The following is a 57,671-nucleotide window of genomic DNA, read 5'->3' as shown; positions in this document are numbered from 1 at the left end:
GCGGTTGACGGGTCGCTTCCGATGCTGAGCTTTGCTGCGCGTCATTTACCTGCCGACGTATTGGGGCGTATTGAATTTATCCACGCAAAATTGCCCCAGGTTTCGCTGCCTTGCCCGGACTACGATCTCATATTCAGTAACAGTCTTTTGCATCACTTGCCGGAACCTCAAGTGCTTTGGCAGGTCATTAAAGCTTATTCACGGGCAGGAACGCAGGTTGCCGTGATGGATCTGGTCAGACCAGCAACTCAACAGGCGGCATTTGAAATAGTTGAGCACTGTTCTGCAGAAGAACCTGCTATTTTGAAACATGATTTTTATCATTCTTTGTTGGCTGCATTTACCCTTGAAGAAATAGAAGAACAACTGAAACAAGCGCAATTGAATTTCAATGTCGAGGTCGTTAGCGATCGACATGTGTTTATTTCCGGCCTTGTTGCCTGACCGTTTGCATATAGAGAAAAAAATGGAACACGAAAAAGTTAGCGAGACCCATGCTCCTGTCAATCTTGATGCGTATGAGCTGTATATTAACCGTGAATCGAGTCTGCTTGAATTCAATGTCCGGGTTTTGGCGCAGGCAAAAGATGAGCGGGTTCCCTTGCTTGAGCGTTTAAATTACTTGTGCATTTCCTGTTCGAATATGGATGAGTTTTTTGAAGTCCGGGTCGCCAGCTTACTGGAAATGTCCAGTATGAATCCCAAGGCCATCGGGTTGGACGGAGTAACGCCGCATGAACAGCTGGATCGTATCTCGGTAAAAGCCCATCAGCTGGTTGACGAGCAATACCGTGTGCTAAACGAAATTTTGATTCCAGCGCTAAAAGATGAAAATATTCGTTTTATTCGCCGCAAGGAATGGACATCCAAACAGCACAAATGGCTGGAAAATTATTTTAATGAAGAATTAATGCCTATCTTGACGCCGGTCGGTCTGGACTCGGCGCATCCCTTTCCGCGTATTTTGAATAAAAGTTTAAATTTTATTATTTCGTTAACCGGGAAAGATGCGTTCGGTAGAAACAGCGGCAGGGCAGTTCTTCAGGCACCCAGAGCGTTACCGCGCATTATTCAGTTTCCTCCGGAAACGGACAGTGGACAGCACGAATTCGTTTTTTTATCATCGATAATTCATTCGTTTGTCGATCAATTGTTTAACGGCATGAATGTTAAAGGGTGCTATCAATTCAGAGTGACGCGTAACAGTGATTTTTTTGTTGACGATGATGCCATCGATGATCTGCTATTGGCCGTTGAAGGCGAACTGGCCATGCGTAATTACGGCGACGAAGTAAGGCTTGAAATTGATGCAAAATGTCCAGAGGAAACCGTTAATTTTTTGATGGCGCGATTCGAACTGACTCGCGACCGGCTGTATCTGGTCGATGGTCCGGTAAATCTGAACCGCTTGCGTGAAATCATCGATCTTGTCGAAAGACCGGAGCTTAAATTTACGCCATTCAAACCGGCTGTTCCGCCGCAATTGGCCAGAAACAAAGAAATATTCAATGCGATTGATAAAAATGACATTTTGCTTCACCATCCGTTTGAATCCTTTTTACCGGTAGTCGAATTTATCAGACAGGCCGCCGCAGACCCTGATGTGTTGGCAATCAAACAAACGCTTTACCGAACCGGTGTTGATTCTCCGATCGTCAGCGCGCTGGTAAAAGCGGCCAGAGCCGGAAAAGAAGTGACGGTGGTGATTGAATTGATGGCCCGGTTTGATGAAAAAGCCAATATCAATTTGGCTTCAAAGCTTCAGGAAGCCGCCGTTCATGTCGTGTACGGTGTGGTGGGTTACAAAACGCATGCAAAAATGTGTCTGGTCCTCAGAAAGGAAGGAAAAAAGCTGCGTAATTATGTCCATCTTGGTAGCGGCAATTATCATCCTAAAACCGCGTTGCTTTATACCGATTACGGTTTGTTTTCCTGCGATAAAGAGTTGGGTGAAGATGTCAGGCGCGTCTTTGCACAATTAACCAGTTTGGGTAAAGTCACTAAACTCAATAAACTATTACAATCACCATTTACTCTGCACAGTGGCTTGATGGAAAAAATTGAGCGGGAAATTCATCATGCCAATAAAGGCAAAACAAGCGGCATCATCATAAAGGTTAATGCCGTCGTTGAAGAGCAGCTGATCAAGGCGCTTTATCGAGCCTCTCAGGCCGGTGTCAAAGTGCAACTGATCGTACGCGGTATTTGTTGCCTGCGACCCGGCATACCCGGTGTCTCAGACAATATTGAGGTGCGTTCGATTATCGGCCGGTTTCTGGAGCATGCCCGGGTTTATGCGTTTGAAAATGATGGCAATCAGGAGATTTTCGTATCCAGTGCCGATATTATGAATCGCAACATGTTCCGCCGAGTTGAAGCCTGTTTTCCAATTGAAAATAAAAAACTGCATCAGCGTATCCGGAACGATTTGGCGCTTTATCTAAGCGATAATTGCCAAGCCTGGCAACTCCAATCGGATGGGTGTTATATGCAATTGACCCCGGGTGATGGTCAGGAAGAAGTTCGGGCACAAAGTGAACTTCTTCAATCGTTGCAAAATTAACGTGGGTTTGTGACATGAAAACTGAGAACCAGATTAGAGAGATAGCTCAATTAGGCGCGCCGGTATTGCGTGAAATTGCAGCACCTGTAGACAATGTCGCCGATCCCAAGGTTAAAAAAATTATGGAAGAGATGCTCTGTACCTTGGCTTCCACTCAGGGTGTGGGCCTGGCAGCACCGCAAATCGGAGAACCGGTGAGAGTGGTTGTAATCGCCTCGCGCCCAACGCCACGCTATCCAAATGCGCCGGATATGGAGCCTACAATCATGATCAATCCGGAAATCACGGATTTCTCTGATGAAATGGAAAAAGGTTGGGAAGGGTGTTTAAGCATCCCCGGTATTCGTGCGCAAGTCCCTCGCCATTTGAGTTTAACCGTCCGTTATCTTGATAATCAAGGTGGCTTGAAAATAATGAACCTGGACCATTTTGTTGCGCGCGTTTTTCAACATGAATACGATCATTTGAACGGGACAGTGTATCTTGACCGCGTTGAGAACAACCGTGATATCTACAGCGAACAAGAGTACCTCAAACTGATGGCTTAGCTTTTACTCTAAAAAGCAGTTCTCTCCAGCATTTTGCCAAAAAACATGTGAACATCCCTGCTGTTTTCCGAACAGCAGATCCAGATACGTCAGTTTTTCTCGCCGGTTTTCAGAAAAAATCACACTATTCTAATATACTTTTTATTCTTGAAACGAAAGTACAAATTTTTACCCCCAATAATCTTCTTCAATAAGAAAAAAAACAATAAAAATCATCATGGAAAAAGATATCATTCTTCGTAATCCCAGCGATTTAACGGTTGCTTGGGCTCAAACGATACTTAATAAGCATCATCATGATGGAGAGGTGAATGAAGTCAAGGTCGTATCGGTTGAAACAGGGACAACCACGCGAATGCGCGTTGCTGTGGATCATAACGGTCCTGAATCTTTTCCTAGGCTTTGGTTTGTCAAGTTTCCTTCCTTGAATTGGCGTGCACGGCTAATTACAGCGTTACCCCAGTTGTTACAAACAGAAGTCCGCTTTTACAAAGAAATTGCTCATACGCTTCCCGTTAACCGGCCCTGTGTTCTGGCTGGACAGAGCAAACCCGGTAAAGGTGCGACTCTGGTTTTAACCGATGTCACTGAAGCCGGATCTATTCCGGGAAATCCCGAAGATACTTTAAGTCCTGAACAAGCCAAATTAGTGGTTAAACAACTGGCACATTTTCATGCGCATTTTCACAATAAAATAAATATTAATCCACAGGGATACCTATGGCTGGCCGGTTCGGTAAGACGATTGGAGGACTGGCTTGGTTCTGCGCTGGCAGTGCCCTTAATGAAGCGTGGGTTAAGATTGGCCACAGATGTTGTGCCTCCGCATTGCCGTCCTTTGGCGCTTAATTACGCTAAAAACCGGCGTAAAGTCATGAAATTTCTCAATCAAGGCCCTAAAACCCTTATTCATCACGACTGCCATCCCGGTAATTTATTTTGGCACCATACTTTTCCCGGTTTTTTAGATTGGCAATTAGTTCGAATAGGCGAGGGTGTCAGTGATATTGCCTATTTTCTAGCCACGGCTCTGGAACCCGAGATAAGACGACGCCACGAAGCTTCACTGTTATTTACCTATTACCAGGTTCTTCAAGAACAAGGCGGTATTGGGATGAATTTTAATCAATTGCTTAATCGCTATCGGGCTCATCTGGTCTATCCTTTCGAAGCCATGGTCGTAACGTTGGCGGTCGGTGGTATGATGGAAAAAGGTATCAATCTTGAGCTGATCCGACGAAGTGCCATTGCGTTAGAAGAGCTGGATTCATTTGAGACCTTACCGATTTAGATCATTAAATTCAATGCAATCAGGCTTTTCGTTTTGAGTTCTTGATGTTAAGTAACAGTGCGCTCACGCTGCTTTTTTTTCTGTCGGGAACCTCCGCTCTGATTTATGAAGTCTTATGGCTTAAAGAGCTGGGTTTACTTTTCGGCAATACCAGTCAGGCAATGGCGGCCACCCTGACGGCATTTTTTTTGGGATTGGCTCTGGGTGCGAAGTTTTGGGGGCAAAGAGCCGGTCAATTTCATAATCCGCTCAAAGGCTATGCCGGCTTGGAGTTCGGCATTGCGCTCTCTGCCTTAGGCTATTTTGCACTGTTAAAAATCTACGCCTGGATTTATCCCGTCTTATTTGAATGTTGCGGACAATCGGCCGGATTATTTCTAGGGCTGAAGTTTGTTTTGGCAATACTTATTCTGACGCCTCCTGCCTTTTTTATGGGAGGCACTTTACCTGTCATCACTTCGGTAATCGCCTCTGATGACGGCTTTAAAAGTCATGTCGCCTTTTTGTACAGCATCAACACGCTGGGTGCGGTTGTCGGCGTTTTACTCGCCGGGTTCTATTTGCCGCCGTTGATAGGGTATCGATGGTGTTATGCGCTTGCAATGCTGATTTCTGTGGGCGTGGGACTGATTGCCCTGGCCTTGTCCAAAAACCGGGATTTTAATCAAGTCGCCAGTTCCGCCGTGACGGATTCATCTCACGAAGTACTTCACTTCAGGACATTCAATCAATTTTCGTTTCTATCCGGTCTATTGTTGCTGGGATTACAGGTTCTATGGGGCAGGATGTTTTCTCAAGTCTTGCAGAACTCGGTCTATACATTTTCAATTGTTTTAATGGTTTTTCTTTTTTGCCTGGCCCTAGGTGGATTTTTAGCAAGACTGTTGATGAAATCCCGGTTCGATCCTGGTTTTTCTCTGTTGTCTGTATTACTGGTCGGAGGTCTGTGGGTCAGTGCCACACCCTTTTTATTTGTGATGTGGACCGATCAGTTGAGATACATCAGCTCCGATTTTGGCTGGGGTGCTTATCTATGGCGGGTTACTGAACTGGCGCTAATAGTGATGGGGCCACCGGTTTTGATAGTGGGTATTGTGTTTCCGTTGCTGATGGGCATCGCAGGCACCGGGAAACAATACAGTCAATCGATTGGGCGACTGGTCAGCAACAATACCTTGGGGGCGATAGCCGGTTCCTTGCTAGCCGGGTTTGTCATGCTTGATTTGATAGGCTTATGGGCAAGCATTCGTTTTTTTGCGGTGGTCTATTTGCTGATGGGGCTTTACTGGTATCAGTGCTTGAGGATAGACCATCGTTTTGTCCAGCTATTCCTATTGATGGCAATATTGTTGACCGTATCGGTGTTTGATACAGCAAAACTGCCTGTGGTGAGTGTCGATCCAATCAATGAAGATGAAAGCCTGATGGCTTATTGGGAGAGCAGTGCAGGAACCGTGGGTGTGATAAAACAAGGCGAAAATTTGAAGCTTAAGGTTAATAATCACTACACGTTGGGCGGAACTGCTTCACTGTCACTGGAACAGTTTTTGGGTTATATGCCTTTGTACCTGCACGAACATCCTCGCGACATTTACATGCTGGGTTTGGGAACCGGAATCAGCGCCGGCGGTGCTTTAAATTATCCTATACGTAGCTTGATTGTGACTGAACTGTTGAACGGAGTTATCCTTGCGGCGGATAGTTTTTTTGGTCCCTATACACAAGATCTGTTTTACGATCCTCGTGTGCGCATCCTGAATGAAGATGGACGGCACTTTTTAAGAGCAACGTCTAAAAAATTTGATGTGATTATCAGCGATTTGTTCGTGCCTTGGGAGGCTGGAACAGGCGGCTTATATGCGGTTGAACATTATCAGGCCGTTGCCGAGCACCTTGAGGAAAAGGGGCTGTTCATGCAATGGTTACCGGCCTATCAATTAAGCCGTACTGACTTTGAAGTGATTGCACGTACCCTGCAGGCTGTTTTTCCGCAAGTGACGGTATGGCGGGCTGACTTTTCAGCGCTGAGGCCGGTTATCGGCTTATTGGGACACAAAACGGCTCAGTCATTGCCGGTCTCGGCTCAGCTTTTTCAGCATGATAAAGAAGACCTTCTGCAATATTATATCGGCGATTTGTCGAGTCTTGAACACGAGCTGGCTGAGGTGGCTATCAACAGTGACGATCATCCGCTTATTGAGTTTGGAGCGCCTATACGTCAGCGTCTTATCAAGTCCGGTAAGGAGCATTGGCTGGTTGGGAGCGAATTGATCGAGGTTATGCAGAAACTGAATAATGAACGGGATTCCTATTTATCCAGGATACCGGAACATTTGCAGAGCTACCCCAGGGCAGGTTTGCATCGGCATAGCTCAGAAGTTTTTAAGTATGAAGGGCGGTTAAACGCTGCACAGGATGAAATGTTTAAATACGAAAAATTAACAGGACGCAGTGATTAGTTAGAAGGCTGATTTTCGGTAACTTTTTTTATATATAAAGCTAAGTGAAGTCTGTCCAGAATTTTCAATTTACTAAAAATAGACGTCAGATGGGCTTTGACCGTTCTTTCGGAGATATTAAGCATCGTCGCAATTCGTTTATTGTTTTCACCTTTCGCGATCAATTGCGCAACCTCCATTTCTCTCGCTGTCAGTACATTGAGTGGATGAGTTGCCTCAACTGTTTTGGTTTGCTCAGCTATTTGATGGCTTTGTTTGAATTTTGTCAGTTCCGAGATAACTCGCGGGACCAGATGCCGGGGTATCCAGGTATCGCCTTTCGATAAACAATCAATCGCCTTGATAAGCAGCGTTTCGGTTGAGTTGATATCACAATAGCCCGAACAACCGTTTATGAGTGCTTCAATCTGCAAATTTTCGGGCCAATGCTGACCCAGTATCAGTATTTTCAGATGGGGCCGGAATACATTATTCAAACTTCCCAGGCTGTTTTTGAAAGGCTCGCCATGCATCATCAGAACCGTTTGAGTATCAGGTGTTAAATAAGAAGTCAGTTTGTCTAACTCCGATACTTGGCACACGGTAAATTTTGTTTGGATTTGTGCCTCCCACCTGCTGGCAAGCATGGGGTCATGTGTGCAAATGATTACTTTGGATAGGTTAGCCATTTTAATAAGTTTTTGCTAACAGCATGAATGCTTCAAAACACAAATAGCGGGTAAAGTGGCCCGGCATTTGTTGAGAAACAGGATGTGTTTAATATTGTTTGTTTCATGCTTTGTTTGAGTGATGCTGAACAACGGTTCGTTGCATAACTTTAAATTTAATAATACAGAGATTTTATAATTAAAAGGGAATTGATTTAATAGTTGAAATTTAATTAATTTATGTAGATTGATTTTTCTTAGTTACTATGCGCTGCTTTAAATTACAAAATCAAGGAAAGATTCAAGCTGAAACGGTAACATCAGGTCAATATACCAAGTTTAGTTCAAGTATAGCTTTTAGAAACAGCGAAAATCCATTTCGCCTGTTTTTTTAATTAAACAGGTACGCTGTAAATTTTGACTGCTATTTTAGAACATAAGCTGCAATCGGCCGGATATCCCTGATATCCAGCCAGTTTATAGAGCCGGTCGTTAATTTTGTATAAAAATGACCGGCTTTTTCAGAAGAATACAACGTTAAAATCGACGGATATGGCTAAAAAAATTAATACCGGTTTTGTCTGTGATGAGTGCGGGGCTGATTACCCACGCTGGAACGGGCAATGCACGATGTGTGGTGCATGGAACACAATTAAGGAAGTGCGCCTCGGCAGCGGTAAAAAAGACAGGGCAGGAGCAACTCAGGGTTATGCAGGTAGTAAATCCACGGTTAAGTGGTTGTCGGATGTTGATTTGGCACAAGCTGAACGGCTCTCTACCGGAATCGCTGAATTTGACCGCGTGCTGGGAGGCGGCGTAGTCAAAGGGAGCGTCATTCTGATCGGCGGGGCTCCGGGAGCAGGAAAAAGTACGATTTTATTGCAGGCTATTGCGAATATCGCGCATAGAGAAATCAGTGTGCTTTATGTGTCAGGCGAGGAATCCCTGCAGCAAATCGCAGAAAGAGCGCATCGGCTTGGGCTCGCGGCTAATAAAATTAAAATGCTGGCAGAAACGTCGGTGCAGCAGATCTGCGAAGTGCTCGATGAATTAAAACCTCAGGTCGTCGTAATCGATTCAATTCAAGTCATGTTCAATGAATCTACCGAATCCGCACCCGGCGCCGTATCACAAGTGCGGGAATCGGCCAGTTATTTGACTCAATATGCCAAACGGCACAATGTTTCGATTTTTTTAGTGGGTCATGTCACCAAGGATCAATCTCTGGCCGGGCCTATGACGCTCAGTCACATTGTGGATACGCAAGTGGTGTTGTCATCAACAGACGATGCTCGTTTTCGGGTGCTGCGCGCCGATAAAAACCGGTTCGGCAGTATCGGGGAATTAGGTTTTTTTGCAATGGACAGTACAGGGCTCAAGGAAGTAAAAAATCCGTCTGCCATGTTTTTAAACCGTGCCGAAAAACCTTCATCGGGCAGTGTTGTTACTGTTTTATGGGAAGGTACCCGCCCTTTGCTGGTTGAAATACAAGCCCTGGTTACCGATTGCCAATACGGAAATCCCAGGCGTTTGGCTGTGGGCTTCGATCAAAACCGCCTGGCGATGCTGCTGGCGATTTTATCCCGGCATGGCGGAATCGTTACAGCAACTGATGAGATTTATGCCAATGTCGTCGGTGGCATAAAAGTGACTGAGACCAGTTCTGATCTGGCCATTGTGATCAGCATTGTGTCCAGTCTCAGGGATAAAATCATCCCCCATGACATGCTGTTTTTTGGTGAGTTGGGTTTAAATGGTGAGATTAGACCGGTTGCCAATGGCTACGCGCGGCTAAATGATGCGGCCAAACACGGATTTAAAGCGGCGGTCATTCCGAAAGCAAACGCGCCTAAAAAGCCGATTGCCGATTTAAAGATCTATCCCGTTGCGACATTGTCCGATGCGTTAACGGTATTATCGGAACTTTAAAATTTTGTTTAGCGGTATTTTTTTGCTCTTACTCACTATCGGGTTTAAAGCATTCGGCCAGCGAGGCCAAATCTCTCTCCAGCAATTCGCTGTTTCCCAAGTTGAGTTCGACCAGGCGTCTGAGTGCGGTGATGCTTTCTATATCGATATGTTCGCATTTAAACCCCGCATTATCCCCGATTACATGAGATACAGAGACCGACATGGAAATGCTGAGGTCATTGGATAAAGCGAACGACAGTATATAAATGCTATCGATTTCACCCTGCCAAGCCTCAGAAAAATTTAATAAACAGCCTTTCAGTGAAAGGTCACGAATTTGACATTTCCATGTAGTTTGTCCATTGCTCAATTCTGCCTGCGCGTTATAAAAAATCCGGTGAAATTTGCGCTTGTCTATTGAGGTTTCTGAGTTCATAAAATATTAACTGACTTGAAAAAATTGTAGTGAGGTGTTTTCGATTTCAATGACATCATGAGAATTGAGTTTTAAAGATTGATCACCCAAGGTCTTTTTATTAAGCTTTAGAGAGGCATTTGTTTCCAGAGCTGAAACGAAATAGCCCTCTTTTCTGCGGGCAATGACGATAACACCATTTCCGTTTCTTCCCAAGCGCGTCATGGCTTTCTTAAGAGGTAGTACTCGTCCTATGTGTTTGCCGTCAATGATCTGAAGATTGGCTTCGGGTAATTGGATGTCGTTTTGGATCTCTTGGTTTAGTAACTCAACGTCAGTATCGGGGGGAGAAATAGTTGCCTGAACTGACTCGGAGGTGTTGAAAATGATGGTGTGTTTGCCGAGTAAGATTTTGTCATTGTTCTTAAGAACGGCTTCTTTAACTTTCGCATTGTTGATGATTAGCGGAAACTCATCATTGAGTTGTTTTATAACATCGCCTGTTTCCCGGATAATCACGGCAGCATGAGCAGGAGCTACAGCAAGGCTGTCTAAAGTGATATTGTTGGTTTCATCGCGACCAATGTGCACTACCCCGCTGTCAAATAGGGAAGAACTGATAACTTTATCTTTAAAGAAAACCGTAAATTTAGACATTCTGGTTGCAGGTTACCTACTGTTAGAGCTGAAAGTATAGACCGGATTTGTTGCTGTTGCTTAAGCTGGTGATGATTAAATCCGCTGTCTACATCAACACCCGTAGACTATTTATCTCGAAGTATATTTAATTTTTTATAATAAACAACGGAGTGTTTGTGGTCTAAAATAGCCGTATTGAATAAAAGAAAATTTATTTGACTTACTGAAGAGGCATTAGTCCGGTAGTCCTTGATTTGGATAGAATTTGACTTGAGTGACCGAGTTTTTTGTTCGTTTGATAATTTCCAAAGGATGGCCATGCAATCTGACACTGGTACCCGGTTCAGGAATGGTCTCCATAAACTCAATAATCAAGCCATTGATGGTTTTAGGTCCTTCGGTCGGTAATTTCCAACCGGTAATTCTGTTCAATTCGCGGATAGTTACCGAAGCATCTACCAGATACCCCCCGTCAGTAAGTTTACTAACGCCTTGGTCATCGCTGACTAATTCACCCACGATTTCCTGCAGTAGATCTTCAAGTGTTACCAAGCCCTGAACGTCGCCGTATTCGTCAACCACAAGACCGATCCGTAACCGCTCGGATTTGAAATGTTGTAACTGATTGTGTAATGGTGTGTTTTCCGGAATGAAATAGGGTTTTATCAGTGTTTCCAATATATCGTTTTTATCAAAAGTTTCATGATTAAGATGAGTTAATACACTGCGTAAGTGCAGGAACCCGACGACACGATCAATGCTCTTTTTAAAGACCGGTAAACGGGTGTGTGAGCTGCTTTTGATGGTTTCAATAATGTTTTCAATCGGTTCGTCAATATCTATGCCGTATATTTCGTGGCGTGGCGTCATGATGTCTTCTACAGTGGCGCTCTCAAGATCAAGTATACCCAGCAAGATGTTTTGATAACGTTTCGGCATCAAGCTTTCTGCTTCGGATACGATACTTTTCAGTTCTTCCTTACTGATAGTTTCCTTTTTGTTCTGAGTAACATGAATGCCAAAAAGTCTTAGCAGCAGGTTGCAGAAAAAATTGATTGTAGCAACGAAAGGATAAAAAACTTTTAGCATCGGTATATAAATCCATGCCGAGGGGAACGCTAAAAGTTCAGGTTTGATGGCTGCCAGTGTTTTGGGCGTAACTTCAGAGAAGATAAGAATGACGACGGTCAGAATGCCAGCTCCGATAGCAATGCTTGATTCTCCGCCTATTCGGATGGCAATGATTGTAGCAATGGATGAGGCAAGAATATTAACGAAATTATTGCCTAGAAGTATCATGCCAATCAGCCGGTCAGGTCTTTGCAGAAGCTTTTGTGCTTTGGTTGCACCCCGGTGATGGTGCTTGACAAGATGTTGCAGCCGGTATCTGTTCAAGGTCATCAGAGCAGTCTCAGACCCGGAGAAAAAAGCTGAGAGAAGAAGCAATAGTGCAAGCGCGCCGAAAAGTAAACTAAGGGGAATATCGTTCAAAACTAAATTACTCTATCCAATTGAGATACCTTAGTTTCCCTAATACACAGATTTTGTCAAGCAGTTAACCGGTTTTTTCCGTTATTAATTCAATGTTCAGCTGTTAATGAAGTAAGCAGAATTACGCTTTCGTAAAGCCGGGGGGCAAATACCTGGATTATTAAACGTGATAGATTCAATTTAAGGCCTGATTGCCAGACTTGTTTATACTCTATATTAATAAAGGATTGGCATTGAAGAAAGAGACGGGAAGCGTGATCTTTAGCAAAGGATTGCTTTTCGCGACAGATTATCTTGACCATCAATCACTGATGAATGGATTGGCCTGGTCAAGCAAGGGTGCAAAAAAAGACTTTTTATAAAATTAGTCTAATCTCTATGCATTAAATCGAGCTGTATCAATGGATAAGCAAGCCTTTATCGAACCGTCCGGGTAATATGGTTTTTCAGGGGCGGCAGGCAGCACGAAGTTCAAATTTATATAAAGTATTTGCAGAGGGATACATTGATTTTGGCTATTAACACTTTAAGTAATGAGTAAGTCTATGGCTTGGCCTTGCATTTGGTTAATTGATGATGAGCATTCCAGAATTCAAGAATTCATAACAATACTTAAGTTTATGGAGTTTGATGTTTGCGTTTCTTCGCCGGGAGATTTTTCAGAAATCCTGGATCAGAAAGTTAATGATTGTGCCGCAGTTTTTATTGGCAATGGTATCGAAAAGCAGGCCTTGGTGATCAGATCCCTCATCGATAAGGATGAGAAAAAAATCATCATTCTGCTTAAAAAAACAGGAGAGCCGGTCAATTTGTCCTCAAGTGTGGACACGATGGTGAATCAGACACTGGATTGGCCGTTGGGTTATCCGGATCTTAAGCGGGTGCTCGACCGGTTGCCGCTGTCTCAGGAACAACAGGCCGCTAAAAGGCATCAGTTGGATCGTCGCGTCTATGATAGAAGATTAACAAACAAACCGCGCCTTAGAGGCAATAGTTCCGGAATCATTCAAGTCTCCAAGTTGATCAGTCAGGTCGCTGATTCTGATGCCACCGTTTTAATTCTGGGTGAATCCGGTACCGGCAAGGAAGTGGTAGCTAGAACCCTGCATGATTCATCGGCTAGAGCAAATCGCCCTTTTGTACCTGTTAATTGCGGAGCCATTCCAGGAGAATTACTGGAAAGTGAATTGTTTGGTCATGAGAAAGGCGCGTTTACCGGTGCATTAAGCTCACGCCAAGGCCGATTTGAATTAGCCGAGGGCGGAAGCTTGTTTCTCGATGAAATTGGCGATATGCCCATGCCTATGCAGGTCAAGCTTTTACGTGTCTTGCAAGAGAGATCATTTGAAAGGGTCGGCAGCAACCGGACCATTCAATGCGACGTCAGAATTATTGCGGCCACTCATCGAAAACTGGAGGGAGAAATTGCATCAAACCGTTTTCGTGAAGATTTATTTTACCGGCTTAATGTCTTCCCCATTGAGGTGCCTGCATTAAGAGAGCGTAAAGAAGATATCCCTATTTTGGTAAAAGATTTAATTCTCCGACTGGAAAATGACGGTAGGGGATCCGTTCGTCTCACTGATGCTGCATTGGCAGTATTAATGCAACATGACTGGCCGGGGAACGTAAGAGAACTCGCCAATCTGATAGAGCGAATGGCGATCATTTTTCCAAAGGGTTTGGTTGATGCTTCGGATCTACCCGAAAAATTTCAGCAATATGAAGTACCTGAAAATTTCAGATTTTCATTGCTGGAAGTTGATCCGGTTTCAGAAACGGCCAAATCCGGAATTTCCGTCTTATCGAGCTTAGGATCTCGGAGCTTGCCGGAAGAGGGAATCGACCTGAAAGAATACCTCAACGATATGGAAACCGATTTGATAAGACAGGCGCTTGCCGAATCTAACGGTGTTGTCGCCCATGCCGCCAAGTTGTTGAAAATGCAGAGAACGACATTGGTTGAAAAATTACGAAAGTATGATTTACAGCGGTAATGCGGAGTCATAATCAGACCTTTTTACTCGAATCAGAGTAATACCCTGATTCGCCATTTCTTTTTTGAGTCTTCTGCATAACAAACTTAAGTTTTCCAGTTTTTATGGGGATGTCCAGGCTTGTTAGGGAACTGTGTTTGCATTACCAGTTGCCGGAACCCAGAAGCCATGGCTGGCAAAGGCTGAAACACATCCTTGTGTCCTGGATCCCGGCAATCCCTGCCGGGATGACGCTTCTGCCCAACGTTCAACGCATAACACTAACAGTGCTTTATTAATTGGGTTTGTCACCGCTTACGCAGATTCTATAGATAATTCATGCAACCCAAGCATATTGAAAGTCTGTTTTTGAAATTATTGGAAAACTTCAGTAACAAATTCTTGACGCTTATCACCCCCGTACATTCACTTAATAGATTGTCTTTTATAGCCTAAAGAGCACTTGGTATTAAATTCGCATGTACTTCGGTCGTCATTTAACGGACGATTGAATATGCAAACTTCATCACATAAAACCGAACAGCTGGCTGATGCCTTCAGAATCTTTAATGAGCTTTCAGAGAATCTGGCTGATTCCTATCAAAGCCTGGAAAAACAGGTCGAAAAACTGCGGACAGAACTGGTTCAGGCCAGAAGTGACCGTCTGAAAACGCTGATTGAAAACGAAAAAATTGCAGATCGACTGCAGCAGATTCTCGCGGCGCTTCCGGCCGGAATCATCGTGCTGGATTCAATCGGGCGTATTGTTGATTTCAATGCGGTGGCATTGAGTTTTTTGGGAGAGCCCTTGCTGGGCAGGATATGGAACGAAATCCTGAATCAACGGCTTTCAGCGTTATTCGACAATCCTCACGAGCTCCAGTTACCAGACGGTAAACGCGTCAATCTGAGTCAGAGCCACTTAAAAAACAACTCCGGCCAACTTATTTTGCTGTCCGATGTCACCGAAATGCGGGGTTTACAAGACACTGTGAATCAACAAAAGCATTTGTCGGCCATGGGGGAAATGGTAGCGCGTATGGCTCATCAATTACGCACGCCTTTATCGACAGCTGTTCTGTATGCATCCCACCTGACTAAACCCGCTTTGGATGAAAGCAAACGGCAACGTTTTTCCAATACCTTGGTGGAAAGATTGCATTATTTGGACCGCCAAATCAGCGATATGCTGATGTATGCGAAAGAAGGCCGTCTCACGATGGAGACGTTCAAGTTAAGCGATTTTCTGGCGCAAATTGAAGAGACACTACGAGAAAAAGTTATCTCCTCTGGCATAAGTTTCACGCTGACTCATCAGGTCGACGTGGAGACCATCAAAGGCAATGAAGATGCACTTCGCGGTGCCGTCGTTAATTTATTGAATAATGCGATAGAGGTCTGCGGTTCAGAAGGCACTATTAGCCTGGATGTTTCAATGAAGGATGCTGATTTTATTTGTTTCACCGTAACGGACGATGGCGCGGGAATGACCGAGGAGCATCGAAAAAGAGTTTTCGAGCCATTTTATACGACAAAAATTAGCGGTACCGGATTGGGTCTGGCTGTTGTTGAAACGGTAGCTAAAGCTCATGGCGGTTCGGTGAGTTGTCACTCAGTACCGGGCGAAGGGTCTTGCTTCGCGTTCTCTATACCGGTCTATGCCGAGCGCTGGTCAATATTGCCCAGCGGATTTTTTGAAGCCGAAGTTCTGTCAGGAGAATGTGTATGAATTCGTATGATGTTTTAATCGTAGAGGATGACAAAGCGTTATGCGAAGCTTTGTGCGACACGCTGGAAATCGAAGGTTATACCGTTTTGGCGGCCGGCAATGGGACGGATGCGATGCTCAAACTTGCTGAAAACCGGTTTCATTTAGTGGTCAGTGACGTGCAGATGCCAGTGATGGACGGCTTTCAATTATTACAAAACATGCAAGTCAAGCATAAAGGCACCCCGTTGGTCCTGATGACGGCATACGGCACGATTCCAAAAGCGGTGGCTGCGATTCAGGCGGGCGCGGTGGATTATCTGATCAAGCCGTTTGATGCTATGAGTCTGGTCGATAAAGTCAAAGAATTTGTTGCTGCCAATCCGGCTGCTGCCAATGACCAGATTGTGCAGGATCAGGGAATGGCCAAGCTGTATGAATTAATCACCCGGGTTTCCAAATCGGATGTAACGGTTTTGCTGCAAGGCGAGAGCGGCGTAGGCAAGGAAGTGATTGCGCGTTATATTCATGATCATTCGCTTTATAATCAAGGGCCTTTTGTCGCCATAAACTGTGCGGCCATCCCCGAATCCATGCTGGAAGCCATGCTCTTCGGTTATGAAAAAGGGGCGTTTACCGGCGCTTTGCAGTCGATGCCGGGGAAATTCGAACAAGCACAAAACGGCACCTTGTTGCTGGATGAGATTGCCGAGATGGATATCGGCCTGCAGGCCAAATTATTGCGCGTGCTCCAGGAAAAAGAAGTCGAAAGGATAGGCAGTCAAAAGAAAATACCGCTAACTGTCAGATTTTTGGCGGCGACTAATCAAACACTGAAACAAAAAGTCGAACAAGGCGGGTTTCGCGAAGATTTATATTATCGTCTCAGTGTTTTTCCAATCAAAATTCCTGCGTTGAGAGAGCGTCCCGGCGATATTTTGCCGCTGGCAATAGAATTATTGCGCCGTCATGGCGGCCAATCAGGCAGCTTGCCGGATTTTGATGCCGCAGCCGCTGCCAAATTACAAGCGTATTCCTGGCCGGGAAATGTGCGGGAACTGGAAAATGTAGTGCAACGGGCATTGATATTAAAATCGGGCGAATCGATTACGGTTGACGATTTGATGTTCGAGGAGGGCAATGCATTTAACCCGAACAGCCCTGTCAATGAGCCGCTTCGGGCCTTATCCTTTGATGAAGTGGAGTTGCGTTCTTCAGGCGGATTGGATGATGAAGTCAGGTCCACTGAAGAAAAAGTGATACTCAATACCTTACAGAACGAGCAAGGCAGCCGCAAAAACACCGCTGAAAAACTGGGAATCAGTCCAAGAACCCTGCGATATAAACTGGCGAGGATGAAAGAATCCGGTGTTGTTATTCCTTGTTGAGACTGGCTTGGTAATTGCTTTGATCTATAGTGTCAAAAACAAGTGAGGTCTCCCATGAGCGATATGAATATCACACAAGTACTGTCCCAGATGCGCTCCATGTCAATCGAGGCCGGCAACAAGCCAAGCGAAATTCAGAAAGCAGGTCAACCTGATTTTGCTTCGCTACTGAAACAGTCAATTAACTCGGTCAATGATGCGCAAGCCACCTCCAATCAAATGGCAACTGCATTTGAAACAGGTGAGTCCGATGCCAGTTTGGCAGAAGTGATGATTTCAATGCAAAAGGCCAGCGTCTCTTTTCAAGCCATGGTCCAGGTCAGAAACAAACTGGTCGATGCTTACAAAGATGTTATGAATATGCCAATGTAAACAGCGATTAAAAGACCATGAGCGAAGATAACGGAAACAATACAGTGAATGCACCCAGCCTGGGAACTGGCGAAGTTAATGCAAATTCACAGGCTAACCCGCTCATCAAGGGGTTTGCCGGTTTAAGCATGCCCCGTCAAATTGGTTTGATTTTGGGTTTTGCGTTCAGTATCGCTATTTCGATCGCCGTTGTTCTTTGGTCACAAGAGACTTCTTACAGTCTTTTATTTGCTGATATTGCCGAAAAAGACGCTTCCGAAATTATTGAAGTACTGGATAAGGAAGGCATCAAATTTAAGGTCGAAAACGGTTCCGGCGCAATTATGGTGCCTACTGCCGATATCCGTGAGCTAAAACTCAAGCTGGCTGCTTTGGGTTTGCCCAGAAGCACCAGTCTGGGTTATGAATTGCTGGATCAGGAGCAAAGCTTCGGGACCAGCAAAAACGTTGAGCAGATCCGCTTTCAAAGGGCTTTGGAAGGCGAAATTGCCCGAACCATCATGGCCATCCAGAACGTCAAGTCAGCCCGTGTTATTCTGGCGTTGCCCAAACAGTCTGTATTTGTCAGAAAACAAAAGAAGCCCAGCGCGTCGGTCATGGTTAATCTGTATCAGGGCCGTGCCCTGGATAAAGGGCAAATAGAATCCATTATTCATTTGGTAGCGTCCAGCGTGCCCATGATGGAGCCCGGCCAGATTACCGTTGTGGATCAGAAGGGCCGGTTATTGAACTCCCTGGCATCGGATTCCGATAATTCTCTCAATTCAAAACAATTTGAATACAAGAAGGAAATTGAAGATCACTTGATGGAGCGGATACAGAATATTTTGACGCCCTTGGTCGGCACCAATGGCTTCAGGACCCAGATTTCAGCGGATGTGGATTTCACCGTTACCGAAAAGACGCAGGAGATGTTTAACCCTGATTTACCCGCGCTACGTAGCGAACAAACGCGTGAAGATGAGAATTCCACCAATTCGGTTCAAGGTGTGCCCGGCGCTTTATCCAATCAACCACCGCCTTCCGGTGTGGCTCCTGAAATAGCAACGCAGGCTTCCGACGCGGCTCCCGGTGCTGAAAAACCCAGTTCATCCAGCAAAACTGCGACACGAAATTTTGAACTGGATAAAACCATCACGCATACCCGCCTGGCAACGGCTCAATTAAAACGATTGTCGGTTGCCGTGGTCGTCGATGACCGTTACATAAGCGGTGAAGACGGAAAACCGGTTTCACAACCTTATTCGCAAGAAGAAATTAATCGTTTCAATGACCTGATCAAGCAGGCGGTAGGTTTTGACACCAGCCGCGGAGATCAGGTCACCGTTTCCAATGTCGCTTTTAGAGCGCCTGACGAAATCGAGGACTTACCGGCTGTCAACCTGTGGGATGAGCCTTGGTTTATTGATTTGATGAAGCAATTAGCCGCTGTTGCAGTGATCTTGTTCTTGGTCTTTGCCGTACTTAGACCGACAATGAGAGGCCTGGTGGCTAGAACCGAAGAGGAACAAAAGGCCGCTACATTGGCAATGGCAAGAGCTGAAGCTGATGCGATAGGCGGTTCGGTGGCCTTTGATGATAACGGTGTTCCTTATGCGGTTCCTGCCGGTGAAGAAAACAGTCAGCATCAACGTGCGTTAACAGACGAAACCGAAGATTTGCTGCTGCTTGAAGCGCCGCAAAGCTATGAAAAACGCCTGGAATATATCAAGAAACTGGTTGACGAAGATCCTATGCTGGTAGCGCAAATAATTAAGGTATGGATTAAACAAGATGGCTGAGACTAACTCATTAAACTATGCTCAACGGGCATCCCTGTTATTACTTGCAGTTGGAGAGGACAGGGCGGCTGCGGTGTTGAAGCATATGGGGCCCAAAGAAGTTCAGATTATCGGAGCGACTATGGCGGGCCTGAGTGAAATCACACCGGAAATGGTTGATGGTGTTCTTGAAGAATTTATTACTACCGTCAAACGTCAGACCGGTTTGGGCTTGAATTCGGATGAATACATCCGGAATATGTTGACCGGAGCACTCGGTGCCGATAAGGCCGGCAACATTATTGACAGGATCTTGCTGGGTGCCAACAGCAAGGGTATCGAGCAGTTGAAATGGATGGATACCCGTTCAATTGCCGATTTGATTCGTCTGGAACATCCCCAGATTGTCGCCATTATTTTGACTTTACTGGAAAGCGATCTGGCTGCAGACGTATTGAGGCTTCTGCCTGAAAACACACGTGCCGATATCTTGATGAGAATAGCCACGATGGAAGGCATTCAACCTGCCGCACTTAGAGAACTGGATGAAATCATGGAAAAACAATTGACAGGCAACGATGGTATGAAACTTTCTGCCATTGGCGGTATCGATGCAGTGGCTAATATCCTTAACTTTTTGGATGGCGGAATCAGCGAACGAGTTATGGAGGATATCGGCCAAAGCAGTGCTGATCTTGCTCAACAAATCCAGGACAAAATGTTTGTTTTTGCTGATCTGGTGGAGGTTGATGACAGAGGTATCCAGACATTACTGCGAGAAGTATCGACTGATCAGCTATTGCTGGCCTTACGTGGCGTCGATGACAAGCTTAAAAACAAAATATTCGGCAATATGTCCAAACGTGCTGCCGAAATGCTCCGTGATGATCTTGAAGCCGCTCCGCCCAGTAAACTGAGCGATGTCGAATTGGCCCAAAAAGAAATTCTTGCAATTGCCAGAAAATTGGCCGACTCAGGCGAGATTATGTTAGGCGGCGGCAGTGATGAGCTTGTCTAACGGCGGTCGTTTTACTGAGGAAGAGCTAGAATTACTCAGCCTGTGGGCCTTACCCAATGTCTCGGAAGACGACAGCGAAAACCAGCAGACAGAACCGGAAAGCAACCGTTCGCCATTAATGACGGTCAGCGAAATTGAGCAAATGCAGGAAAAAGCCCAAGAAGAGGCTTTTGCCAAAGGCCACGAAGAGGGCTTTGCACAAGGCCATCAAGAAGGACAAGCAAAAGGATATGAGGAAGGGCTAAAGAAAGGCTATGAAGAAAATTTTCAGCTTTTGAGCCATCAGGCCGCCGAATTATCCAAAGTGATGGAAATGCTCAGCGAACCTTTGAAAAATCTGGATGAGGCCGTAGAAAACGAACTGGTCAAACTGGCGATAACCCTGGCTACTCAGATCATTCGTCGGGAAATCAAGATGGATCCTGGGCAAATTGTTGCTGCAGTCAGAGAGGCGGTAGGTATTTTGCCGGTTGCCTCTCAGAAAATAACACTGACCCTGCACCCCGCAGATGCGGAATTGGTGCGTACCGTATTGGTGCTGGATGAAATTTCTCCGCCCTGGGTTTTAATTGAAGATCCACTGATTACCCGGGGCGGTTGTAAGGTTGATACGGAAATGTCGCGGGTCGATGCGACCATAGAAACCCGGGTTTCAGCGGTTATCGCCAAAGTGCTTGGGGGCGGTCGAAGTGGAGATGAAGAGCTATGAGCTTGATTGAAAACCGTTCTGAAATTTGGTTGGATCGCTTAAAACCTTATCGCGAAAGGCTACATGATCACCCCCAGCTGATAGTAGAAGGAAAGCTTTCCCGTATGGTGGGCTTGACACTGGAAGCGGTAGGATGCCGAGCGCCAATTGGTTCGCGTTGTATGGTCGAGACAAAAAGCGGACGCATGATACCTTCTGAGGTTGTGGGTTTTGCAGGTGAGAAAATATTCCTCATGCCGATAGGCGATCCTCATGGCCTCGAACCCGACTGCCGTGTAATTCCTTTGGGTGTTGAGTCACTGGCTAAAGTGGGATTCGACTTGCTGGGCCGGGTTCTGGATGGTTCAGGCAATCCCCTGGATAATAAAGGGCCATTAATCACCGAGGCGCGCGTCTCATTAACGGGGATCCCGATCAATCCTCTCAGCAGAAAGCCGATTAGAGAACCTTTGGATGTCGGCATCCGGGCTATCAATGCGCTGTTATGCGTAGGCAGGGGTCAAAGGATGGGGTTGTTCGCAGGAACGGGGGTCGGAAAAAGCGTGCTGCTGGGCATGATGACAAAATTTACGACGGCCGATGTTGTTGTCGTGGGGTTGATTGGCGAGCGGGGTCGCGAGGTTAATGAATTCGTTCAGAAAATTTTGGGTGAAGATGGTTTGAAACGCGCCGTTGTTGTCGCAACGCCGGCCGATTACCCCCCCTTGATGCGGACCAATGGCGCGCTTCTGGCGACCAGCATTGCCGAGTATTTTCGTGATCAGGGGCTTGATGTCCTGCTGTTGATGGATTCATTGACCCGATATGCGCAGGCGCATCGTGAAATAGCGCTGGCTATCGATGAACCCCCTGCAACTAAGGGTTATCCTCCTTCGGTGTTTGCCAAGCTCCCGCGTTTAGTGGAGCGGGCCGGTAACGGTGATGAGGGCGGCGGCTCCATTACCGCTTTTTATACCGTGCTCACTGAGGGCGATGATCATAATGACCCGGTGGCTGATTCGGCGCGGGGTGTATTGGATGGTCATATTGTTCTGACCCGGGCTCTGGCCGATGCCGGGCATTTCCCCGCCATTGATATTGAAGCGTCGGTCAGCCGGGTGCTCACCGACATAGTCGACGACGACCATTTAAAAATGGTGCGGGAATTACGCAGCTTGTACTCGACTTACCAGCAAAACAGAGATTTGGTCAATGTGGGCGCTTATAAGCCCGGCTCAAATCCAAAAATAGACAGAGCGATACAAAAAATGCCGGCTATTTTGGACTTTCTTCAACAGGGAATTAATGAACCTGTCGATGTGAACGCCAGTATTCAGCAATTGGCTCAGTTACTGGCTGATCATTAAAAAGGTAGATGACCGTGAAAAAATCGGATCGCTTAAAATTGATCGTTGATCTGAATGCTGATCAGGAAAAAAAAGCCCTGGAAGCCTTCGGCCAAATTCAACAAAAACAAATTCAATTGCAGGAACAAATAGACGGCCTTAAAAATTACAGGTTGGAAACCCTGGCGAAATTTGATCTTAATTGTGCAACTGGGGCCAGGATAGGCCAAATGCTGGAGTTTAGAAGTTTTATTGAAAAGCTGGACAAGGCGATTCAGGGTCAGGAGCAAGCACTCACGCAGCTGGAGGTCGAGGTTTCCAGAGCAAGGCATAACTGGCTTAATCTACATAACCGGACTGAAAACCTTGAGAAAATCAGTGATAAAGCGTTAAAAATGGAATTAAAGGAAGAGGATAAGCGCGAGCAGACTGAGCAGGATGATAGATCGTCAAGCGGGCGACGTGGTGGCATAAGAAATGCATAGATTTAAGATAGAAATGCTGAAAAATCTCCGGGTTTTCAGCTGATATCAAAAAAAGGCGGTCTCTTGCCTGTTCGTCATTAACAATGTCTAGGGATTGATGGGCTGCACTGCTGAGGGTGTTGATTGAATCAATACGGCGTCAGCGGGCGTATCAGGAGTAAAAAAATGAAAATTCAGAATACACCACTCACCAGTCAGGTGTCGGGCGATCTGGGGATTACGACGTTGGAGCAATCGCTTGCCGATTCAGGATTAAGCGGCAGCGCCTTTGCAGATTCTCTGATGGCTGAACTGAGCAAGTTGACGCAAGCAATTAACACTTCCACTCTGACACCGGAAGATTTGGCTGCCGGTCAGGCAATGCAAGAATTTGCCGGTTTGTCGGGAAATCAATTGCCGCTTGTTTCGCTTACCGACGCGCCGGAAAGCGAAATCAATCTGGAAGAAACCCTTTCAGCGCTGAAAGAAGTCCTTGAACATATTCAGGCTGCAACGGCCATGATAGAAAAGTCCGAAGTTCTGATCGATACGCCTGATCTGGATCTAGTCCTCCATGAAACAGATGATCAGCCTTATAATCTCGCCGGACCTTTGCTGGAAGTCACACCTCAAACCAATCCGGTTCTGAACAGCCCTGAATTAAACGCGATGCGTCAGATAATCGATGCTCAGGTCAAAACAGAAACGGAAGCGCCCGTGCTGACTGGAAATTTGAAGCTTTCTTCGGCTGATGAAGCCGTTGCTGAAGATAAGGCGGCATTGGACGCACAGAAAGAATTGAGCGCTGATGTCAGTGATAAAAAAATGAGTGACACTGATGGCTTCGGAAATGAAAAAACATTACCCAGATCGCCCATCGATACCGCCCATTTGCACAGGCAATTTTCGATTGATAATAAAACCGCACCACTTCTAAAGACAGACGTGCCCGCCATGTCTAAAAACTTTGCTGACCCTGAATGGTCCAGTGAGTTGGGCGATCGTATCGTCTGGATGAATAACCGTTCCTTATCGGCGGCTGAACTCAATCTTAATCCACAGCATTTAGGTCCTGTGCGTATTCGTATCGATATGAATCAGGATCAGGCGACTATCACTTTTTCGGCGCAACATGCCTCAGTCAGAGAAGCGCTCGAAGCGGCCATCCCTCGATTAAGAGAAATGATGAGCGGTCAACAGCTTAACCTGGCCGATGTAACGGTATCCCCGCAATCACCTGCTGACCAGGGACGCTCCGGTTTCGGTCAGATGATGCAAGGTGGCGACAAAGAGCCTTCCAATCCTTATAACGAAACAGACAGCCGGGGAGAAACAGCGGAAGGCGGACTGGATTTACCCGAGGCCTTAAATCAAGGTAGAGCGTCGGTTAGCCAGGGATTGCTGAGTATTTTTGCCTGAATCGAGTTCTGCCTGTAGCCTGTTTGAGGCAGCAGGCAGAGCTGGTTATCCGCTGCGCCAAATTGAAAAAAGCAGCCAAATGCCGCCAAACAGCGCGCCTATAAAAGCGGTCAGGCCGATGAAAGAAGACGTCCCGCCTTCCACCGTTGAGACGATGGAGCTTCCAATTATCATTGAAGCGGTGACCAGACTCACCGACAGGCGGTTGACCAGGCGGTCAAGTTCTTTGCCCAGCCATTCCGGTCTAGAGATATCCAAACGTACACTGACCGCACCCCGTCTTAAATCTTCCAGTATACGGTGCAAATCCTGTGGGAGACCTGACAGCATTTCCACTAGACTGGCCACTGACTTTAGTCCTTTACGGGTCATAAATTCGGGGCTGTAGCGTTGCAAAAAGGCCCGTTTGAGTAATGGGGTTGCAGCAACGACCAGATTAAAATTGGGATCGAGTTGGCGGCCGAGTCCTTCCAGTGTGATAAAGGCTTTGATTAGCAGCGTTAAGTCGGCCGGTAAATTGAGCTGATGATCTCGTAACAGCGTCGTCAGATTAATCAGTAATTCGCCCATGTTCAGATCTTTAAGCGGCACATCATGGTACTGGTCGATAAAGTTATCGATTTCCATAATGAGATTGTCGTAATGATTGGACGACTTGTCGGCCCAGCGCAGCAGTATTTTTACGACTAAATCGGAATCGCGTTCAACCAGTCCGTGCAGCAAGTTGATCACTTGATTGCGGCGTTCCTCCGACAGTCTGCCGACCATGCCGAAATCGATAAAGGCAATCCGGTTTTGTTCCAGGAAAAAACAGTTGCCCGGGTGCGGATCAGCATGAAAAAAACCGTCTTCCAAAATCATTTTCAATATGGCATCGGCACCGGCTTTCGCCAGCTTTTTCCGGTCCAGGCGAGCCAGGTCTAACGCTTTCATGTCGTGGCCCGATATGCCGACAATAAATTCCTGAACGTTGACGCGCTCAGACGTCCATTCCCAATAAACTTTTGGAATAACGATAGTCCGATGGTTCCGGAAATTAGCACGCATTCGTTCGGAATTGCGGCCTTCTATCGCCAGGTCCAGTTCCCGCCGCATGGAAAGCGTGAATTGACGCACAATATCTTGCGGATTATAGCGGCGAAGATCTTTGAGCTCTTTGGCGGCAATGTCGGCTAACTGATTCAGCAGCCGTAAATCGGCTTCTACGACAGCTCGAATGCCGGGGCGGCGGATTTTAACAATGACGGGGGTGCCGTCGTCTAAAAATGCTTTGTGGACCTGACCGATGGACGCGGCAGCCAGCGGTGTTTTGTCAAAAAGTGCAAAAACGGTTTCCGGGTCGGCGCCCAAGTCCTCTTTGAGTTGCGCCATGATTTTATCGATGGGCGCAGGACGCGCCTGATCCTGAAGTTTTTCGAATTCGGCAATCCAGGGAGGGGAAAACAGGTCGGGGCGGGTTGCGAAAATTTGCCCCAGCTTTACAAAAGTCGGGCCCATTTCTTCCAATACCCGGCGTACCCGCTCGGGCGACTCCATATTGGTTAATTCATCGATTTCGTGCCAATGCAGCACATGTCCGGCACGTTCTACGATGCCTGCGATTCCCAGTCTTTGTACCAAATCCCCGAAACCATAACGGATCAGAATTGAAGTAATTTCATGCACACGGCCAAAATCCCTAGCGACAGATAAAGTTTCCAATAACATTGTTTAGCGTTCTCGATGAATCCACGATGACAAATTATAACGTTTTAATGGCTGTGGGTCCTGTATCGATAGACAGGGGCAGCATCCCTGCTACCGACATACCGGCAAAGCTTACGCCAACCCCTTTTTATCATCAAACTGGGAATTGCTGAGACGGAGGCGATTGATGCAGGCGATTCAAATGATCATTAGGCCAGATCAGGTCCATCATTGATAAGTTTGCCCCTGGTGTTTTAGCCACCCCGCAATGTGACCGCCTCTTGGGTCATGGTGTGTCCAGTGAAGGACGCCTCCTTTTGAATTCCATTCATATTCGCCGTAAAACGCAACGGTATCCCCTTCATTTAAATCATGGATTTTGGGTGCAAGATCGATATTGTGCGCTATCAAGAGGGTTTGCTTGTCATTGATCTGCAGAATGAAACGCTGGTGTCTTGAGCCATTAAGATCGTCAGGCAATAGTCGGGTTACCCGACCTTCTCCTTGAACCTGAATGTCGCTTTGTCTGTTAAGGAACGCATTTTCCAGCTGGATGTTTCCGTCATTGGACGATTCCATCGCAATTCCGGGGACGAGGCTGCCGTTTTGTTCCACGGCGCCGAATATCAGTGCCGCGAGGACCGCCAGGTAAATTAGTTTTTTCATGGGATGCCTTACTCAAGTTTCAATAAATGCCGGCTGCAGTTCTTGGTTCAGCGTCTTGTGCTGTTAAAGATTGCCTTCTGCCGATATAATGCCGCGTCTATTAAGTATATGAGTGAGTGACGTGAATACCAAAGAATACATGCTTAACCTTGGACGTGAGGCCAGAAAAGCGGGTAGAGAAATCAGTCGTGCCGACAGCGGTAAGAAGAATGAGGCTTTGCTTAAGATTGCAGCGATGCTCGAAACTCATGCGGATTGGCTGATGGAGGAAAATCTCAAAGACGTGCAAAAAGGCAGGGACAGCGGACTGGATCCTGCCTTGCTGGACAGGCTCGAATTCAAGGCTTCAGGGATTAAGTCAATGGTCGAAGGTTTAAAGCAAGTAGCCGCGTTGCCGGACCCTGTAGGAGAAATCACCGATCTGACCTACAGGCCCAGTGGTATTCAGGTCGGACAAATGCGCGTGCCTTTGGGGGTGATCGGCATCATTTACGAGTCGCGCCCCAATGTGACGGTCGACGCCGCCGCGTTGTGCCTCAAATCCGGCAATGCGTGCATTTTAAGAGGCGGTTCTGAATCGATTCATTCCAATAAAGCTATCGCCTCCTGTATCAGCAAAGGACTGGAGGCTGCCGGTCTGCCAGCGACAGCGGTGCAGGTGGTGGAAACCATCGATAGAGCTGCGGTAGGCGAATTGATCACGATGTCCGATTACGTCGATGTTATCGTGCCGCGAGGCGGCAAAAGCTTGATTGAACGCATTACCAAAGAAGCGACGATTCCGGTTATCAAGCATCTGGATGGCATTTGCCATGTCTACATCGATAATACGGCTGATCATGAAAAGGCTTTGGCTATTGCCGTCAACGCAAAAACTCACCGTTACGGCGTTTGCAATGCAATGGAAACCCTGTTGATTGCAAAAGGTATTGCCGTGACTTTGCTGCCTAAGCTGGCGGCGATTTACCGGGAAAAAGGGGTTGAGTTACGCGGCTGTCTTAAAACCTGTTCGATTATTACACCTTGCCTGAGAGCGACCGAAAATGATTGGTCAACCGAATATCTGGCGCCTATTTTGTCAATCAAGGTAGTGGCGGATATCGATGATGCGATTGATCATATTCATCGCTACGGTTCGGCTCATACAGATGCTATCGTCACCGAAAATTACACGCTGGCCCGGCGTTTTTTGCGCGAAGTCGATTCAAGCTCAGTGATGGTCAACGCGTCAACGCGTTTTGCCGATGGGTTTGAATACGGATTGGGCGCGGAGATAGGTATCAGTACCGACAAATTGCATGCCCGGGGCCCGGTTGGGCTTAAAGGTCTGACGACGCTCAAATACATTGTACTGGGCGACGGTCATATTCGCGAATAGATGTTAGGTGTTTACGGCGGGACATTTGATCCCGTGCATTTCGGGCATTTGCGGACGGCATTGGAAGTTAAGGAACTGTTCGAACTGGATGAAATTCGTCTGATTCCCTGTTTTATTCCGGCGCACCGCGACGAGCCGTCTGCGGCCGCTGTCATGCGGGTCAAGATGCTGGAACTCGCATTGGCAGGCAGGTCCGGAATGACCCTTGATACCCGCGAAATTGACCGAGGCGGACCTTCCTATATGGTGGACACGTTGGCCTCTTTGAGAGAGACCATGGTTGCAGAAATGCCGCTGCTGCTTTTTATCGGTGGCGATGCTTTTGAACACCTGTGCCAATGGCACCGTTGGCACGCTTTGTTTGATTATGCCCATGTGGTTGTGATGACTCGCCCTGGCGCCGGTCATTCCGAGCTCAGTGAGGTTTTAAAAAATCGTTATACCGATTCAGTACAAAAACTAAAAGACACGGCCTGCGGATCTTTATTTTTCCAGCGTGTCACACTACTTGATATTTCAGCGACAGCGATCAGACAGATGGTGGCCGAAGGGCGTAGTCCGGGGTTTTTATTACCCGACGCCGTCATCAGCTATATTGATCAAAATCAACTTTATCGGCGCTAGTCAGCGCACTCTCACAGGAAATTGAATGCAACCAGAAGAAATATTAGAGATCGTCCAGAAAGTTTTGGATGAGCGCAAAGGACACAACATTACCGTTATCGATGTGCGAGGCAAAACCTCTGTCACCGATTATATGGTCTTGGCAACCGGTACATCCGATCGTCACTTGAAATCCTTGGTCGATTATGTAGTAGCCGAGTTGAATGAAAAAGGCTATAAACCGTTGGGGCAGGAAGGCGGGTTGGGGTCAGACTGGGTATTGCTGGATTTGGGTGATGTTATCGTGCACGTCATGACCGATCAGGCTAGACAGTTCTATCAATTGGAAAAACTATGGTCAATCGAACATAAAGCAGAAGCGGTTAATGCCTTGCAGGATTGATTTGGCTTAACCGTTTAACCAATAAGTCATACTATTTTCCGTTGCCGGGTAAAGCTCGGCGTTTCGGAAAGCGCTCAGTTGAGATCGAAAAAACAGCTTAGGTCTGGCAATGAGGGCAGAAGACAGTGGTTCGATTACTGATTCTTATCTCGGTGAGTGGCCTTAAACACAGCGTGCAAGGCTCACCGCCCCGTCCGTAAACTTTCAGCTGCTGCTTGAAATAGCCCGGTTTTCCGTCCTCATTGACAAAATCTCTCAAGGTGGTGCCGCCCTGCGAAATAGCATTTTGCAGTACCCGGCGAATGCAATCGGCCAAGTGCCGGTAGCGGGCCAGACTGATCTTTCCTGCGGCGCGGGTAGGCTTGATGCCGGCCATGAATAAAGCCTCATTCGCGTAAATATTACCCACCCCGACGACAGTATGGCTGTCCATGATGAAGGATTTTGCCGCCAGACTTTTATTTTTGGACTGATGATAAAGGTGTTCGCCGTTAAATTCACATTCCAGTGGTTCAGGCCCCAGATCCTTTAGCAGTGGATGTTCATTTGCCGGTTTTTCGGTCCATAACACAGCGCCAAACCGACGCGGGTCATTGAATCTCAGCAGCAGGTTACCGGCAAATATAAAATCGATATGGTCATGTTTTTGTGGCGGAATGCCGTTCGTGACAATTCTCAAACTGCCTGACATGCCCAGATGAATGATCAGGGTTCCCGATGCGGTATTAAGCAACAGGTATTTGCCTCTTCTGGCAATATCCGTGATGGTCAGTCCCGGCAAAATTTGCTGAAGATCATCGGTGACCGGCCAGCGTAAACGTGATTCTCTGACGCAAACTGATTTTATGGCGCTGCCTTCCAGGTGGGATTGGATTCCACGTCGCGTTGTTTCAACTTCGGGTAATTCAGGCATGGCAAGGTCTTTTTGATTAACAATTAAAGGGTATCAGCTCACTCCATCTTATTTTATAGGGTGTAGGGGCTTGATTTCAAAGGACGCATTAATACGTCCCTGTAGCTCTCTGCAACATCCCTGTTGCAGAAGCCATTTCAATTAAGCATCTATACCCGCTATTCCAAGCGGGCACGGAGTAACCAAAGCGTTAGCGGCGTTTACGTTTACGCCAGATCAGTAAGCCGCTGATAATCAATAATGCCGGAATGATCAGCAAAAAGCCAAAACCCATGATGGCGACCGCGACCGGAGGCAGCAGCAATTCTTTATCCGGTGCTTTTTTCAGGGGTATGGCGACCAGACGGTCATCGCCGGTTAACCAGTTGATGATCCTGAGGCCCAGGTCAGAATTGCCGACGTTGCCGATAAAAGCATTGGCTATAAAATCGCCATCGCCCATCACCAGGATGCGTTGTTCTTTTCCGTCCTTTATTTTACGTTTCAAGGCATAAGCAATTGCCAAAGGGCCTTGTTTTTCAAGATTACCCGCGTTGAAAACAGCATCGGCATTCAGACTGCCGGTTTCCGTCCATGACTTTTCAGAGCTTTGCAGCCATGCCTGAGTATCAAATACAGTGGGATTTTGACGCTCCAGCGCTGCGCTTTGAGGGAAAAGTGTCATTAACTGAAAGTTTTGCGTCAGTACATGATCCGGATAGCGGCCAATCAGGACAAATGAAGCGTCGTTGACTCCATAGAGCAAAGCTTGGGTATCCATGACGGTGCCGGGCAGACGGGCGATCCCCAGATAGCGTTCCAATTCGGGTTGCCCTGCGCTGTCCGGATCATATAACCAGAGAAAATGACCGCCTTGATCGATAAATTGCTTGATAATGTCGATTTCACCGGGCAAAAGCCGGACGGTCGGGCTGGCCAGGATGAGCAATTGAGCGTTATCGGGGATGGCCGGCATTTCAACCAGATTCAAGGCGTGTGCTCTAATGCTGCGCTTGGTCAGTTCCTGACCGAATTGACCCAAATCAAAATTGGCACGGCCGTCTATGGCGCGCTCGCCATGGCCGGTTAAAAAACTGATCCAGCGTTCGTTGCCATAGGCCAGTTGCGTGAGTGCATTGGTTAAGGTTGATTCATCAAGATATGTGATGCGTTCGCTTTTATCCCGATATTCGACAAACACTGTGCCGGTCGATGCAATGTTCAATTCACGGGCTTTGTTCGGGTTGGAATCAGGATCGACGAAGCTGAGCGTCAGGTCCGGTTTATAATCGCTGTAGCGCGTGACAAGTTGAGCGATCTGGGCGCGTAGAGACGGATCTCTTTTGATAAATGCGCTTATTTTGACGGGACTGTGTAATGAATCCAGCACATTTTGAGTGGCTGGAGACAGTGTGTTGGCGGCATTAACCGTGATGTCCCACTGCGCTTTAAATTGGGTGCTGAACCAGGCCAGACTAGCTAGCAACGTGATCAGCAGACAAGTGATCAGACTGTTTTTTATCCGTAATTTCCGGTGGAGAGGGCGGGTCAGCTTCATGTTTACAGGCGCTCTTTATCCAGATTACGGATGCTGAGTATCAGAAACAGCATGATAAAAACCGCGAAGTAAATCAGATCTACGCTACGGATCAGCCCGGTTTGTATCATTTGAAAATGCTTTAGCAGCGATAAATACTCAAATAATTCGCTGTGCTGATCTTTGATGCCCGTGGCTAAATCCATTATCCACAACAACAGCAATAAACCGAAGGCGCCTAAAGCGGCAATGATCGGGTGCCCGGCAATACAGGACATATAAAGCCCGGTCGAGGTAAATGCCGACAGCAGCAAAAACAAGGCGAGCAGGTTGGCCAGACATTTTCCGTAATCCAGCGTGCCGCCGGTTAACAAGGATAACGGCATCAGGCTGATCAGCAGGGTCATGATCAAAAACAAGCCCATAATGCCCAGGTATTTGCCGAGAATGATTTGGGTGTTCGACACCGGTGCGGACAGCAAAAGAGGCAGTGTTTTATTCCGTCGTTCTTCGCAAATCAGACGCATGGTCAATAAAGGCGTGACCAGCATCAGTATGATTGCGGCATTGCTGTAAAGCGGCGTTACGACAATATCAGTCAGGCCAGGGGCGTTGTCTATCGCTGCCAGTTCGGGTTGAACCCGGATAAATGTTTCAACCTGAGTCAAAAACAGATAGGCCAGAATGAACTGGATGATTGCCAGTATGGTCCAGGCCAGCGGCGATAAAAACAGTGTTTTAAATTCCCTCAAGGCAATAGTGCGGATCATGACAGGGAATCTCTGGCGTTTGAACTGTTGTCGGAATCCGGTTGGGTGAGGGCAATAAATATATCTTCCATGCTGCGTTTAATCGGGCTTATTCCTTGCAATCCCCAGCCTTGAGCTATCGTCATCGAGGCAATCTGATCAGACGGATCGAGACTGCTGTCATAATGCACCCGTATTTTGCAGGGAGCCAGAATTTCAATTGATAGTACACCCGGCAAGGATTTCAGTAAATCGGCATTGGCAGGAATACGGGTTGTCAATTCAACAGTCGCCATTTTCATGTGCTGTTCGAGGCCTTCTATAGTTTCATGCAGGATCAACCGGCCTTCCTGAATAATTTGCACATGCGTACACGATTCCTGAACTTCGCTCAAAATGTGTGTGGATAAGATTACGCCATGAGCCTGGCCCAGTTCGCGAATTAAACTACGAATTTCCCTGATTTGGATAGGATCAAGGCCGACAGTCGGTTCGTCCAGAATAATGATGTCCGGGTTATGTAAAATCGCCTGAGCAATGCCTACCCGCTGCTGGTATCCCTTCGATAAATGAGCGATCAGTCGGTCGGATACGCTGGTAAGACCGCATTTCTCCTTGGCCGTTGTCGTTGCCACCTTGATTTGATCGCATGGAACCTGATGCAGTTGTGCGCAATAGCTTAGAAATTCATCCACCGTCAATTCGCGGTATAGCGGCGGCGTGTCGGGCAAATAACCGATATTTCGTTTTGCCGCTACCGGTTTGTCCAGCAGATCGTGGCCATTGATGGTGATTCTGCCGGAGCTGGGCGCCAGATTACCGCACAACATCTGCATCGTCGTCGTTTTGCCCGCGCCGTTTGGTCCCAGAAAACCCAGGACATCCCCTCGGGCCAATGAAAAGCTGAGATCATGAACAGCACACTGTTTACCGAAATAACGGTATAGATTTTCAGCTTCTATCAGCTTCATGAAGGCAATCGGTTAAATTTGTTTCAACAGATTTTCAATTTCAACTTGTAATTTTTTACGGTAAAAAAGAAATTTCCATCGGGTGCCGCCGCATTGCCGCCACAACATCGCTGCACGGATTCCTGCCAGCAAAAGTGTCCGGATTTTGTTGACGGTTTCAGGCTGGCTTAAATAGTTCTGCTCGCCGTTTACCATGATGCGTGGCTGCAGGGTACTGATCGTGTTGTGATAGGTGTCGCCTAAATTGGCAAACACATTTTCATGCAGTAACCCGAAATGATCGCGCTGTTGCTGCGCTTTTTCTATGCCTTGGCTGATGGTTTTCAATAAATCCGGCCGTTTTGCCAATTGTTTTTCCAGAAAGACCAGCGAAGCCGCATAGCGGGCTTGTTCAGGATTGGAAATTTGAAAGCCGTTCAGTTGTTGATTCAGTTGTTCCAGGCCCAGTTTGATGCCGCTCAAGCCATTAAAAACAGCCTCAACCGAGTCAGAGTCTATTTTCAGAATACTGGCAACGCTGCATTCTAAGGCGGATGGGTCGGTTTTTCCCTGGGTTGCGAGTTGTTGCACCAACGCCGCCGATTGAGCCACTCCGGCTAAAGCGAGGGCTTGGTTTTTAATGGTATTCAATTGCATGGATTTAATTACCTGCAGGCGAGTTGATTGGGACAGTTTCTGGCGACAGGATTGCCTGCCGTAACCCAGCCCACTATACCGTTTTGTAAGTGATATATATTTTTCATTTGCTGGGTTTGGGTCAGCAATTGACCCGCTTTAGCGCTGCGATTGCCGCTTTTGCAAACCAAAACTACGGCTTGATCCGGAGTCGAACGCAATTTGTCCAGTTTAGCCAACCATCGGTCCAGATCATATCGGCCCTCGGCGTCGAAAAAAGTCAGCGGATAACTTTGGGGAATCAGTCCGGATGCCGCCCATTCTTGAGGCGTGCGAATGTCGATAATCAACGCATTTTGCCGGTCTCGTAAGTCTATCAATTGCGCAATGTCCACCCGGCTTAATTCATCCGCCGGCAATAACGACGGTAGCAGACTGAATAACAAAAGAAGGGAGGTGATGAGTTTTCTATGTTTTATCATGATAGGTTATCCAAAGTGCTTTGAGCCCAGGTGATACTGTCCAGGAAAGCAGAGTTGATTATATGGGCTTCCAAATTTTGAAAAGTATGCAAATGCGGAAGGCCTTGCTCATAGGACTTGACGTAAAGTAACACTTCTCCGCCAAACCCTTCATGGTTGAGTATGGCTTGGCTGACTTCCCGGTTCAGCGGTAACTGAGCCAGAGCTTCCTCTATGGGTATGTCCATTAGGTTATCAAGGTTGGAAAACATACCCATTAAAAAAAACATTTCAGTATCTTTACCGAGATACTGAGCAATTAGTTCACACATTTTGCCTCTGATGAGGGTGGTTTGTATGATCGCTTTAGGTTTGTTGGATAAAGAGCTGAGCGCAATGATATTGGTCCAGCGTTTTATCTCTATCATGCCCAGATAGCTGATCGCCTGCTTGATAGAAGAAATCTTGTTGGGAATAGCAAAAAATGCCGAATTGATGTAGTGAAGCAACTTGAAGCTCAGCGTGGCATCCTGCGATATGATCCGGCTTACCTCATCGAATACCATATCGGGCTTGTTGATAGCAGCCAACAACTTGATCAAGGCGGTTTGGCCAATGCCTAATCGTTTTCCTTCAACAATGTTGGGTTTGCTCAGGAAAAAGCCCTGAAAGTAATGACAGCCTCGATCGCGCAGCATTTCGAACTGTTGGCGGGTTTCAATTTTCTCGGCCAGCAATTCGGCTTTATAGGATGAAAGCCTGTCGATGGTGAGATTTAACTCATGGGTATCCATGGCCAAAACGTCCAACTTGATGATATCGGCCAGTTTTACTAAAGGTTCCCATTCGGGTAAAAAGATGAAATCATCCAGCGCAATGGTGTAACCTGACGCCGACAACTCTTGTAAATTTTCAATAATCTTTTTATCAATGACGGTATTTTCGAGAATCTCGATAACAATGCGGTCTTTTGGCAGGGCAAGAGGCGTTTTGTCGAGAATATTGCCAGTAGTGAAATTAATAAAGGCTTTATGGCTGCCCACCAAACGGTTGATGCCTATTTCAAGAATGGTGTCCGTGATTACTTGGTGAGTTGCTTTACTGGCCTGATTATCCTGGCTTAGATCAAAATCTTTCCCTCGGAATAAAATTTCATAAGCGGAAATTTCTAAATTTCGATTGAATATTTCTTGCCGAGCAATAAGGAAATCTTTCATTCAGTTGTCAGATCAATAACTGCCCGTTAAGCTGTGAGAAATAGATAAATTTGAGAATACTCGCGATTTATAGCATGATTGCTCCCGTTAAGTCGAGGGTGTCGAAATTCTATTACTAACTTGTGTATTGGAGACAATGTATGTCGGAAAAGGTAACGTTAACAGTCAAGGGAATGAAATGTGGCGGCTGCGAAGCAAACGTCAACGGTAAATTGGAGGCCTTGGAAGGCGTACTCTCAAACAGTGCTTCATTTAAGGAAAATCAAGTCTGTGTCGAATATGATGCTTCCAAAATCGATCTGGACGCGATCAAAAACGTTATCACCGAGGCCGGTTTTTTGGTGGAAGAATAGTAACGTCCTAAATAATTTTTTGGTAACTATTCAGCGGAGCAACAGAACCAAGGTGATGTACCGCGTAGGTTGCGGTTGGCGATAGCCAACCCAACATTTCAAGGCCATGGCATTAATTGTTGGGTTGCGAAAAGCATGCAACCCAACCTACACAGAATAATTACTTTTTTTGTAGCTATTCTGCAAGTTTGTTAAATAATGGCAACACTTGATTTGTCGGGCTGTGGGCAACAGCCAATCGAACCAAAAGCACTGAATGGTTACATTGTTTGTAAATATGGCTAAAAGGCAATCTTATGAGTGCGGTAATTCAAAATGACACGACAAATAATGCTCTCCGGTTATCCATTCTGGGTATGCGCTGTGCGGGTTGTGTCAGCGCTGTTGAAGGAGCGCTCAAAGAGGTTCCGGGTGTCTTAGAGGTAACCGTCAATTTTGCGGATCACTCGGCTTATGTCAAAGGCGATGCTGATCCTGATTTATTGAAACAGGCGATTATTTCTGCAGGCTTTGATGCGGCAATCATGGAAGGACTGGAAGACCCGTCGGCTCAGGAGGCATTAGAGACAAAGCGCTATCAGGAACTGATGAAAAAGGCCGGGGTAGCCGGTGTCCTGGGTGTTATTCTGATGCTGGGTGAGCATTTTGAATGGTTTCCTGAAATTGGTTCACCCAACGGACAGTGGTTCTGGCCTCAGCTGGCTTTGATTACCCTCGGTGTATTGATTTATTCCGGCTGGCATTTTTACAGCGGTGCAGTCAAAGCGTTGACATTAAAACAAGCCAATATGGATACGCTGATTGCCTTAGGTACAGGTTCAGCCTGGTTGTTCTCGTGTATTGTCATTGATTATTCGGCTAATTTGCCCTCATTGGCAAAACATGCCTATTTTGAAGCGGCTGTCGTCATTCTTGCCTTCATCAATTTGGGTTCAGGGCTCGAAACGCTGGCCAGAGGCAAAACCTCGAGTGCGATTCGCCAATTGATTGGTTTGCAGCCCCGAACCGCTCGGGTCGTCAGGGAAGGGATAGAGCAGGATATTGCGATTGAGGATGTCGGGCTTGGCGATATTTTGCGCGTCAGGCCGGGAGAAAAGATTCCTGTCGACGGCACTGTAACGGAGGGCCATTCGACGATTGATGAATCGATGTTGACGGGTGAGCCGATACCGGTTGAAAAAATAAAAGGTACTCTCGTTGTTGCCGGTACGATGAATCAAAAAGGCACCTTCATGTTTCAGGCGACTCGTATCGGTCGGGATACGGCACTGGCTCAGATCATCAAAAGTGTCAGGCAAGCGCAAAGCAGTAAGCCGGAGATTGCGCGTTTGGCCGATAAGATTTCAAGTATTTTTGTGCCCGGCGTGGTGCTGATTTCCCTGTTTACCTTCGTCATTTGGTACACCTTCGGGCCCGAGCCTTCGCTGGGTTACGCCTTTGTTACTTCCATGACGGTGCTGGTGATTGCCTGTCCTTGTGCACTGGGTCTGGCGACTCCGATTTCCGTAATGGTTGCAGTGGGTAGGGCGGCTCAGGCCGGTATCCTGATTCGTAAAGGCGAGGCGCTTCAGACTGCGGGAAAACTGACGGCTATCATTCTGGATAAAACAGGAACGGTAACGGAGGGTAAGCCCAGTGTTGCCACTATTAAAGCGCTAGGTGATTTTTCCGAAGAAACGGTGCTTGAATTAGCGGCCAGTATTGAGTCAGGTTCTGAACATCCATTGGCGGGGGCGATTCTTTCAGCCGCCGAAGCCAGACAGATTAGCTTAAGCAAGGCTCAGCATTTTGAAGCTGTTGCAGGTCATGGTGTCTGTGCTGAAATTCAAGGCCGCTCCGTTTATTTTGGAAACGCGGCTTTAATGGAAGTTAAAGGCGTACAGTATGGCGAGCACAAATCTACGCTGGAAGCACTTTCCGCGTTAGGTCAGACGCCCGTTTTGCTGGCAGTTGACGGACAGATAGCCGGGATAATAGGCGTAGCCGATCCGATCAAAAAGGATTCAGCGGCTGCAATCGCCAAATTGAAGGAACAAGGTGTTCGCATCATTATGGTGACCGGCGATAATCCGGTTACAGCCAAAGCGATCGCCGATCAGGCGGGTATTACTGAAGTGCGGGCTCAAGTCTTGCCGCAAGACAAGGCGGAAGTGGTCAAACAACTTCAGGACGCCGGTGAAACGGTGGGTATGGTGGGGGACGGAATCAACGATGCGCCTGCCTTGGCACAGGCTAATGTCGGTTTTGCCATAGGTACAGGCACCGATGTGGCGATTGAAAGTGCTGACATTGTCATTTTACAGGGCTCGTTGTTAAAGGTATCCGAAGCGATGGCCTTGTCCAAAATGACCGTTATCAATATCAAGCAAAACTTGGTGGGTGCTTTCTTTTACAATACCGTTAGTATTCCGGTGGCTGCCGGATTACTCTATCCTTTGTTCGGCGTACTGCTCAATCCGATGATTGCAGGTGCTGCCATGGCGATGTCATCTGTAACCGTCGTGACGAATGCAAATCGCCTTCGCTGGATTAAACTTTAAACGTAATTACTTGGCCCGCTTTGAATTGAGGGTGTAGGTGCTTGATTTCAAAGGACGCGTGAAGTCGTCCCAGTAGCTCTCTGCAACTACCTGTTACAGAAGAAGCCTTTTCAATCAACCACCTACACCCCATAAAAGTGGAGGAGTGAGCATACCTTTAAACTTAAAAAACCGGTTTAAACCACGAAATGTCCGAAAGACACTTAAAAAAATAAGACTGTTGGAGTAAGCCGTCATTCATTTTTAGGGGTTGACTCGCTGCAGGGGTGTCACGTTGAATACTTTCGTGCTTTTAATGTTTTTCGTGGATCAAATGATTCTTCTTAAGAAAAAGAGAATGTTATGAACTATTCTAAATACCTTATTACCGCTTCTGTTCTTTTGCTGCTTGTTGGCTGCGGTGAAAATTCCGATAATAAAAGTCAGCCCGTAGCGTCGACTGCCCATATAGAAGGCGTAGTGACGGACAGAGACGAACCGGTGACACAGGGCAAAATTCTCGCGAAAGATGCGGCCGGCCAAACCGTAGCTACGACAGATGTCAGTAAAGACTCTAAATTCGCGATTACGATTCCAGCCAGTGCTCATTATCCTGTCGTATTAGAAGTAACTACAGGTGAAAGTGTCCTTGAGGCCGTGGTATTGGACCCTATGCCGGCTCAGCTTGATATTTCGACCATGTCCAGTCTGGTGGTTCAATCAGCCAGAGATATTGGCGGCATAAGCAAGACCAATATGGCGCAAGCGGCGATAAACGCGATACGTCAAAATAAAAAAGCGAGTGGTAAATCGACATCGGCCGGTTTTAAAGGTGATCCGACCAAACAATACGGCGGCTGGCACTGATTATTTGGCGCATTTCGTAACTACTCGTCCACTTTGAATTGAGGTGATTGATTTCAAAGGACACGTGAATACGTCCCTGTAGCTTTCTGCAATATCCCTCTGTTCGAAGCCTTTTCAATCACACCTATACCCAATAAAATTTGAGGGGGTGAAATGAATGGGGTGATTTGTCGTATAAACTGGTTTTCGGCTTGCCGCAAACAGACAAAGCATTCATGACTGCAATGCTGGGGCCTTGTTTTCAAGGGGAACTGAACAGTAAGCCCGAGTTTGCTACACAACTGAATTATGAAATGATGGGCGGTCGGTATGTTTTTGCCGTTAGCTATGTCGATCTTGACTTTCAATATGAGCCCGTTCAAGGTGACAGTATTGCGGGTTATCTTTCATTTCGTCCTTTGGTATTTTCCGCTCAGTCCAATGGGGAGATATTCGTTTTGACCGGTGAGTACTTACATCAATGGAATCGGTTTAGCGGTTTTGGTCATTCATTACCGGATAAAGAAACAGCGACAGAAAGCTGGTATGTTGAAAGCACCTACCGCTTCATTCCCCAGTTGCAGGGCGCTGTTCCAAATAATGTGCTATACCTGAATACCCATGAAAAACAGTATATTAGGATGGGGTGTCTCGGGGCACCTGATCATGTTGACTATGCCAAAGGCTGGAAGGTCAGCATACGTTGGTATGTGACCACTTCTTGGATGCTCAAAGCAGAATACCATCGTTATGAAGGAACCGCCGGGATACCGTCAGCCAACAATCCGGATCCTGATAGCACTCATAAGTACTCGGATTTGACCGGTTTGCATCGTTCTTACCGGTTTTAACGGGATGGAAACCACCTTTTTTCTCAGTTTACGATGGAAGTTAGCCTTAGTGCTCGGCGGTGTTTTTATTGTATTAAACACCCTGTTTGCCTATTTTGCCTATTCTGATGCAAAACAAGGATTCAACGAAGAGCGGCTGTTGTTGCGTAATAAACAGGATAATCTGGCGAAAATGTTGTCTGAGGATTCATTCCTGATTCTGGAACAGTTAGCAGAACTGTTCGTTCTGAATGGTCAAGAACCCAATCGTTATTCCGATCAAAAAATGCTCAGCGTTTTTGACCGTAATTGGGAACAGTGGCAGTTTATCTGGGACTTGGAAAATATCACGGTCTTTGACGCCACCGGCTTAAAAATCAAATCCAGAGGAAGAAAAATTCATACCGATCGTGTGCTTGTCGATCAGACGCTGCAATCGGAATCGCCTGTTCATACCATCAATTGTTCACAAACGTCCTGTTATCAACAAGTGATTGTGCCGGTAATGGGCAAAGGCACTTTGGTTGGCGCATTCAGTATGGCTAGAACGTTTGCCGATACCGTCATCAAATTCAAAGAGGCCACACGCGTCGATGTGGGTGTTTTGATTGATTCACCTAAAAAGTTAACCAATGGCTGGCCTTACACGCTTTCAGCCAAGACTTTTGCGGGATTGGATTTTGATTTGTTCGCTTACCTGACCGAACACTACACATTCGTGCAGTTATTAAACAAGAGCGGAACATTAACCGTTAATGATCAGATTTATGAAGTAAGAATTCGGCCGTTGAGAATGGATAATGCGACTCAGGCGCCGTTTTTGCTGATTGTCGAGGAAATTACCGGAAATATGCGCATGCTGGATAGCCAGCTGGAAAAAGTTTGGATACAGGGCTTGATGAGTTTACTTTGCTCGCTAGCGGTATTAGTCCTTGTTTCATGGTTTTTTTTACGGCGTATTGCTTACCTTGCCAAGGCGCTGCCTCTTTTGGCAACGCATGAATATAATCAATTCAGGAAAGAAATCGTTCAAAAAAAATGGATTAGCTTGGGTTTCGATGAAATCGATAAACTGAATGATACGGTCTTGACCCTGGCTCTGCAGCTGGAAAATCTAGAGCACATTGTCCGCAAAAATACGCTGCACATTTTAGAAAAAAGCCAGGAATTAGCGACTGAACGCGATTCTATCCAGGAGTTAGTCAATTCAGCGCCGGTCATAATGCTGACGCAAAAAGTCAATGGGCAAATATTGACTATCAATCAAGAAGGCGTGAAGGTCTTCGGTGAAGAAAAAAATCAGGTAATCGGACGGCTTTTCGACCTGTATCTGCCTCCGACAGAGACGCATCATCTGAATCAGCTCGATCAGTTACGCTTGTCCAAGTCAATGCACCCGATTCAGATTGAGGGCGGCTTTATAAGCGCTACAGGGAGTTTTCTGCATGTTTTTTGGATTCATACTCTGTTTAATTCAAACCGACAAGGCAGTGAACCGATTGTTCTCTCGCTGGGAATGGACATAAGCGCTGAAAAACTGACCGAACAGAAAATGCTGAAAATGGCGTCTTTTGATCCGGTAACCGGGCTGGGCAATCAGCAACGATTTCAACGAGAACTGCCGCAGGCACTGAAAATAGCAAAACGTTACGGACATTCAGTGGCGCTGCTTTATTTTGATCTGCAGCAAATTAACCTGGCTCAGGAGGCAGTAGATAAAAGAGTCATGGTAAAAGTGGCAAGTCATTTAAAGCAATTTATGCGCGAATCCGATTTGCTGTGCCGAATCGGCGAAAGCCAGTTTGTCCTGATTTTGCCGGATGCGCAGACACCGGGCGTAGTCTCTCTGGCCCAGAAAATAATCAAACGAATCAGTTCGTTGAAGTTAACCTTGGGCAGCCATTACGGAGAAATAGCAACCAACATCGGCATCGCTTTTTATCCCCGGCATGCTGATAGCCCGGATCACTTGTTAGCGAATGCAGAACGGGCAATGGTTTATGCCAAACTGAATGGAAAAAACTTTTATTATATATATGAGCAGACGCTTACAAATAAGCACGAAACCGATCTGAATCAAAATACTGTCCAGCAGATACAGCAACTGCTGGATAACGATGAAGGTGTTTTAAATTTTACACCGGTCTTTGATGTTCATCGAAGACGGGTCGGCTTTTATCAGTGTTCAATTTGTTTAGCCTCGCCAAATGGTGAAATTCCTCTATCCAGGGAATATGGCCAGGTCATTGAGCAACTCGATTTAGCTGAACAATTGGATCACGTATCGATAGTCAGGGTCTTTGAAATTATCGCGAGCATGAAACGGCGCAATAAAAATGTCAAACTCAGTTTGGCGCTCTCAGGCTTATCAGTAACGCAGGCGGATAGTATTAAATTTATCGGTTCGTTGTTGAAACATTACCAAATTGATCCCGGGCAGATCATTTTTGATTTAAACGAGCACTATGTGCTTAGAAATTTGACTCAATCGCACAATTTCATTAACCAAATCAAGCAGCTTGGCTGTGAGTTCTGTTTAAGTGACTTCGGCGTGGAATTTTCGTCATTTTTTTATTTGAAACAATTACCCGTTGATTTTGTCCGTATCGACGGCTCTTTTGTAAGGCGAATGGATAAACATAAAGAAGACAACATGTATGTGCGGGCTTTAGTCGATGTTATCCACGCATACGGCAAGAGAGTCATTGTTGATGACGTGGAAAGTGAGCGGGTTCTCCTATTGGTTGAACAATTAGGTATTGAGTATGCCCGGGGCAGTTTTTTCGATGAGCGGGTTGATAACCAATCGGCCAGCCTTTCCTCCTCAAGTCTTTTGCCACTTTAACCGCATCACCCTGTTCATATCCTTCTATAGGCCCGGTTCTGAGTCTTTCAATGATTCTTTTTAGGATAAGAGGAACATTTCAAGCGTCACACTCACTCAAGCTTGTTATACAATACGCCACTTGCTTAGCCCGCTCAAAGAAGGCGCTGTGCTGCGGACTTATTTCGAGAATGACAGGCAATGACTGCGGTTCGGAATACCTGAATTTTAGCAGCGCGTTACCAGGGTTTGCCTCAGATTTGATTTACTGAAGGAGAAAAGTGTTTTGACACAAATACAGGATATTACGAGTCCAATGACGTTGCTGGAAAAAAAAGCAACCTGGTCTTTGGCGGCGATTTATGCGCTGCGAATGCTGGGTCTGTTTATGATTTTGCCGGTTTTGTCTTTGTATGCTGAACAGCTGGATGGCGCCACTCCTTCATTAATGGGGCTGGCGATGAGTATCTACGGATTTTCTCAAGTGCTCCTGCAAATACCGTTTGGTCTTTTGTCTGACCGGTACGGGCGTAAAAAAATTATCGTTTTCGGGTTGTTGATTTTTGCACTGGGCAGTGTAGTGGCTGCAGTTTCCACAACCATTTACGGTGTGTTGATAGGCAGAACCTTACAAGGCGCCGGTGCTATTTCGGCTGCCGTGATGGCTTTGGTTGCCGATTTGACTCAAGAAGTCCATAGAACCAAGGCGATGGCAATCATAGGGTTGAGCATTGGCGGTTCTTTTGGGATTGGCCTGATTGCAGGCCCGGTTTTCTCTCAATGGTTTGGGGTTCCAGGTCTGTTTTGGCTGACAGCCGCCCTCACATTGATAGCGGTCCTGACTATCATTTATGTCGTGCCTGATCCTAAACAATCCAAGCTGCACCGGGACGCCGAATTTGTTCCCTCAGAAATGATGCATGTGCTTCGAAGCCCGGATCTGTTGCGTCTTGATTACGGTATTTTTGTATTGCACATGATGCTGACAGCCAGTTTTGTTGTGATTCCCTTGTTGCTTCGCGACACAGGAATGGCGGGCGGACAGCACTGGCAGATTTATTTGCCGATTTTTGTCATATCGATGGCGTTTGCAGTGCCTTTTGTTATAGTGGCCGAAAAAAAACGAAAAATGAAAAGCGTTTTCCTGGGCGCGATTGCGGTGGTTTCAGTAGCGCAAATAGGCCTGGCTCAATTTCATGACAATCAGATTGGCATCATCGCTTTTCTGGGCATTTTCTTTTGTGGATTTAACTTGCTCGAAGCGACATTACCCTCACTTATTTCAAAAACCGCGCCCGGCGATTTAAAAGGAACCGCGATGGGGGCTTATTCAAGTTCACAGTTTTTGGGATTGGCTATCGGCGGCGTGCTGGGTGGATGGTGTTACGGCGAATATGGTGCCAATGCGGTGTTTATTTTTTGTGCGGCGGCCGGACTGAGCTGGTTTTTGGTTTCATTAGGGATGAAGCAGCCTCGGCATTTGGCAAACATGCTGATATCCGTTGATATGATTTCATCAGATGAAGCCGATCAACTGGTTAGTCAAATGCTGACGCTAAAAGGAATTGAAGATGTCACGCTGCATTATGACGAAGGTGTTGCCTATCTCAAGGTCGATAGCCAGTTACTGGACAAACAGCAATTACAACAATTGATTACGCAAGCCATGCCTGCTTAAATCAGAGAACTATTATTCTGGAGAACCTATGCTAAATAAAGTTACATTAATCGGACGTTTGGGTGTGGATCCCGAAGTCCGTTATATGCCCAGCGGTGGCGCAGTCACCACCATTCGCCTTGCCACATCGAGACGCTGGAGGGATAAACAAACCAACGAACGTAAAGAAGAAACAGAATGGCATAGGGTCGTTTTTTTTGCGCGGTTAGCGGAAATTGCCGGCGAATACCTGAAGAAAGGCAGTCAGGTCTATGTGGAAGGACGCATTCGAACCCAGAAATGGCAAGGCCAGGACGGACAAGACCGCTACACCACAGAAATTGTTGCAGAAGAAATGCACATGCTCGATAGCCGCAGCGGAGGCACGGCCAATTATGGAGAAGGCGCGGGTGGCGGATATGCTCCCGCAGAACAATCCTCTAAACCCTCTGGCCCAGGCAATAGCCCCTCTAATCCACCCACTTCAGCGCCTGCCCAGTTTGACGATTTTGATGACGATATTCCGTTCTGATGCACTTCTGATATAGACAATCAAAGGTATGTCCCCGGTTATGCATTTATGTCGAGAACCCATAGGATGTGCCGACGCCAGGAGGCGCATCAATCGCGACCGATGCGCTTTACGTTGTTCAGTACATCCTACATCCGGATTCCGGCGATCCTTGTCGGAATGTCGGTTATCCGCAGACTGGGCCAAGCCCAACAGATGGGGCATTAGGTTAAATGCTCGCCAATGCAAAGCCCATAGGATGTGCCGACGTCAAGAGGCGCATCAATCGCGACCCGATGCGCTTCACGTTGTTCAGCAGATCCTACATCCGGATTCCGGCGATCCCTTTCGGAATGAGGGTTATCCGCAGACTGGGCCAAGCCCAACAGATGGGGCATTAGGTTAAATGCTCGCCAATGCAAAGCCCATAGGATGTGCCGACGCCAGGAGGCGCATCAATCGCGACCGATGCGCTTCACGCTGTTCAGCAGATCCTATCCGGATTCCGGCGATCCCAGAAGGAATGACGCTTACCCGCAGGCAGGGCCAAGCCCAACAGATGGGGCATTAGGTTAAATGCTCGCCAATGCAAAGCCCATAGGATGTGCCGACGTCAGGAGGCGCATCAATCGCGACCGATGCGCTTCACGTTGTTCAGCACATCCTACTTCCGGATTTCGGCAATCCCTTGTCGGAATAACGGTTATCTGTATTCTGGGTCAAGCCCAAAGGATGAGGCATGAGGTTTAATACAAAGCTCATAGGATGTGCCGACGCCAGGAGGCGCATCAATCGCGATCTTTTATTGATTGGATTTGGGTCTAAACACGACGATCAGCGTCGGATGAATGAAGGTACACGCTCTATACAGAAACAACGGGATCCAGGACAAGATTAACGCAATTTTATTGTTTAAATTTAAATAATACCTTTGCGGCCACTTACACACTGAGTCACTGATTATTGAGATTGAAAAATGAGTCTGGGCTTTGTCTTTTAAAGAAAACCAGCTTAATAAGCTGACCTCCTCATGATATTTCCCCATGTACTTTAGTATCTGCATAAAAACAGGTTGCGGCAAATAATGTAATAAAGGCATCTGGTAATGGACTTCCCAAGGCCAAAGACGGTTTGGTGTTGCCAAATAAACTGCACCATCGGATTTTAAAACCCTGTAAATTTCGTTTAAATGAAAGTCAGCGTTGTTGACATGTTCTATAACGTGATTACTGATCACCACATCAAAATGCTGATTCTCAAAAGGCAGATATTCTCCATCAATACATACAAATGCAAAACCTTCGCGTTGGTTGCGTTGGTCTTTCACATCCACGCTAGTCACGTCGAAATAGTCTGAAAGAAAAAATGCAATTTCACCATTGCCTGTTCCTATATCTAAAAGTTTAAGCGAAGAATTTCTTACTTTGCCGGCATCTTCTATTATTTTAAGAATCTTTAAGGCTTTTGCCTGCCGACCGCTTTGGACAATAAAGCCGGGGTTCAGGGTTGGTGGTTTAGTTTTCATTGCATTGTTTCCCAGCAAAGCTGCCTTATTCTGTCGCCAAAAATGTCCCATGAAAATTCTGCACCATGTTGGCGGCAACTTTCAGGGCTCACCTTTTGGTTTGATGAATTGGCGTTGGAAAGGCTGTTTATCACGGTTTTAGTCATTGCCGGATAGTTTCCCGGTTGGATTAACCAGCCTGATTTATTGTGGCTTACCGCATCAGGAACCCCGCCAACCGCAAAGGCAACCGTAGGAAGGCCATAAACGGCAGCTTCAATAGCCACCATGCCGAATCCTTCTATGTCGCCCGGCAGTTCAACTACAGGAAAGATATGCAGCTGGCTGCTCTGATAGGCAGCTTCGAGCTGAGCTTCGTTAACATGCCCCAGAAAAATGACATGATTTTCAAGGTTCTTGTCTTTTGCCGCTTGAGTGATTTTTTCCTTTGCGCCGGATTTATGATGCAACGCATTGTTGGGTTCATCGCCAATAATAACCAGAATGCAGTCAGGACAGGCTTTGACGATATCAGGAAAGGCGTAAAGTATAAATTCAACCAGTCCTTTGCGTTCAGTCAAACGGCCAACGCTTAACAGAATCTTTTGATCTTGGGTCAAACCCAATTCGCTTCTAAAATCAAGTGAACGGTTAGCTATTGTAATGTTTCCAGGTATAACAACACCGGGATGAACCGTTTTAATTTTATCGGACATAACGCCCTTATCGATCGCCAACTTTGCCGTGTTTTGACTATTGACCCAAAGGGCATCGCAAGAACGTATGGCGGGAAGAAAGACGCTTTGATAGACAGGGTGCGGCATAACAACATCCAATCCATGAATAAAAGCAATTACTTTGGCTTGACACAAGTAGCCTATTAAACGCGCCGACAAGGCAGTGATGCCACTTCCGGAAATGATAAGTGCGGGTTTTTCTTTGATTGCCAGACGCAGTGTTGACCAAAATGAAAACCAGAAGAATACGGGTAAAGGCCTGTGCGGAAATTCACAAAAGCGAGTTGATGGGCTTAAATATAAAGGGCTGTCAGCAGGGCCCGCGACCACCACATCGAAAGACTTGTTTAATTCCAGATAAATATGATGATTAAGGCGCTCCATTCCGCCTCTGAGTGGGGGAAAGTTACGGGTTACCAGCAGGATCTTTTTCATTACGTTCTGCATCGCGATAATGAAGGGATGAAATTTGTTCGGAGAGAATGCCTATCAAAAAGATGATTAAGGAAGACAGAATGAGCAAAGCGCTCATGTTGGTAAACCGGCTGGTCGTAAAATAGGTATAGGCGTAGTAGCTGATGCCTATTAAAAAGACCGAACCGCTGATCGGTAAAAATAAACGCATAGGGGAAAAAAGCGCCCCAATTCGCAGGATGATGATAAAAAATCGAACACCGTCACGTAGCAGGCGGATATGGCTTTTGCCTTCCCGTTTTCCGGCATGGATAGGCACATAGGCGACCGGAAAGCCGGAGCGGAAAAAAGCCATGGTGCTGGTCGTCGGATAAGAAAAGCCGTTGGGCAAAAGGTAAAGAAATTTTCTGAATTTATTCGCTTTGACCGCCCGAAAACCGCAGGTAAGATCTTCAATCTTATGGCCTGTCATCAACGAAGCCAGCCGGTTATAAAATGAATTGCCTATTTTTCTGAACCAGGAGGCTTGCGTGCTGACGTGTCTGGCTCCCACCACCATGTCATAACCTTCATCCAGTTTCGCTAATAGTGCGGGAATGTTTTGCGGATTATGCTGGCCGTCGGCATCCATGAATATCAGTATCTGACCCCGCGCATTTCTGGCGCCGGTTTTGATCGAAGCCCCATTGCCTTGGCTGTAAGGGTGGCTAATGACTTTGGCGCCGGCATTTTGAGCAATTTGAGCCGTGTTATCGGTAGAACCGTCATCAATCACCAAAATTTCAGCATCAGGCACGATCGCCTTCAATTGTGTTAACAATTCCGGCAGGTTCGCCGCTTCGTTTTTAGCCGGGAGCACAATGCTGAGTTGATTATTGGACTTCACAAAATTGTCAGATGATGAGTTTGCTGGATTCAAGATTACTGTGAATTGTTGGGTTAAGGTTATTACCTAAAACAATCGACCGGACTGAAGTTTAGCAGATCAAGAAGAAAGGGGAGGATTATACAGGTGCAGGAGTAAGTTTAAGACGGGACTCTTATTTAGCAGGGTAGGTTGGGTTGCCTGCTTTTCGCAACCCAGCAATTAGGCTATGTTCGCGTTAATAGTAGGCGTCGCCCCGGCAGGGAATGCCGGGGTCCAGAAGCCTTGGATGGCGTTGGGCTTTCACATCCTTGTGACCTGGGTTCCGGCAATCCCTGCCGGAATGACGGTGTTGATTTACTTTCAACTACTAACGCGAACATAGCCAACAATTAAAGCTATGGCATTGAGCTGTTGGGTTGGCTTTCGCCAACCGCAACCTACATTGAGCAACGCTTTTGTTTTGTTACGTTGTTTAAATGCCTTTAGATCACCCCTTATTCAGGGCTACTTATACTGGTTAAAATTTGTTGTTCCAGGTCGTTGACCTGATTTTTTCGCGGTAACCAGTTTTTTAGGTCTTTGGTATGTTGCGTTCTAGTGCGTTTGAGTAATTGCAGCGCTTCTTGTTTTAAACCGGCCATGGCATAGAATTTTGCCTTAAAAATTAAAAAGTCCAGGCTGACCCTGTCTTCTGTGATTTTATCCAGCGAGGTTGCCGCTTCAGAGTACTTTTCTTCGGCGTTGTAACTCAATGCCAGCAAAATAACCAAGTCTTCTTTTTGGCTGTTGTAACTTGCGTTGTTCAGCAATTGATCAAGAAACGCTCGGTATTGATCCCAGTTAAGTGTTGGGCAGTGGCCTGATTTTTTAAAATCATATATTTGTTTCCAACTGTCCAATGTGCCTCTATCGAATCTGCCGGTTTGCAACCGCTGTTTAATGGCTTCATTGGCAGGCACCCTTACATTATTATCCATACATTGCAACATCACGAGCTGGCTGTAGGTTCCCGGGTAATTAGGCCATTTTTTTTCAATGGTATGGGCTAATAACGATGAACTGGAAAAATCGCCGCTATTGGCAAAAAAGGCAGCCGCTTCCTGATGGGCGCGTAAAGAATTGGGCCGCTCGGTTAATGCTGAAATGGCTAATGCACCGGGTGATCGCCAGGTTGAAACTTCCGCGCCGTAAACCAGCATGTAACCCAGTGACATCAGCGATAGCAAGCCTATTGATGAATACCGGATGCCGTCTTTAATGCTTTTGGAATAACGAAGGGCTTTATGGTTGATATCCATGAGGGTACCGACTATGCCGATAATGATGCCGACGCTTGGCAAATAATTGCGATGCTCAAAATACAGCTCGAGGCCGAATATGCTGGATTCAAGCAGGTGTCCGGATAAAAACCAAAAAAGTGCAAAGGCTAAAAAAGGGACGCGCTGTCTAAATACAATCGCTAAGGCGATGGTAACCAACCACAGTATTACTGCTTTGATAGTGACAAAAGAGTCGAGTACGTTTCTATAAACAGGAAAGCCGTCATTAAAAATATTCAGTTTGTTAGGTGTGGGCAGCAGGATTTTGTCAACATAGTCCAGCAAGATGACCGATTCAGTCAATAAACGCTGAAATGGGGTGAAATCCGAACGCGTGTAATGGTTCAGGTCAAAGCATAAATAAATTAAAATAATCAGCGAAGGCATGACACCTAAAATGATAATCCAACTGTCCCAAAGTAAAGAACGCTTCTGGTTGCGTAACAAAAGCCAATAAAGCACGCTGATACCCAAGCCGGTCAATACTGCGTTTTCTTTGGAAAGGATGCCCAGGCTGTAAGTCAAGGCAATGCCCAACGTGGCGATGACTAAACCTTTGACGGTTTGGCCCGATATGGAAATTCTGAAGCCCCATAAAAAGGCAGTCACGCCAAGCAATGAAAAAAACGCCGCCAACAGCGTCATCCGCTGAACCACATAAAATACGGTGCTGATATTAAGCGGGTGGAACAGCCACAAGGTGAAAACGGTACCGGCAAAAATCAAGGCTGAACGCTGCGGCCAGACTCTAATCTGCGCAATAAGATAACAGCACCGATAAATTAACCAGGCGTTCGCGATATGAATACCCAGACCGGCCAGTTTGAAAGGAAAAGGATTGTGCGGCCAGTGTTCGGCTTGTAGCGCAAACGTGAGTAAGCTAAACGGACGACCTAATTGACTGGAGACCCCGCTCAATGAGAATTGCAAGGGGCTGATGTGCGTTTTAACCTGTTCCAGTCCATCAAGGTTGGGCCAGTCGTCCAGAATGAATCCACCCGCCAATCCGGGTAAACTGATCCAGCAATAGAGGAGAGTAATCAGGCATAAAAAAAGCCCCTGCATGAGCAGGGGCTTTGGTTTCAATTGCTCGGTTGAGAGCATTTATTATTATGGTGCTGGGCAAACGCTTGGTCTAACAGCTTGGTCCATTGAGCATGTCCAAGTAAAGCTAGTAGATCCGGATGTATCAAAAGTCATACCAATGGTTTCACCTGCTAATTTCGCATTCACACTTCCAGGTGTACTTCTGAAAGTAGCAGTATATGTATTGCCTGCTAATGCAATGCCACTTATATACTTACCCGTGGTTACAGCGTTTATTTGACCTGTGGTAGGCAAGTTTCCGTTAGTTGCGTACCATTCTGCTACCCCAGTTTTTAAACCACCTAATAAAGATGCACCTTCAGCCGCTTGAGCTCTGGCCAGATAATCCTGATAAGCCGGAATCGCTACAGCCGCCAAGATGCCGATGATCGCGACCACGATCATTAACTCGATTAACGTAAAACCTTGTTGTACTTTTTGCATTTGAATTTTCATAGTTAATTTCCTTCGTTGGGGGAGTCAATTCGTTTCGAGATGATTAAAGCATTAGCTATGCCAAAGTTAATAATTAATAAAAACGATTGCGCTAATCAGGGCTTGGCTGTCGGTAATTCAGTGAATTTAGTGATGTGGCGTGCAAGCATTGAGGTCTAGGCCGGGCTAAAGAAAAAATAAATCGATAGGCGATTTATTCGATTAACGGAACCTGGCGCGGTGAGGGTTGCGTTATCGTGTCCGAAAGTGACAAATTTTGTCACTCGGGCTCAAAGTAGGTTGGGTTGCATGCTTTTCGCAACCCAACAATTGACGCCATGGCCTTGAAATGTTGGGTTGGCTATCGCCAACCGCAACCTACACGGGGCATTAACTTTGTTTTGTTGCTTCGCTAAATAGTGACAAAATGATTTTACTCGGACGCTGTTATTTCTTACCCGTTATTATCATGGCGACTATGAATTTTGATACTTTAAAATATGTTGAACGGCTCAAAGCTGGCGGAGTGCCTGAAGAACAGGCTAAAGCTGAAGCAGAGGCCTTAGTGGCTGCTTTTTCCGAAGCAATGGATTCACAGTTGGCGACAAAATCAGTTGTTAATCGTCTGGAGCGCGAATTGTTGGTTATTAAATGGATGGTAGGTTTGGTGCTGGGTGGCATCTTGACCTTGATTCTAAAAGCTTTTTTTCCGGTTTGATTGCGCCGTTTACAAAAGATCAAGGCATTGTTCGCGTTACCGTGAAAGTCAGGGAGGCAGATGGGTAGCGTGAATAAGCGATAACGCATCCACCTTTAACGGCTTGGCGGATGCGGCTATCGCCTTATCCGCCCTACGGGCTTTCATTTTCCGGGGTGACAGCACTACTGGTGTAAACAGTGCCAACCTTAACTCCCCCAATTCATCAATTGCCTATTTCAAAGTGTTGCGACAACCGCTTTATCGCTGCTTAAAATAATTGGCATCGGCAAATTGGCTGCTGGTCAATGCTTCCATAAAGGCGGCCAAATCCGATTTTTCCTGTTGAGTCAAACCCAAGGGGCGCATTTCGGTATCCAGAAATGGATTGGCAAAACCGCCCTGATTGTGAAATTCGATGACTTCTGCAAGGTTTGCCAAACTGCCGTCATGCATATAAGGCGCAGTCAGGACAATATTGCGTAAAGTCGGCGTTTTAAAGTGGCCCAAGTCAGCTTTATTACCGGTAACCGCATAACGACCCAATTCCGAGAGTTCGGCGTTGGTTAACACGGGTGCATCAATTTTACCTTCAGTCTGTCTTGTTGCCTTGATGAGACCGGTCAGTTTGCCTGCGATTTTGCCGAAACCTATACCCAAGTTATGAAACTGGTTGTCCGTGAAGAGGGCGCTGGTTTCTGCAATTTTATGACAGCTGGTGCATCGGCCTTTGCCTTGAAATACCGCCAGGCCGCGAATGGCCGCATCATTGAGCGCATGGCTGTCGCCGCCGAAGCGATACTGGTCGAATGGGCTGTCTCCTGCGATCAGGGTACGTTCAAAGCCGGCGATGGCCATGACAACCTGATCAATCGAAATTTGTGCGGGCTCCAGACCAAATACCTGCCTGAATTGCTTGATATAGTCCGGATCGGTGCGGACAATGTCAACGATTTTTCGGTGATCGCTGAGGCCGTGTTCTATGACGTTAACGAAAGGGTCTTTGGCCTGTTCTTCCAATGAGTCCCTGCGGCCGTCCCAAAATTGATGCGTATAAAATGCGGCATTGATGACGCTGGGACTGTTGCGGGTGCCGAATTGGTCTTTGATGCCTGCTGCAACCGGCAACGAGTCGATGAAAGCATTGGCCGGGACATGGCAGCGCGCGCAGTTGACGCTGTCATCGGCACTGAAGCGCTTGTCTTGAAAGAGCTGTTTTCCCAGCGCTGATTTTTCAGGTGTTTGTGGATTGTTTTCCGGTATCGCCAAAGGTGGCAATCCCAATAAAGGATTTCCCGAAGGCGATAGTTTTAAAACAGATGGGGACTCGGGTTGATCCGAGCACGCGCACAGAATGCAGGTTATCAAGATAGGGATAAAGCATTTACGCATAATCAATCTTCCTGTGGCTGATTCTGGAGTTTATACTAAAAAGCGCCGTGACCGGGCACTTTCATCGGTAGGTGATGTTGTAGGAGCGGGCTATGCCCGCGATCTTAGGAGGTTCAATCGCGGGGATGGCCCCCATAAGCGCCAACTTAAGGGTCTAAGTGCTTGATTAAGCAAAACGAACACCTAAATTCCGACGTTCAGCGATGAGCTCCGAAACAGGCCCCGGCAAACCCTGAAGCTTTCTCTTGCGCGGACGTTCACAGAGGCTTTTTATACAGTCGTCAATAAATCGCTCATTTTTGGGCAAACAAGCCGTGAGTCCGGATTTGATTTCATCGGCGATCGTGCGCCATAAACGCCAATGGGTAATCGAACGATCGCCGGCCATCGTGGTGGCCGCCCGGCCGAATCGGCGCTGCACAATTTTTTGAGTCACTGCGGCAAACAGTAACTTGCCGTGCAAATATAAATCCGCCAGCTTGCTGTTTTTACGAGCGCGTAGCCGGTCGATATCGAGCAAACTTTTCAGGCGCTTGATGACCAGTTCCACTTGCCAGCGAACCCGGTAGAGCTCAGCGACGGCTTTGGTGTCGAGCACCGACTCGGAAATCGAGGTAAAAACCAATACCCAACCGCTCAGCATCAAGGTCTTTTGGCTTGCCGTGCGACCTTTATCACGCGCGCGTTGTTTCGCTTTGCAGCGTGCCTGGGCGGCCTGTTCCGGCGGTAACGGCATCGCATGCACCACGCCTTCGATGCGGTTGTCTTGATGACACAGATAAACCGGTATCGCAGCCGGTTGGCCGTTCAAGTCGCGTAAGCGCTGTTCCCAAGCGATTTTGACACCGTTGGGATCGTCGTTCCGCTCGTAAAGCGTCATACTGTGCGGATTATAGCGCAGCACGACATCGCCGCCCCGGTCAATGAACGGAATTAAGCTCTTCGGTTGGTTGTAGCCTCGATCCATCAGCGCGACATCACCTGCGGCCAACTGATAATGAGCCAAGCTTTCCCCGACTTTATCGGTCGTGACGTTGACCTCGCGGAGTGTCAAGCTCATCAAGTCGATCGCCACATGCAGGCGATAGGTCGTTTCGTTCGCACCCGGTTCTTGCACGGTCGAGCCGTCAATCACAATGAAATTGAACGAGCCGTTGTTGACCTTTTTATCCAGTCCAAACACACTCTTCAGTAACGACTTGATCCATGCTACGCAGGCCGCCAGTCGCTTGGTTACCGCCATGTCGCTCAAATAGCCCTGAAGCTTGGCGATTTCGCCGGCACAGCTGCGCAACGACAAGTCCAGTCCGCAATACAACAGGACTAATTGCAATAACTGCAGCGGTGATTGGATTTTCCGTGCCCGGGCAAACGCCTGCAATTCATAGGCCCGCGCCTGGAAATCAGTCGGGAGTTCTTGCAAAAAGTCATCAAAATGCGTATCAGTTAGCTGTGGCTGCATCATAGGGATTTTCACTTTCGTCGGTAAAAATACGCTATGTTGTGGCCACACCTTTATTTTTCAACTATGAATCAATATTTTATGGCTTAAGTTGGCGCCTATGGGGATGGCCCCCACCTACAAACTACGCATAACTTAATGGCGTTTTTTACTCTCATCCTAATCTTCTCAAAAGCGTTAACACGTTTTCAGGCCTTTATAATGATTGTCATTAAGCACAATTTGCTGTGAAATCGCAATCAAGAACAGTCAAAACTCAAGCATTCATGATCAAGCCAAAAGCCTTAACAAAGCAGGTCCCGGTGCCCTTGAAACCGGCTCGAAAAACCAGCCAGGGGCCGCGTATCGCTAAAAAAAAGCCGTCCAAAGTCAATAAAAAGCCTCGCACGTCATCTCTGGGTCAAAAGTTTCTGCTGCTCACGCTTGAATGTGCCGGATTATCCGGTTTGGGTCTGGTTTTAATTATTTTTGTGTTGGGTTGGTCCGCGCAGCGGTTTACCGGAACGGGTTTTTTGACCCATATGCTCCCCTTTGCAATCGGTGTGTTATTGATTGTGGTGATAGGTGGCTTATTACTTGCCGGCTGGTGGCGGTTACGCAAATGGCTTAACCTCCGGGCTCCTGTTGCCATTTTTCTGGTGTCGACAAGCTGTTTGGCACTGGTTTACTGGTCGGTAGTGCAGGCCGGATTTATTGACGCGTACGGCCATTTTAGAACACTGGTCGGAGGTAAAGAGGAGGTCAGACGGATCACGATTGGCCACCAGGTTTATGCCGCTTACCGTCGTATGGGGCATGCGCAACTGATTAAGCTGGTTGAACGGGGCGGGTCATTTGATAGCGATATCAATGAGGCGGCCAGGCGCTTTGATGTGGACGCCGATTTACTGAAAGGTGTAGCCGCGGCCGAGTCTTCATTTTTGCCGAGAACCAGCGCGGACGGGGGGCATGGTTTGTTTCAAATTACGCGGGTTCCCGAGTCGGTAAAGTCCGCCGCGAAAAGTGAATTAAAGGGTGCGCATCTGGATCTGGAAAATCATAAACACAATGCCTTTCTGGCGGCAGCGACCCTCAAACACTATTTAAACGACATGCACGGCGATTTGTTTCTTGGTTTGTTGGCTTATAACATAGGTCCTCAAAACGGCGGGTTGCGGTTTATCATGAAACAATACGGGGTTACCGATTTTGCGACCATTCAGCCGTATTTGCAGATTTTGCCTAGAGATTATCCGATTCGCGTGCTGACTTATGCGCTGGCTTTTCGAATTTGGAAAAAAGAAGGTAAGTTACTGGCTTATGAGGAAGGTGATAATGCTGTTAAAATTCAAAAAATCGGTATACCGGGGTTTTGAAGATGCCTTTCAATTAAAAATTTACCTGATTAAGCTTCAGCTTATTTGAAGTCGGTTCGCGGACCGACAGCCGCGATACTTTTCTTTGCTTGTCCAAAGAAAAGTATCCAAAAGAAAAGACACCCGGAGGCCGCGGCATCCTGCGCGCTGACGATTTTGCCGAGGGTTTTCGGAAGGGCTATCCCTAGCCCTCCGAAAACGAGCGGCATCCTTGCCGCTCCCCTAGCGGGCTTTAATCGGCAAAATCGCCAGTGCTCGGCGCGGCCTAACGGGACTCAGGTGGGACTCTGAGTCAAATCAATAGACGCCGGGAGGCGCTTATCATTAACAAACCTAGCTTAAGACTGGACAATTATGAAAGAAGTTGACGATGCACTAAAAGTAAAGCGAATAGCCGCGGTAATTTACCTGCTGGTCATGGGGTTCCTGATGACAGGTACTTATCTTTCCCAGCAAGAAAAAAGCAAAATTGAGCAAGAGCGGCAGGTTGACGAAAAAGTTGAGATCGTAAGCGAGCCGCCGCTTTTTTAAGGCTATATTCGCGTTAATAGTAGGTGTCGCCCCAGCAGGGATCGCCGGGATCCAGAAGCCATGCCATGGATGGCGTTGGACTTTCACTTCCTTGTGACCTGGATTACGGCAATCCATGCCGGAATGACGGCGTTTATTTACATTCAACTTCTAACGCGAACATAGCTTTTTTTAAACACTATTGGATTCTGTTCCAGACTTGGCATGAACTGAATCCAATGCTTTCCCGCTGATTTTTGGGGTTGGTGTAATCGGTATTAAACAGTAGGAGAATTATGTTTATCACTACGTTAACAACTTTGTTTACCTATACAAATTTCTTGAGCCCCATTGAAGTCTCTATTTTGCTGGTGGCGATTTTTTGTCTGGTTCATTTTTACACACCCGAAGTTAAAACCGAATGGCCTCTTCAGACCGGGGGTAGTTTCTATCAGTATCTTCTGGCAACTTGGTTAGGTGAAGCACCTCTGAAACGGGCCTTCTGGCCATTTTTTATCTTTGTCAATGTGGTCTTTTATTATATCGATTATCGAGTAATGAATGTGACCTACACCATTGCCAGCTGGAAAACTGTGCACGGGATGTTGTTATTGCCTTCAATATGGTGGATTACTTCTGTTTGGCGCTGTTCAGGGCATACGCAATTCAAGCTGGCCAGCAGCGGTGCCCGGGCGATGACACTGTTCTTTTTGTTTGAATGTTTTTTGCGTTGGGTTATCAGTGCCTATTACCCCAATACCTTCTTTGATTGCCGTTTGCTGATCATGGAATACGGGGATTGCTTTTAACCGATTGATTTAAAGGCTATGCGATCACATTAAGGTAGCGTTGCCAAAATTCAGTGATGACCTGATTTTGCATCACAGGATTTATAACACAGCTCAAGCGGCCGGATTCAAAGACATCAATTGACACAATCATTGATTAACAGTACCTTAGGCGGTCTTTTTTCTTCATTTAATATCGATACTTGCACCGAGCCGCTGATGGAACAATTTCATAGAATAAGTCGTTTACCCCCTTATGTTTTTAACATTGTTAATGAATTAA

52 protein-coding genes (2 of these 52 only partly in view) are annotated in these 57,671 nt (G+C 46.6%); 31 read left to right on the top strand and 21 right to left on the bottom strand.

Annotated elements, in window-relative coordinates; translation table 11 throughout:
- The 5 genes from GO003_RS22100 to GO003_RS22080 form a co-directional block, all read left to right on the top strand.
- Positions 1–444, top strand: partial view of a class I SAM-dependent methyltransferase gene (locus tag GO003_RS22100; RefSeq protein WP_159659043.1) — the 3' portion only. 216 nt of this gene lie to the left of the window's left edge; 444 of the gene's 660 nt are visible here — the last part of the coding sequence; its start codon lies beyond the left edge, outside the window; it ends in the stop codon at positions 442–444.
- 22 nt (positions 445–466) lie between these two features.
- Positions 467–2,563, top strand: coding sequence for a polyphosphate kinase 1 (gene ppk1, locus GO003_RS22095; protein ID WP_159659087.1), 2,097 nt, complete (start codon positions 467–469; stop codon positions 2,561–2,563).
- A 14-nt stretch (positions 2,564–2,577) separates the two neighbouring features.
- Positions 2,578–3,111, top strand: a complete 534-nt coding sequence (gene def, locus GO003_RS22090) for a peptide deformylase (protein ID WP_159659044.1) — start codon at positions 2,578–2,580, stop codon at positions 3,109–3,111.
- Between the two features lie 217 nt (positions 3,112–3,328).
- Positions 3,329–4,402, top strand: a complete 1,074-nt coding sequence (locus GO003_RS22085; RefSeq protein ID WP_159659045.1) for a phosphotransferase — start codon at positions 3,329–3,331, stop codon at positions 4,400–4,402.
- A gap of 44 nt (positions 4,403–4,446) precedes the next feature.
- Positions 4,447–6,861, top strand: coding sequence for a fused MFS/spermidine synthase (locus tag GO003_RS22080; RefSeq protein ID WP_159659046.1), 2,415 nt, complete (start codon positions 4,447–4,449; stop codon positions 6,859–6,861).
- Here GO003_RS22080 and GO003_RS22075 read toward each other — a convergent pair.
- Entirely contained in the window at positions 6,858–7,529 is a 672-nt protein-coding gene (locus GO003_RS22075; protein WP_159659047.1) for a response regulator transcription factor, read from the bottom strand. The genes GO003_RS22080 and GO003_RS22075 overlap by 4 nt on opposite strands.
- A 531-nt stretch (positions 7,530–8,060) precedes the next feature.
- On the opposite strand from GO003_RS22075, the gene radA reads away from it, so the two are divergent.
- Positions 8,061–9,437 (top strand): DNA repair protein RadA, encoded by a 1,377-nt coding sequence (radA, locus tag GO003_RS22070; protein ID WP_159659048.1) that lies wholly within the window; start codon positions 8,061–8,063, stop codon positions 9,435–9,437.
- A 28-nt stretch (positions 9,438–9,465) separates the two neighbouring features.
- Here the strand turns inward: radA and GO003_RS22065 are convergent, their stop codons facing one another.
- From GO003_RS22065 to GO003_RS22055, 3 genes are all read right to left on the bottom strand, one after another.
- Positions 9,466–9,855 (bottom strand): PilZ domain-containing protein, encoded by a 390-nt coding sequence (locus GO003_RS22065; RefSeq protein WP_159659049.1) that lies wholly within the window; start codon positions 9,853–9,855, stop codon positions 9,466–9,468.
- 6 nt (positions 9,856–9,861) lie between these two features.
- Positions 9,862–10,491 carry an FHA domain-containing protein gene (locus GO003_RS22060; protein WP_159659050.1) on the bottom strand — a complete coding sequence of 210 codons (630 nt, stop codon included), beginning with the start codon at positions 10,489–10,491 and terminating at the stop codon, positions 9,862–9,864.
- Between the two features lie 216 nt (positions 10,492–10,707).
- Positions 10,708–11,964 carry an HlyC/CorC family transporter gene (locus GO003_RS22055; protein ID WP_159659051.1) on the bottom strand — a complete coding sequence of 419 codons (1,257 nt, stop codon included), beginning with the start codon at positions 11,962–11,964 and terminating at the stop codon, positions 10,708–10,710.
- A 545-nt stretch (positions 11,965–12,509) separates the two neighbouring features.
- Here GO003_RS22055 and GO003_RS22050 point away from each other — a divergent pair.
- The 10 genes from GO003_RS22050 to GO003_RS22005 all read left to right on the top strand — a co-directional run bounded on the left by GO003_RS22050 (position 12,510) and on the right by GO003_RS22005 (position 24,103).
- The gene (locus GO003_RS22050) at positions 12,510–13,961 is read left to right on the top strand and encodes a sigma-54 dependent transcriptional regulator (RefSeq protein WP_159659052.1); all 1,452 of its coding nucleotides are present in this window, start codon (positions 12,510–12,512) and stop codon (positions 13,959–13,961) included.
- Positions 13,962–14,454: 493 nt separating this feature from the next.
- The gene (locus GO003_RS22045) at positions 14,455–15,669 is read left to right on the top strand and encodes a sensor histidine kinase (RefSeq protein ID WP_159659053.1); all 1,215 of its coding nucleotides are present in this window, start codon (positions 14,455–14,457) and stop codon (positions 15,667–15,669) included.
- Positions 15,666–17,036 (top strand): sigma-54-dependent transcriptional regulator, encoded by a 1,371-nt coding sequence (locus GO003_RS22040; protein WP_159659054.1) that lies wholly within the window; start codon positions 15,666–15,668, stop codon positions 17,034–17,036. Before GO003_RS22045 ends, GO003_RS22040 begins: the two co-directional genes overlap by 4 nt.
- 54 nt (positions 17,037–17,090) lie before the next feature.
- Positions 17,091–17,408, top strand: a complete 318-nt coding sequence (gene fliE, locus GO003_RS22035) for a flagellar hook-basal body complex protein FliE (RefSeq protein ID WP_159659055.1) — start codon at positions 17,091–17,093, stop codon at positions 17,406–17,408.
- 17 nt (positions 17,409–17,425) lie between these two features.
- Positions 17,426–19,189 (top strand): flagellar basal-body MS-ring/collar protein FliF, encoded by a 1,764-nt coding sequence (gene fliF / locus GO003_RS22030; protein WP_159659056.1) that lies wholly within the window; start codon positions 17,426–17,428, stop codon positions 19,187–19,189.
- The gene (fliG, locus tag GO003_RS22025; RefSeq protein WP_159659057.1) at positions 19,182–20,186 is read left to right on the top strand and encodes a flagellar motor switch protein FliG; all 1,005 of its coding nucleotides are present in this window, start codon (positions 19,182–19,184) and stop codon (positions 20,184–20,186) included. Before fliF ends, fliG begins: the two co-directional genes overlap by 8 nt.
- A complete protein-coding gene (gene fliH, locus GO003_RS22020; RefSeq protein ID WP_159659058.1) occupies positions 20,173–20,895 on the top strand; it encodes a flagellar assembly protein FliH in 723 nt (240 codons plus the stop codon). The genes fliG and fliH overlap by 14 nt, the downstream gene beginning before the upstream one ends.
- Positions 20,892–22,241, top strand: a complete 1,350-nt coding sequence (gene fliI / locus GO003_RS22015) for a flagellar protein export ATPase FliI (RefSeq protein WP_159659059.1) — start codon at positions 20,892–20,894, stop codon at positions 22,239–22,241. The genes fliH and fliI overlap by 4 nt, the downstream gene beginning before the upstream one ends.
- Positions 22,242–22,255: 14 nt before the next feature.
- Positions 22,256–22,705, top strand: a complete 450-nt coding sequence (fliJ, locus tag GO003_RS22010) for a flagellar export protein FliJ (RefSeq protein ID WP_159659060.1) — start codon at positions 22,256–22,258, stop codon at positions 22,703–22,705.
- Positions 22,706–22,870: 165 nt separating this feature from the next.
- Positions 22,871–24,103, top strand: a complete 1,233-nt coding sequence (locus GO003_RS22005; RefSeq protein ID WP_159659061.1) for a flagellar hook-length control protein FliK — start codon at positions 22,871–22,873, stop codon at positions 24,101–24,103.
- 45 nt (positions 24,104–24,148) lie between these two features.
- Here GO003_RS22005 and GO003_RS22000 read toward each other — a convergent pair whose 3' ends face one another.
- Both GO003_RS22000 and GO003_RS21995 read right to left on the bottom strand, forming a co-directional pair.
- Positions 24,149–25,810 carry an ABC1 kinase family protein gene (locus GO003_RS22000; protein ID WP_159659062.1) on the bottom strand — a complete coding sequence of 554 codons (1,662 nt, stop codon included), beginning with the start codon at positions 25,808–25,810 and terminating at the stop codon, positions 24,149–24,151.
- Between the two features lie 207 nt (positions 25,811–26,017).
- Positions 26,018–26,455, bottom strand: a complete 438-nt coding sequence (locus GO003_RS21995) for a DUF3465 domain-containing protein (protein WP_159659063.1) — start codon at positions 26,453–26,455, stop codon at positions 26,018–26,020.
- 139 nt (positions 26,456–26,594) lie between these two features.
- On the opposite strand from GO003_RS21995, the gene GO003_RS21990 reads away from it, so the two are divergent.
- From GO003_RS21990 to rsfS, 3 genes are read left to right on the top strand one after another with little or no spacing between them, the layout of a single operon-like run.
- Positions 26,595–27,833, top strand: coding sequence for a glutamate-5-semialdehyde dehydrogenase (locus GO003_RS21990; RefSeq protein ID WP_159659088.1), 1,239 nt, complete (start codon positions 26,595–26,597; stop codon positions 27,831–27,833).
- Positions 27,834–28,457 carry a nicotinate-nucleotide adenylyltransferase gene (nadD, locus tag GO003_RS21985; RefSeq protein WP_159659064.1) on the top strand — a complete coding sequence of 208 codons (624 nt, stop codon included), beginning with the start codon at positions 27,834–27,836 and terminating at the stop codon, positions 28,455–28,457.
- A 25-nt stretch (positions 28,458–28,482) separates the two neighbouring features.
- Positions 28,483–28,839, top strand: coding sequence for a ribosome silencing factor (rsfS, locus tag GO003_RS21980; RefSeq protein WP_159659065.1), 357 nt, complete (start codon positions 28,483–28,485; stop codon positions 28,837–28,839).
- Between the two features lie 97 nt (positions 28,840–28,936).
- Here the strand turns inward: rsfS and mutM are convergent, their stop codons facing one another.
- The 7 genes from mutM to GO003_RS21945 all read right to left on the bottom strand — a co-directional run bounded on the left by mutM (position 28,937) and on the right by GO003_RS21945 (position 35,281).
- On the bottom strand, positions 28,937–29,752 hold the full coding sequence (mutM, locus tag GO003_RS21975; protein ID WP_159659066.1) for a bifunctional DNA-formamidopyrimidine glycosylase/DNA-(apurinic or apyrimidinic site) lyase: 816 nt from the start codon (positions 29,750–29,752) through the stop codon (positions 28,937–28,939).
- Positions 29,753–29,942: 190 nt separating this feature from the next.
- Positions 29,943–31,289, bottom strand: coding sequence for a GldG family protein (locus GO003_RS21970; RefSeq protein WP_159659067.1), 1,347 nt, complete (start codon positions 31,287–31,289; stop codon positions 29,943–29,945).
- 2 nt (positions 31,290–31,291) lie between these two features.
- Entirely contained in the window at positions 31,292–32,038 is a 747-nt protein-coding gene (locus tag GO003_RS21965; RefSeq protein WP_159659068.1) for an ABC transporter permease subunit, read from the bottom strand.
- Positions 32,035–32,988, bottom strand: coding sequence for an ABC transporter ATP-binding protein (locus GO003_RS21960; protein WP_159659069.1), 954 nt, complete (start codon positions 32,986–32,988; stop codon positions 32,035–32,037). The genes GO003_RS21965 and GO003_RS21960 overlap by 4 nt, the downstream gene beginning before the upstream one ends.
- Before the next feature lie 12 nt (positions 32,989–33,000).
- The gene (hflD, locus tag GO003_RS21955; RefSeq protein ID WP_159659070.1) at positions 33,001–33,624 is read right to left on the bottom strand and encodes a high frequency lysogenization protein HflD; all 624 of its coding nucleotides are present in this window, start codon (positions 33,622–33,624) and stop codon (positions 33,001–33,003) included.
- Positions 33,625–33,632: 8 nt separating this feature from the next.
- Positions 33,633–34,085, bottom strand: a complete 453-nt coding sequence (locus tag GO003_RS21950) for a rhodanese-like domain-containing protein (protein ID WP_231089145.1) — start codon at positions 34,083–34,085, stop codon at positions 33,633–33,635.
- Positions 34,082–35,281, bottom strand: a complete 1,200-nt coding sequence (locus tag GO003_RS21945; RefSeq protein ID WP_159659071.1) for an EAL and HDOD domain-containing protein — start codon at positions 35,279–35,281, stop codon at positions 34,082–34,084. The genes GO003_RS21950 and GO003_RS21945 overlap by 4 nt, the downstream gene beginning before the upstream one ends.
- Positions 35,282–35,421: 140 nt before the next feature.
- Here GO003_RS21945 and GO003_RS21940 point away from each other — a divergent pair, with 140 nt between their 5' ends.
- The 7 genes from GO003_RS21940 to ssb all read left to right on the top strand — a co-directional run bounded on the left by GO003_RS21940 (position 35,422) and on the right by ssb (position 44,842).
- Positions 35,422–35,634, top strand: coding sequence for a heavy-metal-associated domain-containing protein (locus tag GO003_RS21940; RefSeq protein WP_159659072.1), 213 nt, complete (start codon positions 35,422–35,424; stop codon positions 35,632–35,634).
- Between the two features lie 296 nt (positions 35,635–35,930).
- A complete protein-coding gene (locus GO003_RS21935) occupies positions 35,931–38,174 on the top strand; it encodes a heavy metal translocating P-type ATPase (protein ID WP_159659073.1) in 2,244 nt (747 codons plus the stop codon).
- A 342-nt stretch (positions 38,175–38,516) separates the two neighbouring features.
- A complete protein-coding gene (locus GO003_RS21930) occupies positions 38,517–39,020 on the top strand; it encodes a hypothetical protein (RefSeq protein ID WP_159659074.1) in 504 nt (167 codons plus the stop codon).
- A gap of 167 nt (positions 39,021–39,187) precedes the next feature.
- Positions 39,188–39,850, top strand: coding sequence for a hypothetical protein (locus GO003_RS21925; RefSeq protein ID WP_159659075.1), 663 nt, complete (start codon positions 39,188–39,190; stop codon positions 39,848–39,850).
- A 4-nt stretch (positions 39,851–39,854) separates the two neighbouring features.
- Complete coding sequence (locus tag GO003_RS21920; RefSeq protein WP_159659076.1) at positions 39,855–42,674, top strand: EAL domain-containing protein; 2,820 nt, start codon at positions 39,855–39,857, stop codon at positions 42,672–42,674.
- A gap of 295 nt (positions 42,675–42,969) precedes the next feature.
- Positions 42,970–44,331 (top strand): MFS transporter, encoded by a 1,362-nt coding sequence (locus GO003_RS21915; RefSeq protein ID WP_159659090.1) that lies wholly within the window; start codon positions 42,970–42,972, stop codon positions 44,329–44,331.
- A gap of 28 nt (positions 44,332–44,359) precedes the next feature.
- A complete protein-coding gene (gene ssb / locus GO003_RS21910; protein ID WP_159659077.1) occupies positions 44,360–44,842 on the top strand; it encodes a single-stranded DNA-binding protein in 483 nt (160 codons plus the stop codon).
- 203 nt (positions 44,843–45,045) lie between these two features.
- On the opposite strand, the gene GO003_RS21905 is transcribed toward ssb, so the two are convergent.
- The 6 genes from GO003_RS21905 to GO003_RS21880 form a co-directional block, all read right to left on the bottom strand.
- On the bottom strand, positions 45,046–45,219 hold the full coding sequence (locus tag GO003_RS21905) for a hypothetical protein (RefSeq protein WP_159659078.1): 174 nt from the start codon (positions 45,217–45,219) through the stop codon (positions 45,046–45,048).
- Between the two features lie 404 nt (positions 45,220–45,623).
- Positions 45,624–46,346 (bottom strand): class I SAM-dependent methyltransferase, encoded by a 723-nt coding sequence (locus tag GO003_RS21900; protein ID WP_159659079.1) that lies wholly within the window; start codon positions 46,344–46,346, stop codon positions 45,624–45,626.
- The gene (locus GO003_RS21895; protein ID WP_159659080.1) at positions 46,343–47,497 is read right to left on the bottom strand and encodes a glycosyltransferase family 4 protein; all 1,155 of its coding nucleotides are present in this window, start codon (positions 47,495–47,497) and stop codon (positions 46,343–46,345) included. Before GO003_RS21895 ends, GO003_RS21900 begins: the two co-directional genes overlap by 4 nt.
- Entirely contained in the window at positions 47,469–48,362 is an 894-nt protein-coding gene (locus GO003_RS21890; RefSeq protein ID WP_159659081.1) for a glycosyltransferase family 2 protein, read from the bottom strand. Before GO003_RS21890 ends, GO003_RS21895 begins: the two co-directional genes overlap by 29 nt.
- Positions 48,363–48,838: 476 nt before the next feature.
- The gene (locus tag GO003_RS21885; RefSeq protein WP_159659082.1) at positions 48,839–50,767 is read right to left on the bottom strand and encodes a hypothetical protein; all 1,929 of its coding nucleotides are present in this window, start codon (positions 50,765–50,767) and stop codon (positions 48,839–48,841) included.
- A 6-nt stretch (positions 50,768–50,773) separates the two neighbouring features.
- On the bottom strand, positions 50,774–51,205 hold the full coding sequence (locus tag GO003_RS21880) for a pilin (RefSeq protein ID WP_331001651.1): 432 nt from the start codon (positions 51,203–51,205) through the stop codon (positions 50,774–50,776).
- Between the two features lie 457 nt (positions 51,206–51,662).
- Here GO003_RS21880 and GO003_RS21870 point away from each other — a divergent pair, with 457 nt between their 5' ends.
- Complete coding sequence (locus GO003_RS21870; protein ID WP_231089144.1) at positions 51,663–51,902, top strand: DUF1640 domain-containing protein; 240 nt, start codon at positions 51,663–51,665, stop codon at positions 51,900–51,902.
- Between the two features lie 240 nt (positions 51,903–52,142).
- Here the strand turns inward: GO003_RS21870 and GO003_RS21865 are convergent, their stop codons facing one another.
- Together GO003_RS21865 and GO003_RS21860 are read right to left on the bottom strand one after the other, a co-directional pair.
- Positions 52,143–53,273 (bottom strand): cytochrome-c peroxidase, encoded by a 1,131-nt coding sequence (locus tag GO003_RS21865; RefSeq protein ID WP_159659083.1) that lies wholly within the window; start codon positions 53,271–53,273, stop codon positions 52,143–52,145.
- 166 nt (positions 53,274–53,439) lie between these two features.
- Entirely contained in the window at positions 53,440–54,738 is a 1,299-nt protein-coding gene (locus tag GO003_RS21860) for a transposase (protein ID WP_231089143.1), read from the bottom strand.
- A gap of 224 nt (positions 54,739–54,962) precedes the next feature.
- On the opposite strand from GO003_RS21860, the gene GO003_RS21855 reads away from it, so the two are divergent.
- The 4 genes from GO003_RS21855 to alaC all read left to right on the top strand — a co-directional run.
- On the top strand, positions 54,963–56,090 hold the full coding sequence (locus GO003_RS21855) for a lytic transglycosylase domain-containing protein (protein ID WP_231089142.1): 1,128 nt from the start codon (positions 54,963–54,965) through the stop codon (positions 56,088–56,090).
- Between the two features lie 354 nt (positions 56,091–56,444).
- Positions 56,445–56,621, top strand: a complete 177-nt coding sequence (locus GO003_RS21850; RefSeq protein WP_159655786.1) for a hypothetical protein — start codon at positions 56,445–56,447, stop codon at positions 56,619–56,621.
- 275 nt (positions 56,622–56,896) lie between these two features.
- Complete coding sequence (locus tag GO003_RS21845; protein WP_159655788.1) at positions 56,897–57,409, top strand: hypothetical protein; 513 nt, start codon at positions 56,897–56,899, stop codon at positions 57,407–57,409.
- 198 nt (positions 57,410–57,607) lie between these two features.
- Positions 57,608–57,671, top strand: partial view of an alanine transaminase gene (alaC, locus tag GO003_RS21840; RefSeq protein ID WP_159655878.1) — the beginning only. It continues 1,121 nt past the right edge of the window; only the first 64 of its 1,185 coding nucleotides appear in the window; it begins with the start codon at positions 57,608–57,610; the stop codon falls past the right edge of the window.

The sequence above is a fragment of the Methylicorpusculum oleiharenae genome (assembly GCF_009828925.2).
Taxonomy (GTDB): Bacteria; Pseudomonadota; Gammaproteobacteria; order Methylococcales; family Methylomonadaceae; genus Methylicorpusculum; species Methylicorpusculum oleiharenae.
The sequence above is the reverse complement of the archived record's forward strand: the minus strand, read 5'-3'. Positions and strand labels throughout refer to the sequence as shown.

Bases quoted from the DNA above. Each gene is read 5' to 3' on its own strand.
- GO003_RS22000 (WP_159659062.1), bottom strand. From the start codon at position 25,810: ATGTTATTGGAAACTTTATCTGTCGCTAGGGATTTTGGCCGTGTGCAT.
- rsfS (WP_159659065.1), top strand. From the start codon at position 28,483: ATGCAACCAGAAGAAATATTAGAGATCGTCCAGAAAGTTTTGGATGAG.
- GO003_RS22045 (WP_159659053.1), top strand. From the start codon at position 14,455: ATGCAAACTTCATCACATAAAACCGAACAGCTGGCTGATGCCTTCAGA.
- GO003_RS21870 (WP_231089144.1), top strand. From the start codon at position 51,663: ATGAATTTTGATACTTTAAAATATGTTGAACGGCTCAAAGCTGGCGGA.
- GO003_RS21895 (WP_159659080.1), bottom strand. From the start codon at position 47,497: ATGAAAAAGATCCTGCTGGTAACCCGTAACTTTCCCCCACTCAGAGGC.
- GO003_RS21995 (WP_159659063.1), bottom strand. From the start codon at position 26,455: ATGAAAAAACTAATTTACCTGGCGGTCCTCGCGGCACTGATATTCGGC.
- GO003_RS21920 (WP_159659076.1), top strand. From the start codon at position 39,855: ATGGAAACCACCTTTTTTCTCAGTTTACGATGGAAGTTAGCCTTAGTG.
- fliG (WP_159659057.1), top strand. From the start codon at position 19,182: ATGGCTGAGACTAACTCATTAAACTATGCTCAACGGGCATCCCTGTTA.
- GO003_RS21940 (WP_159659072.1), top strand. From the start codon at position 35,422: ATGTCGGAAAAGGTAACGTTAACAGTCAAGGGAATGAAATGTGGCGGC.
- GO003_RS22065 (WP_159659049.1), bottom strand. From the start codon at position 9,855: ATGAACTCAGAAACCTCAATAGACAAGCGCAAATTTCACCGGATTTTT.
- GO003_RS22060 (WP_159659050.1), bottom strand. From the start codon at position 10,491: ATGTCTAAATTTACGGTTTTCTTTAAAGATAAAGTTATCAGTTCTTCC.
- mutM (WP_159659066.1), bottom strand. From the start codon at position 29,752: ATGCCTGAATTACCCGAAGTTGAAACAACGCGACGTGGAATCCAATCC.
- def (WP_159659044.1), top strand. From the start codon at position 2,578: ATGAAAACTGAGAACCAGATTAGAGAGATAGCTCAATTAGGCGCGCCG.
- GO003_RS21885 (WP_159659082.1), bottom strand. From the start codon at position 50,767: ATGCTCTCAACCGAGCAATTGAAACCAAAGCCCCTGCTCATGCAGGGG.
- fliE (WP_159659055.1), top strand. From the start codon at position 17,091: ATGAGCGATATGAATATCACACAAGTACTGTCCCAGATGCGCTCCATG.
- GO003_RS21865 (WP_159659083.1), bottom strand. From the start codon at position 53,273: ATGCGTAAATGCTTTATCCCTATCTTGATAACCTGCATTCTGTGCGCG.
- GO003_RS22080 (WP_159659046.1), top strand. From the start codon at position 4,447: ATGTTAAGTAACAGTGCGCTCACGCTGCTTTTTTTTCTGTCGGGAACC.
- GO003_RS22085 (WP_159659045.1), top strand. From the start codon at position 3,329: ATGGAAAAAGATATCATTCTTCGTAATCCCAGCGATTTAACGGTTGCT.
- ppk1 (WP_159659087.1), top strand. From the start codon at position 467: ATGGAACACGAAAAAGTTAGCGAGACCCATGCTCCTGTCAATCTTGAT.
- GO003_RS21930 (WP_159659074.1), top strand. From the start codon at position 38,517: ATGAACTATTCTAAATACCTTATTACCGCTTCTGTTCTTTTGCTGCTT.
- fliI (WP_159659059.1), top strand. From the start codon at position 20,892: ATGAGCTTGATTGAAAACCGTTCTGAAATTTGGTTGGATCGCTTAAAA.
- GO003_RS21950 (WP_231089145.1), bottom strand. From the start codon at position 34,085: ATGATAAAACATAGAAAACTCATCACCTCCCTTCTTTTGTTATTCAGT.
- GO003_RS21990 (WP_159659088.1), top strand. From the start codon at position 26,595: ATGCTTAACCTTGGACGTGAGGCCAGAAAAGCGGGTAGAGAAATCAGT.
- fliF (WP_159659056.1), top strand. From the start codon at position 17,426: ATGAGCGAAGATAACGGAAACAATACAGTGAATGCACCCAGCCTGGGA.
- GO003_RS22005 (WP_159659061.1), top strand. From the start codon at position 22,871: ATGAAAATTCAGAATACACCACTCACCAGTCAGGTGTCGGGCGATCTG.
- GO003_RS21845 (WP_159655788.1), top strand. From the start codon at position 56,897: ATGTTTATCACTACGTTAACAACTTTGTTTACCTATACAAATTTCTTG.
- ssb (WP_159659077.1), top strand. From the start codon at position 44,360: ATGCTAAATAAAGTTACATTAATCGGACGTTTGGGTGTGGATCCCGAA.
- GO003_RS22050 (WP_159659052.1), top strand. From the start codon at position 12,510: ATGGCTTGGCCTTGCATTTGGTTAATTGATGATGAGCATTCCAGAATT.
- radA (WP_159659048.1), top strand. From the start codon at position 8,061: ATGGCTAAAAAAATTAATACCGGTTTTGTCTGTGATGAGTGCGGGGCT.
- GO003_RS21935 (WP_159659073.1), top strand. From the start codon at position 35,931: ATGAGTGCGGTAATTCAAAATGACACGACAAATAATGCTCTCCGGTTA.
- GO003_RS21965 (WP_159659068.1), bottom strand. From the start codon at position 32,038: ATGATCCGCACTATTGCCTTGAGGGAATTTAAAACACTGTTTTTATCG.
- GO003_RS21900 (WP_159659079.1), bottom strand. From the start codon at position 46,346: ATGAAAACTAAACCACCAACCCTGAACCCCGGCTTTATTGTCCAAAGC.
- GO003_RS21960 (WP_159659069.1), bottom strand. From the start codon at position 32,988: ATGAAGCTGATAGAAGCTGAAAATCTATACCGTTATTTCGGTAAACAG.
- GO003_RS21915 (WP_159659090.1), top strand. From the start codon at position 42,970: ATGACGTTGCTGGAAAAAAAAGCAACCTGGTCTTTGGCGGCGATTTAT.
- GO003_RS21970 (WP_159659067.1), bottom strand. From the start codon at position 31,289: ATGAAGCTGACCCGCCCTCTCCACCGGAAATTACGGATAAAAAACAGT.
- GO003_RS21880 (WP_331001651.1), bottom strand. From the start codon at position 51,205: ATGAAAATTCAAATGCAAAAAGTACAACAAGGTTTTACGTTAATCGAG.
- GO003_RS21945 (WP_159659071.1), bottom strand. From the start codon at position 35,281: ATGAAAGATTTCCTTATTGCTCGGCAAGAAATATTCAATCGAAATTTA.
- GO003_RS21860 (WP_231089143.1), bottom strand. From the start codon at position 54,738: ATGATGCAGCCACAGCTAACTGATACGCATTTTGATGACTTTTTGCAA.
- nadD (WP_159659064.1), top strand. From the start codon at position 27,834: ATGTTAGGTGTTTACGGCGGGACATTTGATCCCGTGCATTTCGGGCAT.
- GO003_RS22075 (WP_159659047.1), bottom strand. From the start codon at position 7,529: ATGGCTAACCTATCCAAAGTAATCATTTGCACACATGACCCCATGCTT.
- GO003_RS22040 (WP_159659054.1), top strand. From the start codon at position 15,666: ATGAATTCGTATGATGTTTTAATCGTAGAGGATGACAAAGCGTTATGC.
- GO003_RS21850 (WP_159655786.1), top strand. From the start codon at position 56,445: ATGAAAGAAGTTGACGATGCACTAAAAGTAAAGCGAATAGCCGCGGTA.
- fliH (WP_159659058.1), top strand. From the start codon at position 20,173: ATGAGCTTGTCTAACGGCGGTCGTTTTACTGAGGAAGAGCTAGAATTA.
- GO003_RS21905 (WP_159659078.1), bottom strand. From the start codon at position 45,219: ATGCCCCATCTGTTGGGCTTGGCCCAGTCTGCGGATAACCCTCATTCC.
- hflD (WP_159659070.1), bottom strand. From the start codon at position 33,624: ATGCAATTGAATACCATTAAAAACCAAGCCCTCGCTTTAGCCGGAGTG.